General features: G+C 63.9%; 42 protein-coding genes and 1 pseudogene. 29 read left to right on the forward strand and 14 right to left on the reverse strand.

Features of this window, described 5'->3' with window-relative positions:
• Positions 1-69: 69 nt before the first annotated feature.
• The gene (locus GGR16_RS25630; protein ID WP_425486605.1) at positions 70-789 is read left to right on the forward strand and encodes a L,D-transpeptidase; all 720 of its coding nucleotides are present in this window, start codon (positions 70-72) and stop codon (positions 787-789) included.
• 54 nt (positions 790-843) lie between these two features.
• Here GGR16_RS25630 and GGR16_RS25635 read toward each other — a convergent pair whose 3' ends face one another.
• From GGR16_RS25635 to GGR16_RS25660, 6 genes are all read right to left on the reverse strand, one after another.
• Complete coding sequence (locus GGR16_RS25635) at positions 844-1,485, reverse strand: SAM-dependent methyltransferase (RefSeq protein ID WP_183319012.1); 642 nt, start codon at positions 1,483-1,485, stop codon at positions 844-846.
• An 84-nt stretch (positions 1,486-1,569) separates the two neighbouring features.
• The gene (locus GGR16_RS25640) at positions 1,570-2,181 is read right to left on the reverse strand and encodes a L,D-transpeptidase (RefSeq protein ID WP_183319014.1); all 612 of its coding nucleotides are present in this window, start codon (positions 2,179-2,181) and stop codon (positions 1,570-1,572) included.
• 107 nt (positions 2,182-2,288) lie between these two features.
• Complete coding sequence (locus GGR16_RS25645) at positions 2,289-3,092, reverse strand: TlpA disulfide reductase family protein (RefSeq protein WP_183319016.1); 804 nt, start codon at positions 3,090-3,092, stop codon at positions 2,289-2,291.
• Positions 3,089-4,948 carry a protein-disulfide reductase DsbD gene (gene dsbD / locus GGR16_RS25650; protein WP_183319018.1) on the reverse strand — a complete coding sequence of 620 codons (1,860 nt, stop codon included), beginning with the start codon at positions 4,946-4,948 and terminating at the stop codon, positions 3,089-3,091. Before dsbD ends, GGR16_RS25645 begins: the two co-directional genes overlap by 4 nt.
• A 105-nt stretch (positions 4,949-5,053) precedes the next feature.
• Positions 5,054-5,851 carry a thiol:disulfide interchange protein DsbG gene (gene dsbG / locus GGR16_RS25655; RefSeq protein WP_183319020.1) on the reverse strand — a complete coding sequence of 266 codons (798 nt, stop codon included), beginning with the start codon at positions 5,849-5,851 and terminating at the stop codon, positions 5,054-5,056.
• Between the two features lie 296 nt (positions 5,852-6,147).
• Entirely contained in the window at positions 6,148-6,591 is a 444-nt protein-coding gene (locus tag GGR16_RS25660; protein ID WP_183319022.1) for a protein tyrosine phosphatase family protein, read from the reverse strand.
• 69 nt (positions 6,592-6,660) lie between these two features.
• Between GGR16_RS25660 and GGR16_RS26625 the strand changes: the two genes are divergently transcribed.
• A complete protein-coding gene (locus GGR16_RS26625; protein ID WP_183319024.1) occupies positions 6,661-7,047 on the forward strand; it encodes a hypothetical protein in 387 nt (128 codons plus the stop codon).
• Positions 7,048-7,060: 13 nt separating this feature from the next.
• On the opposite strand, the gene GGR16_RS25670 is transcribed toward GGR16_RS26625, so the two are convergent.
• On the reverse strand, positions 7,061-7,699 hold the full coding sequence (locus GGR16_RS25670) for a DsbA family protein (protein ID WP_183319026.1): 639 nt from the start codon (positions 7,697-7,699) through the stop codon (positions 7,061-7,063).
• 135 nt (positions 7,700-7,834) lie between these two features.
• On the opposite strand from GGR16_RS25670, the gene GGR16_RS25675 reads away from it, so the two are divergent.
• From GGR16_RS25675 to GGR16_RS25720, 10 genes and pseudogenes are all read left to right on the forward strand, one after another.
• Positions 7,835-8,500: a winged helix-turn-helix domain-containing protein gene (locus GGR16_RS25675; RefSeq protein ID WP_183319028.1), complete on the forward strand. Its 666-nt coding sequence runs from the start codon at positions 7,835-7,837 to the stop codon at positions 8,498-8,500.
• On the forward strand, positions 8,497-9,903 hold the full coding sequence (locus tag GGR16_RS25680) for an ATP-binding protein (protein WP_183319031.1): 1,407 nt from the start codon (positions 8,497-8,499) through the stop codon (positions 9,901-9,903). Before GGR16_RS25675 ends, GGR16_RS25680 begins: the two co-directional genes overlap by 4 nt.
• A 162-nt stretch (positions 9,904-10,065) precedes the next feature.
• Complete coding sequence (locus GGR16_RS25685) at positions 10,066-10,938, forward strand: LysR family transcriptional regulator (protein WP_183319033.1); 873 nt, start codon at positions 10,066-10,068, stop codon at positions 10,936-10,938.
• Between the two features lie 90 nt (positions 10,939-11,028).
• Positions 11,029-12,855: a sigma-54-dependent Fis family transcriptional regulator gene (locus GGR16_RS25690; RefSeq protein ID WP_183319035.1), complete on the forward strand. Its 1,827-nt coding sequence runs from the start codon at positions 11,029-11,031 to the stop codon at positions 12,853-12,855.
• Between the two features lie 129 nt (positions 12,856-12,984).
• The gene (locus tag GGR16_RS25695; protein WP_183319037.1) at positions 12,985-15,138 is read left to right on the forward strand and encodes a hydantoinase/oxoprolinase family protein; all 2,154 of its coding nucleotides are present in this window, start codon (positions 12,985-12,987) and stop codon (positions 15,136-15,138) included.
• Positions 15,139-15,162: 24 nt separating this feature from the next.
• Positions 15,163-17,472, forward strand: a complete 2,310-nt coding sequence (locus GGR16_RS25700) for a hydantoinase B/oxoprolinase family protein (RefSeq protein ID WP_183319039.1) — start codon at positions 15,163-15,165, stop codon at positions 17,470-17,472.
• 158 nt (positions 17,473-17,630) lie between these two features.
• Positions 17,631-18,140, forward strand: a complete 510-nt coding sequence (locus GGR16_RS25705; RefSeq protein ID WP_183319041.1) for an acetone carboxylase subunit gamma — start codon at positions 17,631-17,633, stop codon at positions 18,138-18,140.
• Between the two features lie 243 nt (positions 18,141-18,383).
• Positions 18,384-19,100: a CoA transferase subunit A gene (locus tag GGR16_RS25710; RefSeq protein ID WP_183319043.1), complete on the forward strand. Its 717-nt coding sequence runs from the start codon at positions 18,384-18,386 to the stop codon at positions 19,098-19,100.
• Between the two features lies 1 nt (position 19,101).
• A complete protein-coding gene (locus GGR16_RS25715; RefSeq protein WP_183319045.1) occupies positions 19,102-19,746 on the forward strand; it encodes a 3-oxoacid CoA-transferase subunit B in 645 nt (214 codons plus the stop codon).
• A gap of 94 nt (positions 19,747-19,840) precedes the next feature.
• Positions 19,841-20,287, forward strand: a pseudogene (locus tag GGR16_RS25720) (helix-turn-helix transcriptional regulator); the annotation flags it as partial.
• Positions 20,288-20,330: 43 nt separating this feature from the next.
• On the opposite strand, the gene GGR16_RS25725 reads toward GGR16_RS25720, so the two are convergent.
• Positions 20,331-21,530, reverse strand: a complete 1,200-nt coding sequence (locus GGR16_RS25725; protein WP_183319049.1) for an IS256 family transposase — start codon at positions 21,528-21,530, stop codon at positions 20,331-20,333.
• 576 nt (positions 21,531-22,106) lie between these two features.
• Between GGR16_RS25725 and GGR16_RS25730 the strand changes: the two genes are divergently transcribed.
• The 8 genes from GGR16_RS25730 (at position 22,107) to GGR16_RS25765 (ending at position 27,146) form a co-directional block, all read left to right on the forward strand.
• A complete protein-coding gene (locus GGR16_RS25730) occupies positions 22,107-22,493 on the forward strand; it encodes an ArsR/SmtB family transcription factor (RefSeq protein ID WP_183319051.1) in 387 nt (128 codons plus the stop codon).
• 113 nt (positions 22,494-22,606) lie between these two features.
• The gene (locus tag GGR16_RS25735) at positions 22,607-22,813 is read left to right on the forward strand and encodes a YgaP family membrane protein (RefSeq protein ID WP_183319053.1); all 207 of its coding nucleotides are present in this window, start codon (positions 22,607-22,609) and stop codon (positions 22,811-22,813) included.
• Complete coding sequence (locus tag GGR16_RS25740; protein WP_183319055.1) at positions 22,810-23,238, forward strand: protein tyrosine phosphatase family protein; 429 nt, start codon at positions 22,810-22,812, stop codon at positions 23,236-23,238. The genes GGR16_RS25735 and GGR16_RS25740 overlap by 4 nt, the downstream gene beginning before the upstream one ends.
• Positions 23,239-23,287: 49 nt before the next feature.
• On the forward strand, positions 23,288-24,169 hold the full coding sequence (locus tag GGR16_RS25745; protein WP_183319057.1) for an MBL fold metallo-hydrolase: 882 nt from the start codon (positions 23,288-23,290) through the stop codon (positions 24,167-24,169).
• 4 nt (positions 24,170-24,173) lie between these two features.
• Positions 24,174-24,515 (forward strand): ArsR/SmtB family transcription factor, encoded by a 342-nt coding sequence (locus tag GGR16_RS25750; RefSeq protein ID WP_122003499.1) that lies wholly within the window; start codon positions 24,174-24,176, stop codon positions 24,513-24,515.
• 3 nt (positions 24,516-24,518) lie between these two features.
• Positions 24,519-24,950, forward strand: a complete 432-nt coding sequence (locus GGR16_RS25755) for a YeeE/YedE family protein (protein ID WP_183319059.1) — start codon at positions 24,519-24,521, stop codon at positions 24,948-24,950.
• Complete coding sequence (locus GGR16_RS25760; protein ID WP_183319061.1) at positions 24,950-25,393, forward strand: DUF6691 family protein; 444 nt, start codon at positions 24,950-24,952, stop codon at positions 25,391-25,393. The genes GGR16_RS25755 and GGR16_RS25760 overlap by 1 nt, the downstream gene beginning before the upstream one ends.
• 22 nt (positions 25,394-25,415) lie before the next feature.
• On the forward strand, positions 25,416-27,146 hold the full coding sequence (locus GGR16_RS25765) for a SulP family inorganic anion transporter (protein WP_183319063.1): 1,731 nt from the start codon (positions 25,416-25,418) through the stop codon (positions 27,144-27,146).
• Positions 27,147-27,402: 256 nt separating this feature from the next.
• Here the strand turns inward: GGR16_RS25765 and GGR16_RS26475 are convergent, their stop codons facing one another.
• The 5 genes from GGR16_RS26475 to GGR16_RS25785 all read right to left on the reverse strand — a co-directional run bounded on the left by GGR16_RS26475 (position 27,403) and on the right by GGR16_RS25785 (position 31,357).
• Positions 27,403-27,765 carry a P-type ATPase actuator domain-containing protein gene (locus GGR16_RS26475; protein WP_342640503.1) on the reverse strand — a complete coding sequence of 121 codons (363 nt, stop codon included), beginning with the start codon at positions 27,763-27,765 and terminating at the stop codon, positions 27,403-27,405.
• The gene (locus GGR16_RS26480; protein WP_281380678.1) at positions 27,759-28,382 is read right to left on the reverse strand and encodes an HAD-IC family P-type ATPase; all 624 of its coding nucleotides are present in this window, start codon (positions 28,380-28,382) and stop codon (positions 27,759-27,761) included. Before GGR16_RS26480 ends, GGR16_RS26475 begins: the two co-directional genes overlap by 7 nt.
• Positions 28,383-28,552: 170 nt before the next feature.
• Positions 28,553-30,079, reverse strand: a complete 1,527-nt coding sequence (gene scpC / locus GGR16_RS25775; RefSeq protein ID WP_183319065.1) for a succinyl-CoA:acetate CoA-transferase ScpC — start codon at positions 30,077-30,079, stop codon at positions 28,553-28,555.
• A gap of 185 nt (positions 30,080-30,264) precedes the next feature.
• Positions 30,265-31,044, reverse strand: a complete 780-nt coding sequence (locus tag GGR16_RS25780) for a glucose 1-dehydrogenase (RefSeq protein WP_183319068.1) — start codon at positions 31,042-31,044, stop codon at positions 30,265-30,267.
• A gap of 73 nt (positions 31,045-31,117) precedes the next feature.
• Complete coding sequence (locus tag GGR16_RS25785) at positions 31,118-31,357, reverse strand: DUF2798 domain-containing protein (RefSeq protein WP_183319069.1); 240 nt, start codon at positions 31,355-31,357, stop codon at positions 31,118-31,120.
• A 213-nt stretch (positions 31,358-31,570) separates the two neighbouring features.
• Here GGR16_RS25785 and GGR16_RS25790 point away from each other — a divergent pair, with 213 nt between their 5' ends.
• From GGR16_RS25790 to cydX, 6 genes are all read left to right on the forward strand, one after another.
• Positions 31,571-32,143 (forward strand): GbsR/MarR family transcriptional regulator, encoded by a 573-nt coding sequence (locus tag GGR16_RS25790; protein ID WP_183319071.1) that lies wholly within the window; start codon positions 31,571-31,573, stop codon positions 32,141-32,143.
• A 26-nt stretch (positions 32,144-32,169) separates the two neighbouring features.
• Positions 32,170-33,927, forward strand: a complete 1,758-nt coding sequence (gene cydD, locus GGR16_RS25795) for a thiol reductant ABC exporter subunit CydD (protein ID WP_183319087.1) — start codon at positions 32,170-32,172, stop codon at positions 33,925-33,927.
• A complete protein-coding gene (gene cydC, locus GGR16_RS25800; RefSeq protein WP_183319073.1) occupies positions 33,924-35,615 on the forward strand; it encodes a thiol reductant ABC exporter subunit CydC in 1,692 nt (563 codons plus the stop codon). The genes cydD and cydC overlap by 4 nt, the downstream gene beginning before the upstream one ends.
• Positions 35,616-35,695: 80 nt before the next feature.
• Entirely contained in the window at positions 35,696-37,273 is a 1,578-nt protein-coding gene (locus GGR16_RS25805) for a cytochrome ubiquinol oxidase subunit I (RefSeq protein ID WP_183319075.1), read from the forward strand.
• A 5-nt stretch (positions 37,274-37,278) separates the two neighbouring features.
• Positions 37,279-38,436 carry a cytochrome d ubiquinol oxidase subunit II gene (cydB, locus tag GGR16_RS25810; RefSeq protein ID WP_183319077.1) on the forward strand — a complete coding sequence of 386 codons (1,158 nt, stop codon included), beginning with the start codon at positions 37,279-37,281 and terminating at the stop codon, positions 38,434-38,436.
• Between the two features lie 17 nt (positions 38,437-38,453).
• Entirely contained in the window at positions 38,454-38,600 is a 147-nt protein-coding gene (gene cydX, locus GGR16_RS25815) for a cytochrome bd-I oxidase subunit CydX (protein WP_183319079.1), read from the forward strand.
• Positions 38,601-38,730: 130 nt separating this feature from the next.
• Here cydX and GGR16_RS25820 read toward each other — a convergent pair whose 3' ends face one another.
• Positions 38,731-39,744: a hydrogen peroxide-inducible genes activator gene (locus tag GGR16_RS25820; protein WP_246373339.1), complete on the reverse strand. Its 1,014-nt coding sequence runs from the start codon at positions 39,742-39,744 to the stop codon at positions 38,731-38,733.
• A 3-nt stretch (positions 39,745-39,747) separates the two neighbouring features.
• On the opposite strand from GGR16_RS25820, the gene GGR16_RS25825 reads away from it, so the two are divergent.
• From GGR16_RS25825 to GGR16_RS25835, 3 genes are all read left to right on the forward strand, one after another.
• Complete coding sequence (locus GGR16_RS25825; protein WP_183319081.1) at positions 39,748-40,650, forward strand: MBL fold metallo-hydrolase; 903 nt, start codon at positions 39,748-39,750, stop codon at positions 40,648-40,650.
• Between the two features lie 175 nt (positions 40,651-40,825).
• A complete protein-coding gene (locus tag GGR16_RS25830) occupies positions 40,826-41,449 on the forward strand; it encodes a peroxiredoxin (protein ID WP_246373340.1) in 624 nt (207 codons plus the stop codon).
• A 273-nt stretch (positions 41,450-41,722) separates the two neighbouring features.
• Entirely contained in the window at positions 41,723-42,160 is a 438-nt protein-coding gene (locus GGR16_RS25835; protein WP_183319085.1) for an OsmC family protein, read from the forward strand.
• The last annotated feature ends 808 nt before the right edge of the window (positions 42,161-42,968 follow it).

Genomic DNA, 42,968 nt, shown 5'->3' on the forward strand with positions numbered 1-42,968 from the left:
AGGCAGGCTTAAGGTGGCCCTGACGTTTGAGCGTTCTGAACCGGAATGATTCGGAAGGCTGAGAGACAATTGAGTAAAACGACACTTTCCAGGCCGCTGGCACGGCGCGCATTTCTGGTCGGCGCCAGCGCCTTTACACTGGCGGGCTGCGTATCGACACGCCAGCCGGTCCCGATGATGGCGCCAGTTGTCAAGGTCGAGCCGGAACCCGCGGTTCCGCTGATGTATACGGCGATGCCGAACGAGCCGTTCCCCATTCCCGAGGTCGACGTCTCCCAGGTCGATCGCCGCTTCTGGCGGACGGAGGTCGACTATCCGACAGAGGAGGGGCCAGGAACGCTGATCGTCGATACGCCTGGCAAGTACCTCTACCATGTGAAGCCGGAGGGCCGCGCGACGCGTTATGGCATCGGCGTCGGCCGCGAAGGCTTTGCATGGTCGGGGCGCGCGATCGTCGCCTATAAGCGCAAATGGCCGCGTTGGACGCCGCCCGACAGCATGGTCGCCCGCCAGCCCGAGCTGGAGCCGTACAGCATCGCAAATGGCGGAATGGACCCCGGACTCAACAACCCGCTTGGCTCGCGCGCGCTTTACATTCATGAAGGCGGGCGCGACACGCTCTATCGGCTGCACGGCACGCCTGAGGCCTTTTCGATCGGCCATGCCGTCTCGTCCGGCTGCATCCGGCTGCTCAATCAGGATGTCATCCATCTCCATGACGAGGTTCGCGATGGCAGCCCGATCGTCGTCATCCCCGACCCAATGATGTCGTATCTGGCGGTTGGCTAGGTGGCGCCCGATGCGCGATGACGTCACGAGCTACGACATCGCTATGCAATCCGTCTACGCGGCCTTCAATGAGGGGAGCGGCAGGACATCATGTCTTGCCTTTTCGGCAACGAGATCGATCAGGGCCGATATGCCGGAATGCCCGGCTCCTTCCTCGATCACGCTGTCATGCTCCTGAAGGTATCGGATTTCCCAATGCCCGAATGACCGGATCAGCATATCCTTCGTGTAGAGATGATCGGCGTGCGGCGGGCCACCGGTGCCGTAGCGAAGCTGTTCGACGCGATATCCCTGCATGATCAGAATTCCGCCAGGCTTCAGGCATGTGTGGAAGCCTTCAAACATCGTCTTGCGCAAATCGGGCGGTGCGAACTGCACGAAGATCGCGGCGACGACGTCGTAGGTTTCGGGTTCCCACTCCCACTTGGCAAGATCGGAATGCACGGTCTGCAAGGTCACGTCGCGTCGGCGGGCGAGGTCCCGCGCCTTTGCAAGCGCGACCGTTGAGGCATCGAACGAAACGACGTCGAGCCCGCGCTCGGCGAGCCAGACGCCGTTGCGCCCCTCTCCGTCGGCGACCGCAAGCGCCTTCATTCCAGGTTGCAGCCGGAAGGCCTGCGAGGCAAGAAAAGCGTTTGGCTCGGTCCCGAAGAGATAGTCCTCACGTTCGAATCTGCTGTCCCAATTGATCTCCATTTTACGAAACCCCATTGCTTTGAAGGCCTCCGGATCGTTGGAATGGGAGGCGTCCGTTCCAAATGATTGACTATGCCAACGCGGCTACAGCACAACGACTTTCGATCCTGCCGGGACGCGACGATAGAGGTCGATGACGTCCTGATTCAACATGCGGATGCAGCCGGACGAGACGGCATGGCCGATGGTGTGCGGCTCATTGGTGCCGTGGATGCGAAACAGCGTGTCCTTACCGTCCTTGTAAAGGTAGAGCGCCCGCGCGCCGAGAGGATTGTTCGGTCCGCCCTCCATCCCGGCGGCCCAGCGCGCATATCGTTCGGGCTCGCGAGCGATCATGTTGGGTGTCGGCGTCCAGCGCGGCCATTCGCGCTTGAGACCAATATTGGCCGTGCCTGTGAACGCGAGTCCTTCGCGACCGACGCCGACCCCGTAACGCATCGCCTTTCCGTTTTCCTGCACCAGATAGATGAAGCGATTTGTCGTATCGACGATGATCGTTCCCGGGGCATGCGGCGTGCGATAGTCCACCTGTTGTCGCCGGTTCTTCGGATCGACCCTGGAAGCCTCGATCCCAGCGGCGGGTTGTGAGCGATCGCGCGCCTGGGTGACAGATGTGGATGTCGTCGTGGTGCAACCGGCCACAACGAGGCTGACCAGCAGGGTGAAGAACGCGCCGCTTTTCCTAGACGAAATCATTGGTCGTTACGCATCGTTGGCCGCGCCCGGATCGAGGAAGGCGGATGGTTCAACTTTGGGGGTGAAGGGCAGCGGACCGGCCGCGATTTGCATCGGAACCACCGGCGTCATGTCGGACCCGTCATTTTCTCGATATTGGCGTTAAGGGCTTCCCGGGAGATTTCGCCCATATGCATGGACGCGAGGGTTCCGTCGGCTCTGAGGAAAAGGGTGATGGGAAGCCCCATCGTCCCGTAGTGCCGCGGGATCTGCATCGACTGATCGAGCAGTACGCGATCGAGCTTGAGATTCTCGGATGCGAGATAGGAGCGGATCGTGTCCGAGCCTTCGCCCTGATTGACGAAGAGGAAGGCGACGTCGTCCCTGCTTGCGGCGATCTCGGCAAGCAATGGCATTTCCCTGCGGCAGGGCGGGCACCAGCTCGCCCAGAGATTGATAACGGCCGGCTTGCCGGCGACGTCGCTAACGGCAAGCGGCGGGCCGTCGATCTGTTGCAGGGCGACGGTCGGCGCAGGCTGGCCGAGAGTCGCCTGGGTGAGTTGCGTGACGCCGATCCAGACGACAAGGCTGAGGCCAAGCGCGCCTGCGGCTGCCGCACCGGTCTTGAGGGAACGAATGAAGAAAGCGCTGATGATGGCGACGCCGATCAGACCGGCGACCGGCTCGAAGCCGCCTTGCCAGAATGCGATCACTCGCCACGGCTCTGCGATGAAGCTTTGCCAATGCAGGCCGACATGCCCGAGCCGCGCCGCGATCAGGCCGCCGATCAACGCCCATGTCGACCAGCGGCCGATCAGCGGGTCGACGCGGCGTGCCAGGATCGACGTTGTGATCGTGAAGGCGAAAATGCCGAGAATGGCCGCGAACTGCGCCGCGGCGAAGACGAACGGGCCGATGCTGATGGCGTTCATTGGACCAGGCCCGTACGCTCGACCGAGGCCCACAAGGTCGCCTTGGTCACGTCGCCGACGAGGCGGGTTCCCGTTGCCTCCTGTCCCTCGGGACCGACGAAGATCATCGTCGGTGGACCGACGACCTGAAGGCTCTGCATGATCTGGCGCTGGTCGGGCGTGTTGGCGCTGACGTCGAGCTTGATGAGATTGAAGCGGGCGAGCGTGGACTGGACGGCGGGATCGGAAAGAATGCTGCGATCGATGACCGCGCAGGTGATGCACCAGTCGGCCGTGACATAGAGGAGGCTGGGCTTGCCGTTGCCTGCGGCAAGCCCGGTTCGCAGCTCGGCCGGGGTCGCCGCGTTTCGGAAAGCCAGCGCTTGCGCAGAACCGGCGCCGCCCCTCGTGTTCGCGGTGAGGTTGCTCAGGGGACGGAAAGGGTCATTGGCCCCGCTGGCGGCGCCGACCGCGAGCACGATGCCGTAGAGGGCTGCGGCGATGCCGGCGGCCTTGGCGGTCCGGCGTCGCCCTGGTGCGTCGGGCCCGAGCGAATCGAAGGCTCCGAGCCACACCGCAAGACCAATGGCAAAGAGGGCCCAGAGCGCAAGAGCGGCCTCGGCGGGGATGAGGCGCGAGACCATCCAGATCGCGGTGGCCACGAACACGAAGCCGAACGCCTGGCGCACCGAGGTCATCCACGCCCCGGCCTTGGGCAAGGCTTTCGGACCGAGCGTGCCGAAGGCAATCAGCGGAATGCCCTTGCCGAGGCCGAGCGCGAAGAGCGATGCGGCGCCAAGCGCCACGTCGCCGGTCTGCGCGATATAGATCAGCGCACCGGCGAGCGGTGCGGTGACGCACGGTCCGACGATCAGCGCGGAGGTGAAGCCAAGCAGTGCGGCCGAGGCCAGCGACCCGCGATCACCCTGTCCGATACGGCCGATGGCGTTCACCCAGGCCGATGGCAGCTGCAATTCGAACAGGCCAAACATGGACAGGGCGAGGATGACGAACAGGATCGAGACGGCGCCGATGGCGAGCGGAGACTGAAGCGCCATCTGCAGGTTCTGGCCCGACCAGGCGGCGACCACGCCGAGGAGCCCGAAGGCGGTCGCCATGGCCAAGACATAGGCGAGCGACAGGTTGAACCCCCTGACCGCTGTGACCGAGTCGCCCTGACGCGCGATCGCTCCGGCGAGGATCGGGTACATCGGGAACACGCAAGGGGTGAAGGCGAGCAGCACGCCGAACATCAGGAAGCTTGCCAGCACCATCGCGACGCCGCCGTCTTTGAGCAGCGAGCCGATCAAGCCGCCATTATCCGCCGCGATGGTGACGCCGCTCGCCAGCGCCGGCGCCCCCGAAATGGGAGCTGTCCATTCATGAGCCTGGGTTGCCGGTGCGCGTTGCTGCGGATCGGTCACGGCGAGCGTCGTGACATCGACATGTCGGACGATCGGCGGGTAGCAGATGCCGTTGTCCTGACATCCCTGATAGTGGACTTCGAGCGGGCCGGATGCCGAGGCTCCGAGAGGAACCACGGCGGCGACGTGGTCATGGAAGACGGTGGATGGGCCGAATGTCGGATCGTCTTTGCTTTGACCGTTGCCCTGGAGTTCGGGCATCGCGAGGTCGGACGCGCCCTGCGTGACGCCGAATTTATCATGATAGAGGTAGTAGCCTGACGCGATCGTCCATTGCAGCCGGACGCCCTCGTCGCCTTCGCGCGTCGCAGAGAGCTGGAACGCCTGATCGACGGGGAGCGGCATCCCTCCCGTGGACGTCACCTGCGCAGATGCCGGCGTGGATATCGCGGCAATCGCAATCATCAGCACCGCGACAAGGACGGACCAGATAGTTCTCGAAGGCAACGGCATGCTCCCGCTTCATGTGACACGGGCGGGAGAGGTCTGATCGGCAGCTTAAGGCAGGCTTAAGAGGTGCGCGGTCTGCTGACGCCGCACGACGGCGACCGATACGGCCTAAAGCGGCCCGAACACGGTCTCGAGGGCGGTTCCCCGGGGGGCGCCGGCCTGCACGTTGAGGGAACCGTCGCTGCCTCTGGAAACGAGCCCCGGCGTGCCGCTGAAGCCCAGCCGCCTCATCAACTCGACATTGCTGTTGAGTTTGGCGTTGGTGTCGGCGGATATGGTCGCAAGAGGGGCGATGCCGCCGCTGGCATGGTTCAGTTCATTCTGAGTGAGCGCGGCCTGCTGATCGGATGCTTCCAGGATCGCGGCCGCCTTCCCGGCAGAATCGGCGCGGATCACGCCGACCATGATATGACGTAGCTGGATCTTGCCGGCCTCCACCCATGGACGCGCCGAGCGCCATAGCTGGTTACAGTACGGGCAGTTCGCATCGGTGAACACATAGACGACGCGCTCCGCATTGGGGTTTCCGTCCTGAACCCAGGCCGCGGCCTCGAGCGCTGCCCAAGCCTCGCGCTCGATCGGTTCGCTCGCCACCCGATTTAACTCGGCGTCAGCGACGGAACTGCCGCGCGCATCGATCAGCGCGCCGATCAGCGCGTAGTTGGAGTCCGGCATGACATAGATGGCCACCGGCTGCGTGCCCGAGCTCGCGGCGAATGCGCTCAATCCTCCCGGGACATCGAGAGGACCGTGGACGGCCAGGCCCCGTTCCTCGAGAGCCTGCAAGACCGCCTCCCCCTCACGGCCAGCATCTGCCGAGGCCGTGCCGCTGTCGTCATTGCAGCCTGCGAGGCTCGCTGCGAAAGCGGCAGCGAGCAGAAGCTTCTTCAATTCGATCATGCCCATTGAGACCGTCGCGTGCAAAACTCAGAACGTTGGCGTCCTCTCCCTGCCAGCTTAAGACAGCATTAGGAGAGACGGCGGCCTCCGCAGGTGGACGCCGTGCGGGGTTGGGTGTCGAAAATACATTCAACCATCAGGACCTGCTCGACGAATTGGCGAGGATCCCGTCGGCGTGTTCGGTCCTGGCAGCTCCGGGCTTCTCGGCGCAGGCGAGGACCGGATCGATGATGGCGCATGATCTGATCGCCGGATCGCCGGCGACGCACCGGACGGCCTCAAGTGCGAGGATCGAAGAAACCCTACATCGTTGGTTTGGCTGGACCTCGACTCACAGCGATCCGGACTTGGGCGTGGTCCGGTGCGGTCCCGCTCGCCGTGGCGACGAACTTGTCATTCTTGAATCCCGGAACGTCCGCGTCGCCGGCCAGCACCCACATGTAGAAGGAACGCGCGCCGGAATGGCAATGCGCCAGGACGGGGCCGTCCGACGCGACGATGGCTTCGGCGAAACGGCGAGCATCGTCCGCCGTCATCAAGGTGCTGGTGACGGGGATGAACACGTAGTCGAGACCGGCCGCCTTGGCCGCCGCTTCTTCCACATCGGTTCCCGGCTGTGACGGGTCCTCGCCGTCGGGACGATTGTTGATGACGCTCCTGAACCCGAGGCGACGCAACTTAGCGAAATCGTCGGGCTGAAGTTGCCCCGCGACGGAAAACTTCTCTGTGACCGGAATGAGCTCCATGGGATGCCTGCTTGACTATTGTCGACATGGATTACACAGTTACATAAAATCAGAAGTAACGATCTGAAAATGGGAAAATTCAATGGAAGCTGCCGTGCATCCGCAGGAGCCGAAGGCGCTGCAGCTCAAGCACCACATCATCATCGTCGGTGGAGGAGCCGCCGGTATAGCCGTTGCGAGTTCAAGCGACCGAGGCGTGATCTCGACATCGCCGTCGCGGAGCCCTCGGAGACGCATTCGTACCAGCCGGGCAGGGATGCGGTCTCGACGGCAAATGCCCAGACGGCTGCAGCCGTGCGGCTTCAGTCTTCCGTGGTGGCCAACCTCCTGTCCGCCTGCGATGGCAAGTCGTTTCCGAAGGCCTATGACGGCTATGGCTCGTGCCCGCTGACCGTCGCGATCGGCAAGATCAAAGGCAGCAGGATCGACAGCAAACATCGCGAGCGGGGGTGGTGAGCACGTGTTCGTCTCACTGTCCCTCTGCCTGCCGCTTTCGCGCGTCCGCCACAGCCAGTTTGAAGCCTTGATAGTCCAGGGTCGAAGTCTGGAAGGGCCCAATGAGGTAGGCTGGCGTGCCCGAGAAACCGATGGCATCGGCCTGCGCCATGTTGCGCTTGATGATGGCGTCGATTTCAGCTGCCTTGGCTGTCATGTCCGCGTCGAGGCGGCGCATGTCGATGCCCGCGGCCTCCAGACCTTCGCGCATTTTCTCCCTTGGGACGCCGACCCCGGGAATGCCCATCAGCGCGTGGTGCGCAACCTCGTATTTGCCCTGATATTTGGCGGCGAGCGCCATGGTCGCGCCATCGATCGAGGTCGGCCGGATCACCGGCCAATCCTTGTAGACGAGGCGGATCTTGCCGTCTTCCTTCACGACGCGAGCAAGGTCGGGCGCGGACTTCTTGCAGTAGGGGCAGTTGTAGTCGAGGAAGGCCACGATCGTCAGGTCGCCGCGGGGGTCTCCGGAAACCGGGGCCGCGGGGTCATTGAGAATCATTTCCTTCGAAACGTCGGCGTGTTGCGCGAGGGCGGAGCGTTGCATGAGAGGCACTGCGAGAGCCGCGCCTCCCATGGCGACCATGGCGCCGCGACGCGTGAGAGCTGGCATACGGAATCTCCTTTCGATCGTGAGAGGGACAGGCGGCATACCGCCTGGAGCCGGGATCCACGCCTGCCACCTTAAGGCTGGCTTAAGGTCGGCACCCGATTGCGACTGTTCTGACGGAAGCTGAGTAAAGTTGTCATGAGGGTTTTGGTCGTCGAAGATGACGCGGTGCTGCTGAACGGCCTGCAGGTCGGGCTGGGCCTGGCCGGCTTCACGGTCGACGCAGTCTCCACCTGCGCCGATGCCTCGGCTGCACTAAGAATCTCGGCCTTTGACGCGGTCGTTCTCGACCTGATGCTCCCTGACGGCTCGGGGCTCGGCGTACTGGACGAATTGCGAGGGCGGCAGGTTGGAACGCCGGTCCTTCTTCTGACGGCGCGGGACAGCGTGCCCGACCGGATCGCCGGCCTCGACGCCGGCGCGGACGACTATCTGGGGAAGCCCTTCGATCTGAACGAGGTAGCCGCCCGGCTGAGGGCGCTGACGCGACGCGGCAACGGCGGCACGTCCGCCTGCCGCATCTGGCGCGATCTGCGCCTCGATCCCGCGACGATGGCGGTCTCAAAGAGCGGTGAGGCGGTTCGTCTTTCGCGCCGCGAGTTCTCCATCCTGCATGCGCTGATGGATCGGCCCGGCCAAATCCTGTCGAAGTCGCAGCTCGAGGACCGGCTCTATGGCTGGCAAGAGGATATCGAAAGCAACACGATCGAAGTGCACATCCACAATCTGAGGCAGAAGCTCGGCCCGGGCGTCATCGAGACGGTGCGCGGCGTCGGCTACAAGCTGGCGGAGGCGACCGCGTGACGTCGATCCGGAGCCGGCTCTTCCTGATCCTGATGATCACCACCGGCGTGGTGTGGATGTCGGCTATCGCCTGGATCTATCTCAGCACCCGCGCTGAGGTGGAGCGGGTTCTCGACGCCCGGCTGATCGAGGCGGCGCGCATGGTGAGCTCGCTGATCACCAGCCAGGAGATCGATCCGATGCGCGCAGCGCAGATTCCGGCCATCGAGCCAACCATGCATGCCTCCTACGATCGCCAGCTTTCGTGTCAGATCTGGGCGCTGGACGGGACCCTGGTCGGCCGTTCGGACGCAGCGCCGGCGACTCCCCTATCCGATGCCAAGGATGGCTTTTCGGAGACGCTCATCGATGGAGAGACCTGGCGCGTCTATGCCGTGGTCAACGCCGATCTGGGCATGCGCGTTCTCGTCGGGGACAATATGCGCGTTCGCGACCGGCTGGTCGCCGATGTCATCCGGGGCCTGGCCCTTCCGGCACTGCTGATCCTGCCGATCCTGGCCGGGCTGATATGGCTGAGCGTCAGGAAAGGCCTCGGGCCTCTCAACAAGATGGCTCATGCGTTGGAGACACGTCCGGCGTCCGATCTGAGCGCGCTGCCGGACGTGGACACGCCCTCCGAGATCAAGCCCGTCATCCGCTCGCTCAACGGGCTGTTCGGACGCGTCCATGCGGCCCGCGAGCGCGAGCGCGACTTCACGGCTTTCGCGGCGCATGAACTGCGCACGCCGGTTGCGGGACTCAAAACCCAGGCGCAGGTCGCGCTGGGTAGCGACGATCCCGACATTCGGCGCAACGCGCTGCGCCAGATTGTGGTCGGAGTGGACCGGACCTCTCGGCTGATGCGTCAGCTCACCGACCTGACGAATGCCGAGCGGGGCGAAGCCGATGCCGACGGTCGTCGCGTCAACCTGGGCAAGCTGGTCGGCCAGCTCGTCGACGACATCCGCCAACACTACTCGGACGCGGTGCCGATCGAGATCGACGCCAAGCTGAACGATATCTATCTTCAGCTCGACGCGTCGCTGTTCATGCTGGCGGTGCGCAACCTCATGGAAAATGCCGTGCTGCATTCCCGCAACGACGGCGTCGTCCGTTGCGGAGTGAGGATCGATGGCGACGCCGTCGCGGTGACCATTGAAGACAACGGCCCCGGAATCCCCGAAGACGAGTTGCCCAAGGTTTGCGAAAGGTTCTACCGCGGCCGCAACAAGACAGCGATGGGAAGCGGTCTCGGGCTCGCGATTGCCGAGCTGGCGGCGAAGCGCCTCGGCGGGAATGTCAGTCTCGGGAACCGTTCCGAGGGCGGTCTTCGCGCGGAGCTGCAATTCAGCAAAGCCATGCTGTCGCGAGCGCCCCGCGCCGATCCCGATCGCGCCGAGAACAGAGCAATCAGCTGCTCGTAGTAGAAGGTACAGCTTCTGACTACAGCCTACGCCACGGCCCGGACCTGCGGCACCCAGCCCGAGAAGAGGACTGTAAGGGCAAATGGCGCATTGCTTGTGCGGCCGATTCTAACGACGAAAGGTCAGCTCGCCCGCGTGTAGGAAATGTCCGGAAGGGGCGGAATGTCGAAAGGAAAGCATCCGCGAGAAGCGACGTCGTCAGATCATTTTGGCAAGGCCAAAGACTTTGACTTCAGGCAAATAAGATATGTCTTGGCCGCCGCAGAGAGCACGAGCATTCGGGGCGCGGCGGATCTTCTGGGTGTGGAACCGTCTAGTGTCAGCAAAGCTATACGAGATTTCGAGAATCGAACAGGTGTCGGACTGTTCGAGCGTGGCCAGTTTGGCACTCGGCTGACCGAAGCAGGCCGGCAGTTCATTGAGCAAGCGGTCCCGGCGATTCGACAGATCTGGCAGGCCATCCAGTGCGCGGAAGCTGCGGGGCGTGTGGAGACCGGCAGGCTGCGGGTCGGGGTGATCACGACGCTCGCCGGAGGATTTCTGCGGGAGCTCCTATGTAGATACGAGGCTGCGCACGCTGGAGTCCGGCTCGATATTCGTGATGGCGGGCGTCAGGACCATATTCGCACCATTCGCGCCCATCAGCTCGACGTGGGATTTTTTACGGGCAACGGCGAGGTGAAGGGGTGCAATACGGTGGAGCTCTGGCGAGAGCGGGTCCATATCGCCCTGCCTCGGTCCCATCCATTGTCCCGGCTCGAGAAGCTCGATTGGTCGCAGTTGGTCGATGAAGTGTTCATCGTATCCCGATTTGGTCCCGGACCGGAAATCCGTGACTACATCGTGCGGAGAATCTGTGACTACAGCACCTATCCGATGGTTGAATATCACGATGTGCATCAGGAGACCTTGATGCATATGGTCGCCATGGGCAAAGGAATAACGCCGGTCGTCGAGGCTTGGAGGGGGGTGACCATCCGTGACCTCAGCCTGGTCCCTCTTACAGAGCGTTCGATCCCTGCCAGCTCTATTTGACCATGGTCGCATGAGGGCCAGAATACGCACTTACATCCCGCCCAATGCTACCCTATGATACCGCCGTCGCCATTTGCTCGGGAGGAACAGATGGTAGCCAGCATTACGAAGCGGGACTGGGAAGAGTACATGGCCATCGGGCGTGTTCCTCTCAGCGTCCGCGAGCCTGTGCTGCAAAGCTGGCAGCGCAGTGCCAGCAGCGGCATCACCAGTCTCAAGAGCGCGCCGAAGCTCGGCGAAAGCGAACTCGTGGCCCATCGCCAGGAAGCCCGCCGGTTGCGCCTTGGCGCGCGCGCCGCGCTTCAGAAGGCCGGATATCTTCTGAACCACACCGGCAACATGCTGCTTCTGTGCAGCAATAGCGGCGTCGTGCTCGATGTCGCCGGCGACGAGGTCACGCAGGCAAGGGGCCGCGAGAATCATCTGCATGTCGGCGGGCGCTGGAGCGAGTCCTCGATTGGCACCAATGCCATTGGCACCGCCATCCATCTACGCCGGCCGATACAGGTGAACAGCGTCGAGCACTATTGCGAGGAAATCCACCGCTGGAACTGTGCCGCCACGCCGATCACCGATCCCGCCGACGGCAGACTGCTCGGCATTGTCGATATATCCTGGCCGAACGACGTTGAACAGGCGAATGCGGCAGCGCTTTCGGCCACGCTGGCGCTGCAGATCGAGGCCGATCTCGGTCGGCACCACGCGATGGAGCGAGAAAAGCTGATGGAGCGGCTGCAAATGCGCCGGCGCCGGCTTGGCTCCGACCCCGTGCTGGTGCTCGATCGCTCGGCGCGCGAAGTCTTTGCCAGCGAGGATTTCCGCCGTTTGTACGACGGCAACGAAGCGCTCAACTTCCTGCGCGCCTGCATTCCCAATCTGATGGGGCAAGCGCCGGAGGATATCGCCGAAGCGCTGTCGGGCTCCCTTCCAGGCGCCGATCTGGAAGTCATCGCCGAGGGCGAGGACGCTATCGGCGTCATGCTTTCGCTGCCGCGCAGGCGACCCGTGCCGGTCAGCCATGGAGCCGAGCTCGACAAGATCGGCCGCATCGGCGCGGTGACATTCGAGCTGTGCAGGCAGGCCCGGCGACTCGCCGGAACGCATATCCCGATCCTCATCGAAGGAGAAACCGGAACCGGCAAGACCTTCCTTGCGCAGGCGATTCACCGCGCCGCCGCCCGGCCGCCCGGCAGCTTCGAGATGCTCGACTGCTCGACGCTCACCACACGAGCGCTGCGCGAGGATCTTGCACGCGAGACCCGGCGTTCCGCCATGCTGGAGCAGCTTGCGGAAAGCGGCGGCGCGCTATGCCTCGACCGGCCGGGATCCTTGCCGCCAGAGGCCCAAAAGCTGCTGCTCAGCCTGCTGGAACAGGTCAGCGCCCGCGCGTGCAACGGCATCAAGCTGTTGTCCCTGTCATCCACGCCACTTTACGACGCCATGCAGGGTGGCAGGTTCCGCGGGGATCTCTACTATCGGCTGGCCGGCGCACGGCTGATCATACCGCCTTTGCGCATGCGCCGACAGGAAATCATCCCCTCGCTGCGTATGGTGGCCGAGCGCCACGCACGCACTACGGGCAAGCGCGAACTGCGCTTCACTTCCGGCGCACTCAGCCTGCTGGAGGCCTACCACTGGCCGGGGAATCTGCTTGAGATGTCCAATCTGGTTGCGATGCTCGATGCGCTGTCGCCGAGCGGCCTGATCGACGAGAAGAACCTGCCGGCCGAAATGCGTCGCCGGTCCGAGCGCAGGGAAGAGCATACGCTGCGCGGTTCTGAAAAAGCCGAGATCCTCGAAGCAATCGAGTTTGCGGACGGAAATCTCACCGAAGCCGCGCGCCGGCTGGGTATCGCCCGCTCCACGCTCTATCTCAAGCTCGACAGCTACGGCATCGCTCGCACGCGCAAGTCCTGATCTTCGCGTCCGCAACATGTCCGTCAGGGCGTCCGAAAATCGGACGTCCGATGGTGCATTTCTGAATCCACATTTTCCCCTGCGGCCAATCCCGATCTTGCGGGTCTGGCCATGAAGGGAGGAATCAGAATGCAGTTGGACAAACAAACCAAACGAACGGTGCAGGTGCTCGGGATCGATGCCGGCGGCACCATGACCGACACGTTCTTCGTCGATTCCAATGGCGAGTTCGTCGTTGGCAAGGCGCAATCGACACCTGAAAACGAAGCACTCGGGCTGATCGAAAGCTCGCGTGACGGTCTGGGCCAATGGGGTCTCAATCTGCAGGAGGCGCTCTCGACCATCCAAACCGGCGTCTATTCCGGCACGGCGATGCTCAACCGCGTGGTACAGCGCAAAGGCCTGCGCACCGGCCTCATCGTCAATGCCGGCATGGAGGATTTCCATCGCATGGGGCGGGCGATCCAGGCGTATCTGGGCTTCGCCTATGAGGACCGCATCCACCTTAATACCCACTATTACGACGAGCCGCTGGTTCCCCGCCACCTCACGCGCGGCGTGATGGAGCGCGTCGATATGTTCGGCAAGGTGGTCATCCCACTGCGCGAGGACACCGCTCGGAAAGCCGCGCGAGACCTGATCGATCAGGACGTGGAGGGCATCGTCATCTCGTTGCTGCACAGCTACCGCAACCCTGCCCATGAGCGCCGGGTGCGGGACATCGTGCAGGAGGAAATCGAGAAATGGGGCAAGAAGATCCCGGTCTTCGCCTCGACCGACTACTATCCGGTGCGCAAGGAAACCCACCGCACCAACACTACCATCCTCGAGGCTTTCGCGGCCGAGCCTTCGCGCGAGACGTTGCGCAAGATCGGGAGCGCCTTCAAAGAGAACGGCTCCAAGTTCGACTTCCGCGTCATGGCCACCCACGGCGGTACCATCTCGTGGAAAGCCAAGGAGCTTGCCCGCACCATCGTCTCCGGTCCGATCGGGGGCGTCATCGGCGCCAAATATCTGGGAGAGGTGCTGGGCTACAAGAACATCGCCTGCTCCGATATCGGCGGCACCTCCTTCGACGTGGCACTGATCACGCAGGGCGAGCTCACCATCCGCAACGATCCCGACATGGCGCGTCTGGTTCTATCGCTGCCGCTGGTGGCGATGGACTCTGTTGGCGCAGGCGCCGGCTCCTTCATCCGCCTCGACCCTTACACCAAGGCGATCAAGCTCGGACCGGACAGCGCCGGGTATCGCGTGGGCGTGTGTTGGGCCGAATCCGGCATTGAAACGGTGACGATTTCCGACTGTCATGTCATTCTCGGCTATCTCAACCCCGACAACTTCCTCGGCGGACAGGTCAAGCTCGACCGCGAGCGCGCCTGGAACGCGATGAAAGAGCAGATCGCCGATCCGCTCGGCCTGTCGGTCGAAGAAGCGGCCGCCGGCGTGATCGAACTGCTGGACAGCGATCTGCGCGACTATCTGCGCTCCATGATCTCGGGCAAGGGTTATTCGCCCACCTCCTTCACCTGCTTTTCCTATGGCGGCGCGGGTCCGGTCCACACCTATGGCTACACCGAAGGTCTGGGCTTTGAGGACGTCATCGTGCCGGCATGGGCGGCGGGCTTCTCGGCCTTCGGCTGCGCGGCGGCGGATTTTGAATACCGTTACGACAAATCGCTCGACATCAACATCGCCGAGGATGCTTCCGACAAGGCCAAGGCGGCAGAGGCGCGGGTGCTCAACGAGGCATGGGCCGAGCTGACGGAGCGCGTGCTGGAGGAGTTCGAACTCAACGGCTACTCGCGTGACCAGGTGCAGCTCCAGCCGGGCTACCGCATGCAGTATCGCGGCCAGCTCAACGACCTCGAGATCGAAAGCCCGATCAAGAGCGCTTCCACGCCCGATGATTGGGACGCACTGGTTGATGCCTTCAACGACACTTATGGCCGCGTCTATGCCGCTTCGGCCCGCTCGCCGGAGCTCGGCTATTCGGTCACCGGCGCGATCATGCGCGGCACCGTGCCGATCCCGCGCCCCAGGATCCCGAAGGAACCCGAGGGTGAGTCGACGCCACCCGAGAGCGCAAAGCTCGGAACGCGCAAGTTCTACCGCAAGGGCAAATGGGTCGACGCGCAGATCTACCAGATGGAGACGCTGCGGCCCGGCAACCGCATCGCCGGCCCCGCCATCATCGAATCCGACGCCACGACCTTCGTCGTGCCCGGCGGCTTCGAGACCTGGCTCGACGGCCACCGGCTGTTCCATCTCAAGGAAGTGTAACGGCCTGAAGGGAGGAGAACCCACATGAACATCCAGACCAAGATCCGCGGCATCGTGCGCGGCGGCCAGACCCTCAAGCAACATCGCGACGAGGTGCTGGCGAAGACCAAGTCCACCGGACATTACGCAGGCCTCAAGGAAAGAGCGCTGCAGAAGTCCAACCCGATCCTCTATAACAAGCTGTTCTCACGACTTCGCGCCGGCGTCGTCGATGCCCGCGAGACGGCCAAGAAGATCGCGGCGAGTCCGATCGTGGAGCAGGAGGGCGAGCTGTGCTTCACCCTCTACAACGCGGCGGGCGATGCAATCCTCACCTCCACCGGCATCATCATCCATGTCGGCACCATGGGCGCGGCGATCAAATACATGATCGAGAACGGCTGGGAGGAGAATCCAGGCATCAAGGACCGGGACATCTTCTGCAACAACGACTCGCTCATCGGTAATGTGCACCCCTGCGACATTCATACCATCGTGCCGATCTTCCACGAGGGCGAGCTGATCGGCTGGGTCGGCGGCGTCACCCACGTCATCGACACCGGCGCGGTCGGTCCCGGCTCCATGTGCACAGGCCAGGTGCAGCGCTTCGGCGACGGCTATTCTGTGACCTGCCGCAAGATCGGCGAAAACGACACGCTGTTCCGCGACTGGTTGCACGAATCGCAGCGCATGGTGCGCACCACGCGCTACTGGATGCTGGATGAACGTACCCGTGTCGCGGGCTGTCACATGATCCGCAAGCTGGTCGAGGAGGTGGTTGCCGACGAGGGCATCGAAGCCTTCTGGAAGTTTGCCTACGAGGCGGTGGAGCATGGCCGTGTCGGCCTGCAGAACCGCATCAAGGCGATGACCATCCCCGGCAAGTACCGTCAGGTGGGCTTCGTCGACGTGCCCTACGCGCATGAGGACGTGCGCGTGCCGTCCGACTTCGCCAAGGTCGACACGATCATGCACACGCCCTCCGAGATGACCATCCGTCCGGACGGCACATGGCGTCTCGACTTCGAGGGATCGAGCCGGTGGGGCTGGCACACCTATAACGCCCATGCCGTCTCCTTCACCTCGGGGATCTGGGTAATGATGACCCAGACACTGATCCCGACCGAGATGATCAATGACGGCGCGGCCTACGGCACCGAGTTCCGGCTGCCCAAAGGCACCTGGATGAACCCGGACGACCGGCGCGTGGCCTTCGCCTATAGCTGGCACTTCCTCGTTTCGTCGTGGACCTCGCTGTGGCGGGGCCTGAGCCGTGCCTATTTCGGGCGCGGCTATCTGGAAGAGGTCAATGCCGGCAACGCCAACACCTCGAACTGGCTGCAGGGTGGCGGCTTCAACCAGTATGACGAGATCCATGCCGTCAACTCGTTCGAATGCGCGGCCAATGGCGTTGGCGCCTCTGCCATCGGCGACGGCATCAGCCACGCCGCCGCGATCTGGAACCCGGAAGGCGACATGGGCGACATGGAGATTTGGGAACTGGCCGAGCCACTCATCTATCTCGGCCGCGAGATCAAGGCGTCGTCAGGCGGTGCCGGCAAGTATCGCGGCGGCTGCGGCTTCCAGTCTCTGCGCATGGTTTGGAACGCCAAGGACTGGACCATGTTCTTCATGGGCAATGGCCACATCAGCTCCGACTGGGGCCTGATGGGCGGTTATCCTGCTGCCTCCGGCTACCGCTTCGCCGCGCATGATACTGGCCTGAAGAAGATCATCGAGGAGGGTGGAGCCATCCCGCATGGTGGCGATGCCGATCCGGAGAACCCGGTCTGGGATGCACTGCTGCCGGAAGCGAAGATCAAACGCGACAAGCAGGCCATTACCACCGAGGAGATGTTCAAGGACTACGACCTCTACCTCAACTACATGCGTGGCGGCCCCGGCTTCGGCGACCCGCTCGACCGCGAGCCGCAGAAGGTGGCCGATGACGTCAACGGCGGCTATCTGCTCGAACGCTTCGCCGACAGCGTCTACGGCGTGGTGCTGGTGAAGTCGGCCGACGGGCTGCTGGGTATGGACGAGGCCCGTACCGAGGCGAGACGCGCCGAAATCCGCAAGGAGCGTCTGGCCAAAGCCGTGCCCACCAAGGCGTGGATGGCGAAAGAGCGCGAGCGCATCCTGGCCAAGGACGCGGGCGTGCATGTCCAGCAGATGTATGCCGCCTCTTTCAAGCTGGGGCCGCGCTGGGAGGAAGGATTCCGCGAGTTCTGGGATCTGCCGGTCGACTGGCAGCTTCTGGAGGCCGACCTGCCGATCCCGTCTTACGGCCGGGAATACTCCATGGACCTGTCCGAACTGCCGGACGTCAAGACTGTCCAGTTCGTCGAGGAATGATGCGCTGCTGGCGCTCCGCAAGGGGCGCCCAGCACCCACCTGGAGCGCCGTGCGTCCGGCCGGACGCACCAAGGACGCTCTGAGATTTTGATCGAGCATCGAAGCAATCCCAAAACCGCACGCACTTTTCGGTTCGATGCTCCCAGGGAGGAACGGAAATGGCTTACACAAAAGCGAAGATCAAGGACCTCGTCCACGGCAAGATCGACCGCGACACGCTGCACACCATGCTCTCCACCCCAAAGGATCGGGAGCGCTTCCAGATGTATCTGGAGATCCTGCAGGAGCAGGTGCCGTGGGACGACAGGATCGTCCTGCCACTCGGCCCCAAGCTCTACATCGTGCAGCGCCCGAGCGACAAACGCTGGGTCGTCAAGAGCCATGCGGGGCATGAGTTCTGTGACTGGCGTGAGAACTGGAAGCTGCACGCGGTGATGCGGGTGCGCGAGACACCGGAAGAGATGGAGGAACTCTATCCGAAGCTGATGGCCCCCACCAGCACCTGGCAGGTCATCCGCGAATATTACTGCCCGAAATCGGGCGACTTGCTCGACGTCGAGGCGCCGACGCCCTGGTATCCAGTGATCCACGATTTCGAGCCGGACATCGACACTTTCTACCAGGAATGGCTCGGGCTGGCACTCCCTGAGCGAGTAGAGGCCGTATAGCAGCCGCCTCATCCACTACAGCGGGCACGGCTTTCACGTGCCGTGCCCGCTGCAACAAATCTGGCGCGATCATGCCCTCCGGCTGGAGCCATGCCTGCCTTTGCGGGTGCGGTTCTCACAACGGCGCAGCGGGGCGTCCTGAAGGTGGCAATCACGCCGTAACTGGCAGCATACCTTCCGAACAATTCTATGTGGCGGCTCTTCAAGGGTCCCCTCCCGGTCAAGTTTCGATTGGAACGCTCGATGAGAAAGGTCTTTCAAAACGCGGTCGAAGCACTCGCGGACATCCTGACCGACGGCATGACGATCATGTCTGGCGGCTTCGGCCTTTGCGGCATTCCCATGACTCTCATCGAGGCGATCCGCGCTTCCGGCGTGCGCGACCTCACCGTCGTTTCCAACAATGCCGGCGTCGACGGCTACGGCCTCGGCATCCTGCTGGAGACGCGTCAGATCAGGAAGATGATCTCCTCTTATGTCGGCGAGAACAAGCTGTTCGCCGAGCAGTATCTTGCAGGCGATCTTGAGCTTGAATTCAATCCGCAAGGCACGCTTGCCGAGCGCATTCGCGCCGGCGGGGCGGGCATTCCCGCCTTCTTCACCCGCACCGGCGTTGGCACGCTCGTGGCTGAAGGCAAGGAGGTACGCGCCTTCGGCGGGATCGACCATGTGATGGAGACCGGCCTGTTCGCGGACCTCGCCATCGTCCATGCGTACAAGGCCGACACCGAAGGCAATCTGGTGTTCCGCAAGACGGCCCGTAACTTCAATCCGGTGATGGCGACGGCCGCCCGCGTCACCGTGGCGGAGGTCGAGCATCTGGTTGAAGCGGGTGAGATCGATCCCGACCATGTCCATACGCCCGGCATTTATGTGCAGCGCATCGTGCAAGTGCCGAACCCTGAAAAGCGCATCGAGCAGCGCACGGTGCGCCCGGTACGCCAGACGGAAGACGCCTGACATGGCCTGGACGCGAGAGCAGATGGCGGCCCGCGCAGCACGCGAAATCCGCGACGGCTTCTACGTCAATCTGGGCATAGGCATTCCGACGCTGGTGGCCAACTATATTCCCAATGGGGTCGACGTCACCCTGCAGAGCGAGAACGGCATGCTCGGCATGGGGCCGTTCCCGTATGAGGGCGAGGAGGACTCCGACCTTATCAACGCCGGCAAGCAGACCATCACCGAGCTGCCGAAGACCAGCTATTTCTCGTCCGCTGACAGCTTTGCCATGATCCGCGGCGGCCATATCGACCTGTCGATCCTCGGCGCGATGCAGGTGTCAGAATGCGGCGACATCGCCAACTGGATGATTCCCGGCAAGATGGTGAAAGGCATGGGCGGGGCCATGGACCTCGTGGCCGGGGTGAAACGTGTCGTGGTGGTGATGGAGCACGCGGCGCGAGGTGAGCCGAAACTCCTGAAATCCTGTACCCTGCCGCTAACCGGACAGCGCGTCGTCGATCTCGTCATTACCGATCTTGGCGTGTTTCGTCTGGCGCGCGAAGGGGCGCAGCCCATGACGTTGATTGAGCTTGCCGACGGCGTTGCGCTGGACGAGATCAGGGCCAAAACACGGGCGTCGTTCGACTTGCAGATCGGCTGACCAGGCTGTTTGGGGAGCGAGCAACGATGCTCGCGGCGCTCGGCTTAGTCGTTACGCCGCCGCGCCAAACGATACGTACCTCGGCCCGGTCGCGGGCGCTGCGGTGCCCGGTCGCGAGGTTGTATTGGCCCGCTTGCTGGAGGTTTTGCTGATCGAGGCCTTGCGATCAACCACGGGACCGGCTTCGGTACCTGGCCTGCTGCGCGGACTTTGCGACGATCGGCTTGCCGTCGCGCCGCGGGAGATGCACGAACGCCCGGGCAAGAGTTGGTCAGTCATGAATCTCGCGAAGGCGGCCGCGCTTTCACGCTCGACATTTTTCGACCGGTTCCGGCGCGAAGTCGGCGTTGCGCCGATGGAATACCTCCTGGGCTGGCGCATGGCCCTGGCGAAGGACCTGCTGAGGCGGGAAAGACTCAGCGTAACCCAAGTGGCCGAACGCGTGGGTTATAGCTCGGCAAGCACGTTCAGCGTCGCGTTCTCGCGACACGCTGGAACGCCGCCAGCGTACTACGCGATGGTGTTCCACCGCGTGGTGTAGCTGGCGGCATTGGTGGCCGCGCTTTCCGGCTTGGCCGGGTTGATCAGCGCGCCACGGCTGGCAGGCTGATGAGGGGATCATCGCTCAACTGGCCGACGCTTTCCAGTGTCATGTAGCGGGCGCGCTGGACGGCCCACTCGTCGTTCTGTTCGAGCATGATGGCGCCGACGAGGCGAACGATGGCGTCGTCGTTGGGGAAGATGCCGACCACGTCGGTGCGCCGCTTGATCTCGCCGTTGAGACGCTCGATGGGGTTCGTCGAATGCAGCTTCGCCCGGTGCTCCTTCGGGAAGGTCATGTAGGCGAGCACGTCGGGCTCGGCGTCATCAAGGATGGCAGCGAGCTTTGGCACCTTCGGCCGGATCTGGTCGGCGACGGCCCGCCACTGGGCGCTGGCGGCCTCCGGTGTCTCCTGCGCGAAGGCGGTGGCGATGAAGGCGGAGACGACGCGACGACCGCTCTTGCCGGCATGGGCCAGCACGTTCCTCATGAAGTGGACGCGGCAGCGCTGCCAGGTCGCCGAGAGAACCTTGGTGACGGCGGCCTTGAGGCCTTCATGGGCGTCGGACACGACCAGCTTCACGCCGCGCAGGCCGCGGCGGGTGAGCTTGCGCAGGAACTCGGTCCAGATCGGCTCGGCCTCTGACGTGCCGACCTCCATGCCCAGCACCTCGCGCCGGCCGTCGCTGTTGACGCCGACCGCGATGATCACCGCGACCGAGACGATGCGGCCGCCACGGCGCACCTTGAGGTAGGTCGCGTCGATCCACAGATACGGCCAGTCGCCTTCGATCGGCCGTTCGAGGAAGGCCTTCACCTTGCCGTCGATCTCCTCGCACAGCCGGCTGACCTGGCTCTTCGAGATGCCGCTCATGCCCATGGCCTTGACCAGGTCGTCGACCGAGCGCGTCGAGATGCCCTGGACATAGGCTTCCTGGATCACCGCCGTCAGCGCCTTCTCGGCCATGCGGCGCGGCTCCAGGAAGCCTGGGAAGTAGGATCCCTTCCTCAGCTTCGGGATGCGCAGCTCGACGGTGCCGGCCCGCGTCTCCCAGTCCCGGTCGCGATAGCCGTTGCGCTGGGCGGTTCGCAGTGGCGACTTCTCGCCCCAGGCGGCACCGGTTGCGGCGCCCACCTCCATCTCCATCAGCTTCTCGGCGGCAAAGCCGATCATCTCGCGCAGCAGATCGGCATCCGCGCTCTTCTCCACGAGCGCACGCAGGTTCATCATGTCGTCGGTCATCGGTGTTCCTTCCAGTGAGGACTTGGCTTCGACAACCAGACCCTACCGGAAAGCGCCGATGACCACCGTGCTACTCAGCTACACCACGTCTAGGGACGTCACCTACTACGCGCGCGCAACCTCGTAGTTTTGCGGATCTTCCGTCAATGGAAAGACGGGCCTTCAACATATGATCAGCGATTCTACGGTACGGCGATTCCACGTGGTAGGACACGCGAGAGCCTGTCCCCTCGCTCAACCGCCTAGAACCCAGATATCTAAGGAGATTCTTTGTCAACTTGTGCGGTAATCGGCGGCCAAGCGGAGGCCATGAACATAGGAACTGATCACTACAACGGTGTGCCTTGGCATCGATAGGATCAGTCGTAGAAGAACCGCAGGCTGCATGCCTCATCGCACTTCCAGTCCGTGGAGTCCGGCTGTAATCTTGTTACCGTCGCGCAATGCCGGCAGCCAACGGTACGGTCGGGCATTCACGATGGGATAGCTCTCCCGGGCAAAGCCGGTCGTGTACTTCACCGCGCATGCCGATTTTCCTGTTGACCGATACCTTCAAATTATCGTAGGTTCGCAGCAATGAAAATCGATCTCGAATCCATGCAGACCGCCGCTGACGATGCCAGCGAATTGCTGAAGGCGCTCGCTAACCGGCACCGCCTCCTGATCCTGTGCCAACTCATCGAGAGCGAAAAATCAGTCGGGCAACTCGCGGAGTTCCTCGGCATTCGTGACTCGACCGTGTCTCAGCACCTGGCTTTGCTCCGCCGTGATCGACTGATTGCAGGCCGACGGGACGGCCAGACCATCTGGTATCGGATCGAGAGCGAGCCGGCCCGCAGCGTCCTGAGTGTGCTCTACAAGTCCTTTTGCGAGCCGCGGGCAGCAAAGGGAACGGCCACGCTCGCCGACGGCCCTTCTGCGGGAAATCGCGCTTCCGGGCGCAGGAAAGTCACGCAGGACTGATCGGGAATGGAGGCCGAGCCGTTGTTGAACTTCTGCACGCTAATAGTTGCAGTTTTTTGCAATCGTTGTTGCGCAACAATCGGTGCGCGACCTTCAAACGAGAGGAATGAACCATGACCAAAAATGTCGGAGGCATCGATCGCATCCTCAGGATCATCGTCGGTCTGGCGCTGCTGTCGCTCATCTTTCTGCTTGACGGCAACGCACGCTGGTGGGGGCTGATCGGGCTCGTTCCGCTGCTGACGGGCCTGTTCTCGACTTGCCCGCTCTATCCGCTCTTCGGCTTCAACACGTGCCCTCTCAAAGGGGGGCGGCAATGAAGCCTGTCCGCATCAACGACCGGCTGTCGATCTGCGAACAGCTCAGCACCAGCGATGTCAGCGCAGCTGCCGGGTCGGGCTTTCGGGCCCTGATCAACAATCGGCCGGATGGCGAGGATTTCGGCCAGCCGCGTGCCAGCGAAATTGCCGAGGCCGCCGCGCAGGCCGGACTCTCCAGTACGCATATTCCCGTGCGCGCCGCCGAGATCAGCGAAGATGCCGTGCGGGCGTTTCAGCGTGCGCTCGCCGATAGCGGCGGCCAAGTTCTCGCCTTCTGCCGGTCCGGCACCCGTTCCTTGACACTCTGGTCCATCGGCGAGGTTCTCGACGGCCGCATGGCGAAAGACGACGTCATCCCCTTCGGGCGGGAACGCGGCTTCGATCTGTCAGGAGCCGTTGCCTGGCTGGGAGCCCATGGCCACTAGCACCGCAAATCCATTTTCAGCAGACGAACCTTCAGAAAGGTAGCTCTTTATGGCCCAGAAACCGGAAGTGACCGGCTTTTTCGACCGTCGCACGTGGTCGATCCAATATGTCGTCGCCGATCCCGAGACGAAGAAATGCGCGATCGTCGATACCGTCTATGACTTCGACGAGAAGTCAGGCCAGACGGCCTCGACGAATGCCGACCGCATCCTCGAATTCGTGCGGGACAACGGTTACGAGGTTGAGTGGATCCTCGACACCCATCCGCATGCCGATCATTTCTCGGCTGCCGCCTACCTGAAACAGAAGACAGGCGCACAGACCGCCATCGGCGAGAAGGTCATCGAGGTCCAGAAGCTGTGGAAGGACTTCTACAACTGGCCGGATTTCCCGGCCGACGGCTCCCAGTGGGACCGGCTCTTTGCCGACGGAGACACCTTCCGGGTCGGCAATATCGATGCCAAGGTGATGTTCTCGCCCGGCCATACGCTCGCCTCGATCACCTATGTCATCGGCGATGCCGCCTTCGTCCATGACACGTTGTTCATGCCCGACAGCGGAACGGCGCGCGCCGACTTTCCCGGCGGCAGCGCCAAGGTGCTGTGGAAGTCGATCCAGGACATTCTGGCGCTTCCCGACGAGACCCGCATCTTCACCGGTCATGACTATCAGCCCGGCGGCCGGGAACCGCTGTGGGAGTCGACGGTCGCCGAGCAGAAGGCGAAGAACATCCACATGGCCAAGTACAAGACGGAAGAGGAGTTCGTCGCCGCGCGCGAGGCCCGCGACAGAACTCTGCCCATGCCGAAGCTGATCCTGCATTCGCTGCAGATCAACACCAGGGGTGGCCGTCTGCCCGAACCGGAAGCGAACGGCCGGCGCTATCTCAAGATCCCGCTCGATCTGTTGACAGGCGCATCCTGGGACTGAACCGGTGATCGAAAAGCTCTCCTGCGAAGCCGCCGATCTGAAGGCCAATGTCGATGAGGCATCGGCCTTCCTGAAGAAGCTGTCCAATCCGGACCGCCTGCTGGTCTGTTGCGCTCTCGTGGAGGGCGAGCGCTCCGTGCGCGAGCTCGAGGATCTGCTTGGCATCCGCCAGCCGGGCCTCTCGCAGCAGCTCGCCGGTCTTCGCGAGGCAGGACTGATCGCCGGCCGCAAGGAGGGCAAGCATGTCTTCTATCGGCTCGCCGACGCCCGCGTCGCGGCCTTCATCCACACCATGCATCGGTTGTTCTGCCAAACCGGCACGACCAACCCACAACCACGAGACTGATCGATGACCGAGTTCACACCACTCGCCTCCCTTCTCGGGGGCGCTATGATCGGCCTTGCCGCCATCCTCCTTATGGCCTTTCACGGCCGCATCGCCGGCATGACCGGCATTCTCTCCGGGCTCCTTCCGCCCTTGTCGAACGACTGGGCATGGCGCGCTGCTTTCATCGCAGGGGCGATCGTGGCTCCCGCCTTGATCATCATCGTAGCCGGGGCTTCGGCCGTGCCGTTCGAAAGCCCGGTTCCTACGCCCTGGCTCATCATCGGCGGTCTCATCGTCGGCATCGGCGTCCATTTTGCCGGAGGCTGCACGTCGGGCCATGGCGTCTGCGGGCTTGCACGCCTCTCGCCGCGCTCGATCGCCGCCACCCTGATCTTCATGGCTTCGACGGCGCTCACCGTCTTCGTTGTCCGTCACCTTCTCGGAGGCTTCTGATGGCCCGAATCCTTTCCGCCCTGATTGCCGGGCTCATTCTCGGCGCCGGCATCGCCATTTCCGGCATGATCAATCCCGCCAAGGTGCTCAACTTCTTCGACTTCGCCGGAACCTGGGACCCGTCGCTGGCCTTCGTGATGGGCGGCGCGCTCGTGGTCACCGCCATGGGCTACAGTTTCATCCTCAAGCGCCCGGCGCCGCTCTTCGACAAGACGTTCCATCTGCCGACGGCACGCAAGCTCGATCTTCCGCTTGTTGCCGGCTCGGCCGTGTTCGGCATCGGCTGGGGCATCACCGGCTTCTGTCCGGGCGGTGCCGTTCCGGCTCTCGGTCTTGGAGAGATGAGCGCCGTGATTTTCGTCGGCTCGATGCTCGCGGGCATCGTGCTGGCACGCTTCATCCGTCGTTCGGTTACCACGCGGATGCAATCGCGCATCGCCTGAGCAGGGGAAAGCAACAGGAACAATGCGTCTTCCAGCCATCAGGCTCCAGCGCTACCTCCCGATCCTCGACTGGGCACGGGCCTACGACCGCGCGACACTCACCAGTGATGTTGTTGCCGCGATCATCGTGACGATCATGTTGATCCCGCAGTCGTTGGCTTATGCAATGCTCGCCGGCCTGCCGCCCGAAGTCGGCCTCTATGCCTCGATCCTGCCGCTCGTGGCCTATGCGCTGTTCGGCACCAGCCGCACGCTCGCAGTCGGCCCGGTAGCAGTCGTTTCCCTGATGACGGCCTCTGCCGTTGGCCAGATCGCCGTACAGGGGACGGCCGACTACCTTACGGCGGCGATCGTGCTGGCGCTGTTGTCGGGCGTCATGCTCGTGCTGATGGGGCTGTTGCGGCTCGGCTTCCTCGCCAACTTCCTCAGCCATCCGGTGATTTCCGGCTTCATCACCGCCTCCGGCATCCTGATCGCTGCCAGTCAGCTGAAACACATCCTTGGTGTTGCGGCCGGCGGCGACACGCTCCTCGAGATGATCATCGCGCTTGCCGGGCTGGCCGCTGAGATCAATCCCTACACCGTCGCCGTCGGCGTCGGCGCACTGGCCTTTCTCTACTTCGCGCGCACCCGCCTCAAACCTCTGCTGATCGGCATCGGCGTCGCGAAGCGCGCAGCCGACCTTGCGACCAAGACGGCGCCGATCCTTGCCGTAGCCGTCACCATCCTTCTCGCCGTCGCCCTCGACCTCGCCGCGAAGGGCGTGCCGCTTGTCGGTTCGATCCCGCAGGGCCTGCCGGCACTCGGCTTCCCCCAGGTTTCTTTCGAGCTGATCATGACGCTTGCCGCGCCGGCCTTTCTGATCAGCATCATCGGCTTCGTCGAATCCGTCTCCGTTGCCCAGACGCTCGCCTCGAAGCGCCGGCAGAGGATCGTCCCGGACCAGGAACTGATCGGGCTCGGCGCGGCCAACATCGCCGCCGGCCTCTCATCCGGCTATCCGGTGACCGGCGGCTTCGCCCGCTCCGTCGTCAATTTCGATGCCGGCGCCGAGACCCCTGCGGCCGGCGTCTTCACGGCTGTCGGCATCGCCTTCGCCACACTCTTCCTCACCCCGCTGCTCACCAGCCTGCCGCAGGCGACGCTGGCCGCAACCATCATCGTCGCGGTGCTGTCGCTCGTCGACTTCAAGGCGATCCGCCATGTCTTCCACTATTCGAAGGCCGACTTCTCCGCCATGGCCGCGACGATCATCGTCACGCTGCTCTGGGGGGTGGAGCCGGGTGTCGTCGCCGGCGTGGCACTCTCGCTGTTTCTCCACCTCTACCGCACCAGCAAACCGCATATGGCGATCATCGGCCAGGTGCCGGGCACCGAGCACTTTCGCAACGTCGAGCGACACCAGGTTCTGACCGATCCGCAGATACTGTCGATCCGCGTCGACGAAAGCCTTTATTTCGCCAACAGCCGCTATCTCGAGGATCGTATTGCCGAACTCGTTGCGCAAAGGCCGGACGTCCGCCACGTCGTGCTGATGTGTTCCGCCGTCAACGCCATCGACGCCAGCGCGCTGGAAAGCCTGGAGGAGATCAACCACCGACTCAGGGACGCCGATGTCACCTTCCATCTGACCGAAGTGAAAGGCCCGGTAATGGACCGGCTGAAGCGGGCCGACTTCCTTGACCACCTGACCGGCAGGGTCTTCCTCAGCCAGTTCGAGGCCATAAGTGCGATCCGTAGCGCAAATCCGTGACCCTCACTCGCTCCGCGGCTTTATCCCGAACCCGGCCGCGCGCTGCGACGGCGATGCATTCGACGGACATGCCCAGCGCAGTCACGTGCCGGTGCTGGTTGACGTTATAGCACCCTGGCGCGGCCCGTGCCGCGTGATGGTCTGCGCACGGAACCGAGATTGCCCGCCTCTCAGGCGGGATGGCAGCCGCATGGCGCGTCGCCAGTGCGCCGCCGACCCATAGCGGCCAATAGACCACTTATCCAACGGGGGAGGACTACGACAATGAAAAGACGAGATTTCCTTTTGGCCGGCGGGGCATTTGCTCTTGTCGGTCTTCCAGCACAACGGGCATCCGCCGCACGCCGATGGCGAGCGTGATCGTGATGACGGCGGGCAACCCCTCCGGCACCACGCCGACGGCGAGGGCGACGACCGCAATCAGCGCCTCTTGCCAGACGAAGCCGCGCACCTCGACCGCGAACCGGAACAAAAGCAGCGCCGCCGCGATGGCGATGAAGGTGAAGCGGCGGCCGAAACGGTTGATCTGCCGCAGCAGCGGCGTGGCCAGCTCCTCGACGCTGCCGACCAGGGTGCTGATCTTGCCGATCTGTGTGGCGGCGCCGGTGGCGATCACCACCCCGGTGCCCTGTCCGGCCGCCACCATCGCTCCGAATAAGCCATGGAGGTGCGGTCGCCCAGCTCCGCGTCGGCCGGCGCGGGCCCTTCGGCCTTGGCGCTGGCGACGGATTCGCCGGTCAGGGCCGCCTCTTCAAGGAGCAGACCCCGTGCGCGCAGAAGCCGCAGGTCCGCCGGCACGCGGTCGCCGGCCTCCAGCAGCACGACGTCGCCCGGCACGAGCTCGGCGGCGGGCACACTCTGGCGCCGCCCGGCCCGCAGGACATGCGCCCGCGGCGAGATCATCTTGCGGATCGCGGCAAGCGCGTCCTCGGCCTTGCCCTCCTGAACGAAGCCCACGATGGCGTTGATCAGCACCACGGCGACGATGACGCCGGCATCGACGAAGTGTCCGAGGGCCCAGGCCGCGCCCGCGCCCGCGAGCAAGAAATAGATCAGCGCGCTGTTGAACTGGGCCAGGAAACGAAAGACGGGATGGCGCCCGGTCGGCGGCGGGAGGGCATTCGGCCCATGCTTCCGAAGGCGCTGCGCAGCCTCCTGCGCCGACAGGCCGGAAGGGTACGAGCCGAGCGCGGAGACCACCTCCTCCGCCGGCAGGGCATGCGATCGCTGCGCCATATCCATCGAAATGCAGTTTCTCCTTCGCGTGTTCGGCGGCAAGCGCGCGCAGCCTGCCCCTCGTCAGACGCGATCTGCGGCCCGCAACCTTCGAACTCACCCTGGCACGCAGGCGGCGGTCTCGATATCCGACGATCGCCAGAGCCACGCCGGCCGATGATCCGGTCCGTTCACCCGGCCAGGCTTTGCGCGCTGACGGAGGCCGGTTCGGATTGCATGCTGCCGCACTCGCGCAGTTTCGCGTGCCAGGAGAGCGCTTCCTCGATGACATGCGGAGTGTGGCCGCCGCGGGCAAGCGCGCGTCGATAATAGTCGGAGAGTGCGTCGCGATAGGCCGGATGTGCGCAGTTCGCAATGATCAAACGGGCGCGTTCGCGTGGCGCCAGCCCCCGCAGATCTGCAAGACCGATCTCGGTTACCACCAGGTCGACATCATGTTCGGTGTGATCGACATGACTCACCATCGGCACCACGCTCGACACGAAACCATCCTTGGCCGTCGACTTGGTGACGAACACCGACAGGTAGGCGTTGCGCGCGAAATCGCCGGAGCCGCCAATGCCGTTCATCATATGCGTGCCGCCGACATGGGTCGAATTGATGTTGCCGTAGATGTCGAACTCCAGCGCGGTGTTGATGCCGATAATGCCGAGCCGGCGCACGACTTCCGGATGATTGCTGATTTCCTGCGGCCGCAGGATCAGCCGCTGCTTGTACCGGGGCAATTCCGGCAGCACGACCTGGTATTTCGCCGCCGAGAGCGTGATGGACGAGCCGGAGGCGAAATCGAGCTTGCCGGCATCGAACAGATCGAAGGTCGAATCCTGCAGCACCTCGGAATACATGGTGAGATTGTGGAAGGGCGTGTCGATCAGCCCGTGCAGCACCGCATTCGCAATGGTGCCGATGCCGGCCTGCAACGGTTGCAGGCGCTCTGTGAGCCGGCCCTTCTTCACCTCGTGCAGGAAGAACTCCGTCAGGTGCCCGGCGATCGCGCGCGTCTCAGCGTCGGGCGGCAGCACGCTCGAGGAACTGTCGAGCTTCGTCGTGATGACGATGGCCGCGATCTTTCCCGGGTCGACGGGAATGAAGGGCAGTCCGATCCGGCTTTGCGGCGCGACGATCGGAATCGGCTCGCGGGCAGGCCTGTGCGTGGGGATGTAGATGTCGTGGAGACCTTCGAGCGCGGCGGGCTGGGAGAGGTTGATCTCGACGATGACCTTCTCGGCGAGAATGGCGAAGCTCGCCGAGTTGCCGACCGACGTCGTCGGCACGATGCCGCCCTCTTCGGTAATGGCCACAGCTTCGATCACCGCGATGTCGACCGGGCCCATCTGGCGGCTGCGCAGCAGCTCGACGGTCTCCGACAGGTGCTGGTCGATAAACATCACCTCGCCGTTGTTGATCGCCTTGCGCAATGCAGGGTCCGACTGGAACGGCAGGCGGCGGGCGAGAACATGAGCCTCCGCCAGCGTCTTGTCGAGGTCGTTGCCGAGTGACGCACCGGTGATCAGGGTGATCTTCAGCGGCTCGGTTCGCGCGCGCTCGGCGAGCGCCATCGGCACCGCCTTGGCCTCGCCGGCGCGGGTGAAGCCGCTCATGCCGACCGTCATGCCGTCCTTGATCAGGCGCGCGGCTTCCTCCGCGCTGACCACCAGATCCCGAAGGTCGGAACGGCGTACCCGATCCTGATGCATGCGTGTTTCCCCCGCTTGTCGCCGTCGGTCCTGGCCGCCCCAGGCAACAGCTGCTTGTCGTTCTCGCGGGCCAGCCGCACTGGCTGACCCGCTTCGCGCTACCGGCAATGCTTCGATTGCCTGGCGTCATCATTCCTGCGCGTATCCTCCATCCCAGTGGCAGCGCGCATCCGGGCCTGTCTTTCTCACTGGGCCGTATAGCCGCCGTCAATCACAAGTTCCGAGCCCGTCACGAACTTCGACTCGTCGGATGCGAGGTAGAGGATTCCATAGGCGATGTCGTTCGGCTCGCCTACGTGGCCGATCGGGTGCAGCGCGTCGAGCGCCTTGCGTCCCTCGTCCGCCTCCCCATCCTCACTTACCAAAGTGTCCACCAGCGGCGTCCAAATGTAGCCCGGGTGGACCGAGTTCACGCGGATATTGAGCTTCTCCTTGGCGCAGTAGAGAGCCACAGACTTGGTGTAGAGCCGGACACCGCCCTTCGAGGCATTATAGACGCCGAGCAGCGGATCGCCGACGAGCCCGAGGATCGAGGAGAGATTGATGATCGAGCCGCCTGGGCGGGGATCATTCCGCTTCATCGCGAGTATCGCGTGCTTCGTCCCCAGATAGACACCGTCGAGGTTGATGCTCATCAGCTTGCGCCAGTCTTCATAGGTCTGCTCGTCGGGCGGGCAGGATTTGGCGATGCCGGCATTGTTGACGACGATGTCGACGCGACCAAAGCGATTGATCGTCGCCTCCACCGCCGCTTCCCACGCGCTTTCATCCGTCACGTCATGGTGAACAAACAAGGCGTCGCCGCCGGCATCGCGGATGCCCTTGGCCACCTGCTCTCCTTCCGCATCCTTGATGTCGGTGATCGACACCTTCGCCCCCTCGCGCGCCAGCAACTCGACCGTCGCCCTGCCGATACCCTGAGCCGCACCCGTGACGATGGCGACCTTTCCTTCAACACGTCCCATGACAATTTCCTTTCCACGATGCCTTTTGAATATTCGCTGTTGCTTGGCAAACCACTTTGATCCCGGTCAATCGCTATCGTACGGGCTCCAGCATGATCTTCTTCAGAATCCTGCGCACGAGCGGCGCGACCACCAGCACGCTCGGGAAGGCGATCACCCAGGACGAGAAATAGGCCCGCACCCAGAAGGAGACGAGCTCGGCCGACCAGCCGACCGCGAGCGCCGTGGATATCCCCGAGATGATGAAGGTCTGTATCCCGGAGAGCAGCAGCGCGAAGGCCAGATTTTCGTATTTCCTCGGCAGGAACGCCATTCCAACAACCATGATGCAGACGGACTTTGCCTCAAAATATACGATACTGCGCAAATGCGTAGAAACGAATAATTCGCATCACCGTCATTGAGGGCGTCGATCAGGCGCACTGTCCGCGGTTCACGACGAACAAGTGTATCTTCGCACTTGCGTAGGTACGTCATCGCGCGTATAGGAGTTTCAGAAATTTTTGAAACTTCAGGATACGCGAGTATGAACCTTCCGCCACTCGTCCAGGCCTTCGTGCTGCATTTCGGCGAAATGGGCAGCCGCTGGGGCATCAACCGCACCGTCGGCCAGATCTATGCGCTTCTCTATGTCTCGCCCGAACCGCTCTGTGCCGACCAGATCGTCGAGGCGCTCGGCATTTCGCGCTCCAACGTGTCGATGAGCCTGCGCGAGTTGCAGGGGTGGGACCTCGTCGTGCTCAAGCACCTGCCCGACGATCGACGCGACTTCTTCACCACGCCGGACGACGTCTGGCAGATTCTTCGCACCCTCGCCGAGGAGCGGAAAAAGCGCGAGATCGACCCGACGCTCTCGGTCCTGCGCGAAATCCTCATGCAGCAGCCGGGCAACGAGAATGAGCGCTTCGCGCAGCAGCGCATGGCCGAGATGCACGGCCTGATCGAGCGTCTGACCAATTGGTACGACGATGTCAAGCGGCTAGAAACCGACCGCCTCGCAACGCTTCTGAGCCTCGGTTCCAAAGTGACGAAGCTTCTGGAGACCAAGGACAAGATCGTCTCCATCGGCCGCAAGAAGCCGCGCTCCGGGGAGACGTGATCGTGATCGGGGCGGGCACCATCAACATGCGATCGGGTTCGGGAACGCCGCCGGCGGCGTCCTGCCCCTCCGCCAGTGCCCGCACCGGATCGACGTCTCTTGCTGATGAGGGTCTCTCGGACGACAGACCGAAACGGTCTGCGCGGACGCTTTTGGGACCGGCGCTTCAGGTCGCCGCCTCGCTGCTCTGGATACCGCAGGCCGCGCTCATCAGCCTGTCGGTCGGCGACATTGCCGCCGGTGGCGACATCGACGCCGTGCTCATCAATGCGGGAGGCGTTCTGGCGCTCGGCATCGTCAGGGCCGTGGTCGACGCGCTCGGCGGCCGGGTCGCCTATCGCCAGGCGCGGGCGCTCCTGTCCCATCATCGTCGCGACGCGCTCGCGACGCTGGCCGCGCGCTCGCCGCTCGATGCCGGGCGCCCGGGATCCGGGCTGGCCGCAAGCACGCTCGGCGAGCAGGCCGAGGCGATCGTTCCCTATCTTGCGCGTTTCCAGCCGGCGCGCCTGCGGGCGAGCATCGTTCCCCTTGCGATCCTTGGCTGCGTCTTCGTCTGGTCATGGGTGGCCGCTCTCGTCCTCCTCATCGCCGCGCCGCTGATCCCGATCTTCATGGCGCTCATCGGATGGCGCGCCAAAGCAGCCTCCGAGGCGCAGCTTGTCGAATTGGGCGGCATGAATGCCTTTCTGCTCGACAGGCTGCGCGGCCTGGCGACGATCCGTTCGCTCGATGCCGTCGATCTGACGGCCAATCGGCTGAGAACCGACGCCGAGAGCCTGCGCACCCGCACCATGGCGGTGCTGCGCATCGCCTTTCTGTCTTCGGCCGTGCTCGAGCTCTTCGCCGCGCTCGGCGTCGCCATGGTCGCCGTCTATGTCGGTTTCCATCTTCTCGGCCAGCTTCCCTTCGGCGCATGGGGCAGCAAGCTTTCGCTGAGCGAAGGCCTGTTCATCCTGCTGCTGGCGCCCGCCTTCTTCGAGCCCTTGCGCGACCTCTCCGCCGTCTGGCATGACCGCGCTGCCGGCGAGGCCGCGCTCGAAGCCCTGCAGCGCCTCGCCCAGAAAGGCGAACGGCTTCCCGGCGCCGCTGACGGGGCGTCGGCGGACAAGCCATCCTCGCTGGCGCCGCTTTCGGTGCGCGTCGAGAACCTCCGTTTCCGTCATGCCGGACAGCGCGCGCCGGTCTTCGATGGTTTCGGGCTCACGGTCGCGGCGGGAGAACATGTCGCACTGCTCGGGCCCAGCGGAACGGGAAAATCGACACTGCTTGCGCTGCTTGCCGGTCTCTCCCTTCCCGAAAGCGGGCGCATCGTCATCGCTGGAGAGACGCTGACGGACCGCAATGCCTCGCTATTGCGCCGCCGCATTGCCTGGATCGGCCAGACACCGCATGTCTTCGCCGGCACGCTCGCCGGCAATGTCTCCCTCGGTCGGTCCGACGTCGGCAGGGCAGCCATCCAGAGCGCGCTGCAAAGCGTCGGTCTCGAAGAGGTTGCGGCCAGGAGAGGGGCCGTTCCGGTCGGCGAGAACGGGGTCGGGCTTTCGGGCGGCGAGGCTTCCCGCCTGGCGCTCGCGCGCGTGGCCGTGGCCCCGCAGACTGGGCTGGTCCTCGTCGACGAGCCCACCGCCCATCTCGACACCAGGACCGCAGCGGCGATCGCCGATGCGTTGATTGCGCTTGCCCGTGGCCGCACGCTGATCGTGGCCACCCATGATCCGGTGCTCGCGGCGCGCATGGACCGGATCGTGCGCCTGGCGCCTTCGCCGCTGGAGGACGCCGCATGATCGCTCGTGCACGCCAGTTACTTCCGGTCGCGCGGCTGTTCCTCACCGGCAACCGCCCCATGCTGCTCTCCGGACTGTTGCTTTCGGCGGCGACGGCGCTTTCCGGCGTGGCGCTCCTCGGCCTTTCCGGCTGGTTCATCACCGCGACAGCCATCGCGGGTCTGTCCGTTGCGACCGCGCTCGCCTTCGACGTGTTTGCGCCGTCCGCGGGCATCCGCTTCCTGGCGCTGGCGCGCACGGCCGCCCGCTACGGCGAGCGGTTGACCACGCATGACGCCACGCTCGGCGTTCTCGCCGAACTGCGCGAGCGCCTGTTCCGGGGATGGGCAAGAGCAGGGGTGGCGGGCGAACTCGCCAAGCGTCCCGCCCGTCTTCTCTTCCGCCTCACGCTCGACATCGACTCGCTCGACTCGCTCTATCTGCGGGTCGCCGTCCCGATCGCCGCCGCGCTCGCCGTGGCGCTGACGAGTGGTGTCGCCCTGGCGCTGGTGCATCCCGTGCTCGGCGCGGTGACCGCCATCTTTCTGGTTGTCGTCGGGACGGGCATCCCGATCGCAGCGGCGGTGGCTGCGAGGCGGCCGGCCCGGCGCAGGGCCTATGCCCTGGAGATCCTGCGCTCGCGGGTCATCGACCTCATCGCCGGCCAGACCGAATGGATCATGGCCGGGCAGCTCGCCGATCGCCAAGGCGAGCTCGGCGCCGTAGACCGCTACCTGTCGGACAGTGACGACGCACTGAACCGCATCGAAACGATGACCAGCATCGCCTTCGGCGCTGCCGGCGCGCTTCTCCTGTCGGCCGTCCTCGTGGCCATGGGGCTTCTGGCCGGACAAGGCATGTTCGCCGCGCCGGTCGCCGCCCTCGCTCTCCTCATAGCCCTGGCCGCGCTCGATCCCTTTGCGGCGCTGCGGCGCGGATCCGTCGAACTCGGCCGCACGCTGCTTGCGGTACGGCGGATCGCACCGCGTCTGGAGGCGGCGGCGCCGGCACCCGGTATCGCACCGCCGCCACCGGGTATCGCCGCGTGCCTTGCCGATGTCACCGTCAGGCATTCCGGCGCGAGAGCCCCGATCCTCCATGCGATCTCGCTTTCAATACGGGCTGGCGAGCGTGTCGCCGTGATCGGCCCGAGCGGAGCCGGCAAGTCGACGCTGCTTGCCCTCATCGCGGGCGAGATCGGCGCCGAGACGGGGCAGGTCGCATGCCGCTCCGCCACGCTCTTCACCCAGCGGACCGAACTGTTCCAGGATTGCCTACGCGACAATCTGCGCCTTGCCGACCCACAAGCCGACGACCGCCGTCTTTGGGAGGCGCTGGACGCCGCCGGGCTGCGCCGCGATGTCGACGCCATGGCGCACGGTCTGGACACGCGCCTCGGGGAAGGAGGGTACGGCCTTTCCGGAGGACAGGCGCGCCGGCTCGCACTCGCCCGTCTCCTCCTTCGTGACACGCCGCTCTGGCTGCTCGACGAGCCGACGGAAGGTCTCGATGGGGCGACGGCGCGCGACGTGCTGGCGCGCATCATGGCGCGCGCCGCAGGCCGCACGATCGTCGTGGCGACGCATATCCGGCGCGAGGCCGAAAACGCCGACCGACTGGTCATCCTGAACAAGGGAACCATCACCGCCGTCATCGGGCGTGGCGAGCCCGGCTTCGTGGCCGCACTCGCCGCGCTGCGACCCGACTGACGGCGCTCAACCGCAATCAGGCGCTACCTCTGGCGTGACGCCGTAATGACAAGGAGGCCGGACGAAGCCGGACCAAGTCAATGGAACTCGATATTGTTGATCTTTCGCGGCTGCAATTCGCCATAACCGCGCTCTACCACTTCCTGTTCGTGCCGCTGACGCTCGGCCTCTCCGTGCTGCTGGCCATCATGGAGACGGTCTATGTCATGACCGGCCGGCCGATCTGGCGACAGATGACGAAATTCTGGGGCACGTTGTTCGGCATCAACTTCGTCCTCGGCGTCGCCACCGGCATCGTCATGGAATTCCAGTTCGGCATGAACTGGAGCTACTACAGCCACTATGTCGGGGACATCTTCGGCGCGCCGCTGGCGATCGAGGGTCTGATGGCCTTCTTCCTCGAGGCGACCTTCGTCGGCCTGTTCTTCTTCGGCTGGGACAAGCTCTCCAAGGTCGGTCATCTCGTGGCGACCTGGGCGGTGGCGCTCGGCTCCAACCTTTCGGCGCTGTGGATCCTCGTCGCCAACGGCTGGATGCAGAACCCGGCCGGCTCCGTCTTCAATCCCGAAACAATGCGCATGGAGGTTAGCGACTTCTATGCCGTGCTGCTCAACCCGGTGGCGCAGGCGAAGTTCGTCCATACGGTCTCGGCAGGCTATGTCACCGCCGCGGTGTTCGTGCTCGGCGTTTCGGCCTGGTACGCGCTCAAGGGCCGTCATGCGGAACTCGCGAAACGCTCTATGACGGTTGCTGCCTCCTTCGGCCTTGCGGCTGCCCTGTCCGTCGTCGTGCTCGGTGACGAAAGCGGTTATCTGTCGACCGAGCACCAGAAGATGAAGCTCGCGGCCATCGAGGGCATGTGGGAAACCGAACCGGCTCCCGCCGCCTTCACGCTCCTCGGCTTGCCCGATCAGCAATCCCGCGAGACCCATTACGCAGTCAAGATTCCCTGGGTCATGGGCCTGATCGGAACGCGCTCTCTCACGACCGAAATCCCGGGCATCGAGGAGCTCGTGGTCCATGCCGAAAGCCGCATCCGCCGGGGAATCGCCGCCTTCGACGCGCTCCAGCAGATTCGGGAAGCCGGAGGCCCGAACGCCGTCGCTGCGGACGTTCGCGCGGCCTTCGAGGACAACGGCCAGCATCTCGGCTACGCCTTGCTGCTCAAGCGGTACGTCGACGATCCGCGCCAGGCGAGCGACGCGCAGATCGCGCAGGCGGCATGGGATACGGTGCCGCACGTGCCGTCCCTGTTCTGGTCGTTCCGCATCATGGTCGGGCTGGGCTTCTTCTTCATCGCTTTGATGGCCCTGTTCTTCTATCTCTCGGCAAGACGCAGGCTCGACCGCTATCCCCTGCTGCTGCGTCTCGCGGTCTTTTCCATCCCGCTGCCGTGGATCGCAGCCGAGCTCGGATGGGTCGTCGCCGAGTTCGGTCGCCAGCCCTGGATCATCGAAGGTGTGCTTCCCACCGCCGCCGCGGTCTCGAATCTCGGGGCCGCGACGCTGCTCGTCACCATCGCCGGCTTCGTGCTGATCTACACGGTCCTGTTCGTCATCGAGATGGCCCTGATGATCCGGGCGATCCGCAAGGGACCCGAGCCCGACGACGAGGCCGAGGCCGAACTCGTTTCCCCGTCCCTTGTCGCCGCGGAGTGAACATCATGATCCTGCATCAATTCATCGACTACGAAATGCTCCGCGTCGTCTGGTGGCTGCTGCTCGGCGTGCTCCTGATCGGTTTCGCCGTGATGGACGGCTTCGACCTTGGTACCGCCACGCTGCTGCCCTTCGTCGCCAGGAGTGATGTGGAGCGGCGCGTCGTCATCAACGCGGTCGGGCCGGTCTGGGAAGGCAACCAGGTCTGGCTGATCCTCGGCGGCGGCGCCATCTTCGCCGCCTGGCCGCCGCTCTATGCGGTGTCCTTCTCCGGCTTCTACCTGGCCATGTTCGCCATCCTCTTCGCGCTGATCCTGCGCCCGGTCGGTTTCAAATACCGTTCCAAGCGCGACAGCGCGGCCTGGCGCTCGGCCTGGGACTGGGCCCTCTTCATAGGCGGTTTCGTGCCGGCGCTCGTCATGGGCGTGGCAGTCGGCAATGTGCTGCAGGGCGTGCCGTTCCGTTTCGGCGACGATCTGCGCATCTATTATGAGGGCACGACGCTGTTCGAACTGCTCAATCCGTTCGGATTGCTGGCCGGGCTTGTCTCGGTCGCCATGCTCGTCATGCATGGGGCGGCCTGGCTCATCCTGAAAAGCGAGGGTCCCGTCGCCGAGCGCGCGCGACGCTGGGGAAGCATCGCCGCCATCGTGACGATCGCCCTGTTCGCGCTCGGCGGCGTCTGGCTCTGGCTCGGCATCGACGGCTATCGGATCGCCAGCGAAGTCACCACGACCGGTGCGTCCAACCCGCTGCGCAAAACCGTCGAGCAGGCGCCAGGCGTCTGGTTTGAGAACTATGGCGCGCATGCGTGGATGACGATCGCTCCCGCGCTCGGCTTCCTCGGCGCGGCGGGGGGCTACGCCTTCATGCGCGCGCGCCGGGAAATCCCGGCACTGCTCTCCACCTCGATCTCCATCCTCGGCATCATCTCGACGGTGGGATTGTCGATGTTCCCGTTCATCCTTCCGTCCTCCCTCGACCCCCGGTCGAGCCTGACGGTCTGGGATGCCTCCTCGAGCCATCTCACGCTCTTCATCATGCTGGTCGTGACCGTCGTCTTCGTGCCGATCATCGTCGCCTATACCGCGTGGGTCTATCGCGTCCTGTGGGGCAAGGTGGACGAGAAGGGCATCCGCGAAGGAAACGGTCACGCCTATTGACGGAAAGGATAGTTGCAATGTGGTATTTCGCCTGGCTTCTCGGCCTGCCGCTGGCGGCGGCGTTCGCCGTCCTCAATGCGATGTGGTACGAGCTCATGGACGACACGGCGAAGAAGCCGACGCAGCCGCTGCCCGCGGCCGGACACGCCCGCCCGGACCGGTGAGCCCCGGGACGTCACCTTTCGGTGGCGTCTTGGCGTCTTCCAGCGGCGGCAGTCGCTTTGCCATGCCGCAGCGACGATGGTTCAGCGGCGCATGCCAAGGGCGGATGCCATGCCGCGTGGCGGCCTCGCTTCACCCCTGCTGGCCTTTGGCCCAGGTCTGGATGAGCCGTCCCAGGGCACGAAACTCCTCGCCGCGCATCGATTGCCTGCGCCAGCACAGGCCGATCTCCCGGGCATTGGCCTGGTCCGACAGCGGCCGCGTCACCACCGGGCTGCCTTTGAGAATGCCCGCGGACAGCGCGCTTTCGGGAAGCAGGGTCGCTCCCATCCCCTCGGCGACCATAGCGACCAGCGTGTGCAGGCTGGTCGCCGAAAAGGTCGTCTGCATCCGTCGGGGAGCCGCCTCCAGGAACGGCAATGCATGGCTGTGAAGGCACTGATCCTTCTCCAGGAGCAGAAGCGGCTCGCCGTTGAGGTTATCCTCGCTCAGACATTGCGCATCGGCGAGCGAATGCTGAGGGCTGCAGGCGAACCAGTAGGGATCCTTGAACAGGGCCATCGTCTCGAAGCCGCCCACGTCATAGGGGAAGGCCATGAGCAGCAGATCGAGCCGGCCCGCCGCCAGCCGCTCGAGCAGAGCCCCCGTCTTGTCCTCCCGCAGCACCAGCCTCAGCTCCGGATATCGCCCGCTGATGTAGGGCAGGAGCCTCGGAAGAAGAAACGGCCCGATCGTCGGGATCACCCCGAGGGCGAGCTGACCGGTCAAAGGCAGGGCTGCCCTCGCACCCATCTCGATGAGCGCCTCGGCCTCCTGGAGAAGATGGCGCGCCCGCTCGGCGATCTGGAGACCGGCCGGTGTGATGAAGACGGTCCGCTTCGTGCGCTCGGCCAGCGTGACGCCGAGCACGGCTTCGAGTTCCCTGATGCCAACGCTGAGCGTCGACTGGGTCACCCCGCATGCATCCGCCGCCCGTCCGAAATGGCTGTGATCCGCCAGGGCGACGAGATAGCGCAGCTGCCTCAGATTCGGGAGCGGCTTCACCGGCAATCGTTTCCTTCGATAACTGAAGCCAGAATAATTCATTTCTACGAACTTACGCAATATCGTATATGAGGCGCAGAGCAATATTCGAAGGAGGATCATCTGATGGGCCCGAAGCCAGCTTCCTATCCAGTCGATCTCTCGGTCAGTCCAGACGTAACGCCGTTTTTCGACGAGGCGACCAACACCATCAGCTACGTCGTCAAGGACCCGGCCTCCAAGGCGTGCGCCATTGTCGATTCGGTGATGGACATCGACTACGCCGCCGGCCGGATCGCCTACGAGTCCGCCGATGAGATAATCGACTTCGTCACCAGGAATGGATTGACCGTCGAGTGGCTGATCGAGACGCACGTCCACGCCGACCATCTTTCGGCCGCGCCCTACATCCAGGCGAAGCTCGGCGGCAAGCTGGGCATCGGCGACCGCATCACCATCGTCCAGGACACCTTCGGCAAGATCTTCAACGAAGGCACCGAGTTTCAGCGGGACGGCAGCCAGTTCGACCGGCTGTTCCAGGACGGCGACACCTACACGATCGGGACGATGAATGCGTTCGCCATGCACACGCCCGGCCACACGCCCGCATGCATGACCCATGTCGTCGGCAATGCCGCCTTCGTGGGCGACACCCTGTTCATGCCCGACAGCGGAACGGCTCGCGCCGATTTCCCGGGTGGGGATGCACACGAACTCTATCGCTCCATCAAGAAGGTGCTCGCCCTTCCTCCTGAGATGCGCCTGTTCATGTGCCACGACTATGGTGCCGACGGCCGGCGGGAAATCCGATGGGAAACCACGGTCGGTGAGGAGCGCGCGCACAACAAGCACGCGCGCGACGGCATCAGCGAAGACGAGTTCGTCGCCATGCGGACGGCCCGCGACGCGACCCTCGCCATGCCCAAGCTCATCATTCCGTCGATCCAGGTGAACATGAAGGCCGGCGAACTGCCTGCGCCCGATGCCAGCGGCAAGCGCTTCCTCAAGGTTCCCATCGACGCTCTCTGACTGCCGGATATCCGCAGCAGAATCACCCCGCACCCCGCTCAACCACAACGAAAAGGACAACCCTATGAGCTGCTCCGATACCAGACCCCAGCCGACGCCGACGGCCAGCGAGAGCCCGGCGCCAAGCGCCGCCACTTCGTCGTACGCATCGACCGAGCCAACCGGCTCCGCGGCCATGCCCCGCATCAACGAACCGGCGCCAGCCTTCAAGGCCAACACGACGCATGGCGAGCGCTCGCTTGCGGACTATAAAGGGCGCTGGCTCGTGCTGTTCTCCCACCCGGCCGATTTCACGCCTGTGTGCACCACCGAGTTCATCGGCTTCGCCAAGGCTGCCAACGCGTTCAAGGCGCTCGATTGCGAATTGCTCGGTCTCTCCATCGACAGCATCTTCTCGCATCTAGCCTGGGTCAGGAACATCAAGGAGAAGTTCGAGGTCGATATCCCGTTCCCGATCATCGAGGATCTGTCGATGACGGTCGCCAGGGCCTACGGCATGATCCATCCGGGCGCCTCCGACACCTCCGCCGTGCGCGCGACCTTCATCATCGATCCCAATGGCATCCTGAGGGCCATGGTCTACTACCCGATGACCAACGGCCGCAGCGTCGCGGAGATCCTCCGCCTCGTGAAAGCGCTCCGCACCAGCGATGCCCATTCCGTCGCCACCCCGGAGGCCTGGCAGCCCGGCGAGAAGGTTCTGGTCGGTGCACCGAAGACCGTCGAGGCCTGCGAGAGCCGCATGAAGGACGGCCTCGAGACGACAGACTGGTACTTCTCCATGAAGTCCGTCGCCTGACAATCAGCTTCGGGACGTTCCCCAAAGGGACGTCCCGACATTGTTGCCTCCGGCGACAAGAGCGGCCTCGACGGGGCGGAAGCCCGCAAGGACGGATGCGGCCGAAGAAATGGGCCGACGCGCGAGAAGCATCGCGCCGAAGCGAGCATCGGTCTCTCACCGGGCGAGCTCATCACGAAAAGCAACCTCGGAGGCTGAAGCGCTTGCTTGCCCCGTCAATGGCCGAACGGCGCCGATTCAATTGAGATGTTCAACGAGCGAGTGTAGCCGCATATGTCTGTCACAACCGATCGCAATATCGTTCATATAGAGGAGAGTGGTCACGGCCCCTACGGTCAGTTCGTCAGCATCGGTCACCATGTCCTCGGCGCGGACGAGCCGCAGGCGCTTGGTGGCGAGGACACCGGCCCTGATCCCTTCGAGTTCGTCATGGCCGGTCTTGGCGCCTGCACGGCCATGACCATCCGCATGTACGCGAGCAGAAAGAACTGGCCGCTTGAAAACGTCCAGGTATCCGTCCAGCACGTGCGCGCCACGGGCGTCTCTTCAGATACCAGGCCGCACGCCATGGAACGACGCATCGTGCTCGTCGGTCCGCTCACCGACGAGCAGCGCGACGCCCTCATCAAAATAGCGCAAAAGTGCCCGGTCGGTCTCGCCCTCGAGGCCGGGATCGAGGTGCTCACGGTCGAGGCGAGCGGAGTGAGTTGAACGGTCTCTACCAAGGCGAATTCAGGGCTCTTCTCGACCGCGCCAACCTACCGCTCCATAGTTGCACGATCGGCGTTCGTGTCGAAGACGCCATGGGGTGGGGCAAGCAGCAGCGACGGCCCATTCAGATCGAACACCTTCGCCATCCCCGCCGCATCCGTGCTGACCCACTCTCAGGCAATCAAGCGTGGCCATTTTCATCTCGGTTCGGCGATGCTGGCGCAGCATGTAGCCGGAGAACACCCAGCCGCTGACCGCATCGGCACCACGGTAGACGACCGTGTCGACGAAGTTCTTAGTCTTGTATTTGTCGGCTGTCGGCACCGAAATTAAAAGGCATCTCGCGACCGGGGCGCACAAGCGCGTATTCTCCGACGTGCGGATAACCATGCCTATGCCTGCCCCCGATGGTGATAGGTGAGCGCCGAACTCCGCCTACAGTCGCCATCCGCCCCCGGGACCACCATAGGAACCGTTGTAGTAGATCAGATGGCGGATGCTGTCGGGATAGAGCGAGGCATGGTGGTCGAGTCACTGCGACCCCGTCGTCCAGCCACGCCATCATGCCGCCTATCCCCTCGGCATGATTGCGCTGTGTCGACGGTCGCCGGGTTTGGTAGATCTTCTCAGAAGAAGAGCTGTGATTTGGCAATGTCTCGGCAATGCGGCGCGTCATAGAGCCTCGACTACCGGTCTGCGCGGGTTTGCTTGGCCAGTTCGCGTGCAAAGCTGATCAGGCGCTGCAGGCTCGGATTGTCATTTGCAGGAGACCAGACGGCGCTGAAAGGAACAATATCCGCCTCTGCGC

It is taken from the genome of Chelatococcus caeni, from assembly GCF_014196925.1.
GTDB lineage: Bacteria > Pseudomonadota > Alphaproteobacteria > Rhizobiales > Beijerinckiaceae > Chelatococcus_A > Chelatococcus_A caeni.

Coding starts and splice junctions, on each gene's coding strand:
- GGR16_RS25695 (WP_183319037.1), top strand. CDS start 12,985: ATGCAGTTGGACAAACAAACCAAACGAACGGTGCAGGTGCTCGGGATC.
- cydX (WP_183319079.1), top strand. CDS start 38,454: ATGTGGTATTTCGCCTGGCTTCTCGGCCTGCCGCTGGCGGCGGCGTTC.
- scpC (WP_183319065.1), bottom strand. CDS start 30,079: ATGCATCAGGATCGGGTACGCCGTTCCGACCTTCGGGATCTGGTGGTC.
- GGR16_RS25740 (WP_183319055.1), top strand. CDS start 22,810: ATGAAGCCTGTCCGCATCAACGACCGGCTGTCGATCTGCGAACAGCTC.
- GGR16_RS25790 (WP_183319071.1), top strand. CDS start 31,571: ATGAACCTTCCGCCACTCGTCCAGGCCTTCGTGCTGCATTTCGGCGAA.
- GGR16_RS25670 (WP_183319026.1), bottom strand. CDS start 7,699: ATGCCAGCTCTCACGCGTCGCGGCGCCATGGTCGCCATGGGAGGCGCG.
- GGR16_RS25730 (WP_183319051.1), top strand. CDS start 22,107: ATGAAAATCGATCTCGAATCCATGCAGACCGCCGCTGACGATGCCAGC.
- GGR16_RS25675 (WP_183319028.1), top strand. CDS start 7,835: ATGAGGGTTTTGGTCGTCGAAGATGACGCGGTGCTGCTGAACGGCCTG.
- GGR16_RS25685 (WP_183319033.1), top strand. CDS start 10,066: ATGTCGAAAGGAAAGCATCCGCGAGAAGCGACGTCGTCAGATCATTTT.
- GGR16_RS25785 (WP_183319069.1), bottom strand. CDS start 31,357: ATGGCGTTCCTGCCGAGGAAATACGAAAATCTGGCCTTCGCGCTGCTG.
- cydD (WP_183319087.1), top strand. CDS start 32,170: ATGCGATCGGGTTCGGGAACGCCGCCGGCGGCGTCCTGCCCCTCCGCC.
- GGR16_RS25760 (WP_183319061.1), top strand. CDS start 24,950: ATGGCCCGAATCCTTTCCGCCCTGATTGCCGGGCTCATTCTCGGCGCC.
- GGR16_RS25710 (WP_183319043.1), top strand. CDS start 18,384: ATGAGAAAGGTCTTTCAAAACGCGGTCGAAGCACTCGCGGACATCCTG.
- cydB (WP_183319077.1), top strand. CDS start 37,279: ATGATCCTGCATCAATTCATCGACTACGAAATGCTCCGCGTCGTCTGG.
- GGR16_RS26480 (WP_281380678.1), bottom strand. CDS start 28,382: ATGGCGCAGCGATCGCATGCCCTGCCGGCGGAGGAGGTGGTCTCCGCG.
- GGR16_RS25645 (WP_183319016.1), bottom strand. CDS start 3,092: ATGAACGCCATCAGCATCGGCCCGTTCGTCTTCGCCGCGGCGCAGTTC.
- GGR16_RS25825 (WP_183319081.1), top strand. CDS start 39,748: ATGGGCCCGAAGCCAGCTTCCTATCCAGTCGATCTCTCGGTCAGTCCA.
- GGR16_RS25690 (WP_183319035.1), top strand. CDS start 11,029: ATGGTAGCCAGCATTACGAAGCGGGACTGGGAAGAGTACATGGCCATC.
- GGR16_RS25765 (WP_183319063.1), top strand. CDS start 25,416: ATGCGTCTTCCAGCCATCAGGCTCCAGCGCTACCTCCCGATCCTCGAC.
- GGR16_RS25635 (WP_183319012.1), bottom strand. CDS start 1,485: ATGGAGATCAATTGGGACAGCAGATTCGAACGTGAGGACTATCTCTTC.
- GGR16_RS25640 (WP_183319014.1), bottom strand. CDS start 2,181: ATGATTTCGTCTAGGAAAAGCGGCGCGTTCTTCACCCTGCTGGTCAGC.
- GGR16_RS25725 (WP_183319049.1), bottom strand. CDS start 21,530: ATGACCGACGACATGATGAACCTGCGTGCGCTCGTGGAGAAGAGCGCG.
- GGR16_RS25835 (WP_183319085.1), top strand. CDS start 41,723: ATGTCTGTCACAACCGATCGCAATATCGTTCATATAGAGGAGAGTGGT.
- GGR16_RS25755 (WP_183319059.1), top strand. CDS start 24,519: ATGACCGAGTTCACACCACTCGCCTCCCTTCTCGGGGGCGCTATGATC.
- dsbD (WP_183319018.1), bottom strand. CDS start 4,948: ATGCCGTTGCCTTCGAGAACTATCTGGTCCGTCCTTGTCGCGGTGCTG.
- GGR16_RS25660 (WP_183319022.1), bottom strand. CDS start 6,591: ATGGAGCTCATTCCGGTCACAGAGAAGTTTTCCGTCGCGGGGCAACTT.
- GGR16_RS25735 (WP_183319053.1), top strand. CDS start 22,607: ATGACCAAAAATGTCGGAGGCATCGATCGCATCCTCAGGATCATCGTC.
- cydC (WP_183319073.1), top strand. CDS start 33,924: ATGATCGCTCGTGCACGCCAGTTACTTCCGGTCGCGCGGCTGTTCCTC.
- GGR16_RS25745 (WP_183319057.1), top strand. CDS start 23,288: ATGGCCCAGAAACCGGAAGTGACCGGCTTTTTCGACCGTCGCACGTGG.
- GGR16_RS25820 (WP_246373339.1), bottom strand. CDS start 39,744: ATGATCCTCCTTCGAATATTGCTCTGCGCCTCATATACGATATTGCGT.
- GGR16_RS25705 (WP_183319041.1), top strand. CDS start 17,631: ATGGCTTACACAAAAGCGAAGATCAAGGACCTCGTCCACGGCAAGATC.
- GGR16_RS25700 (WP_183319039.1), top strand. CDS start 15,163: ATGAACATCCAGACCAAGATCCGCGGCATCGTGCGCGGCGGCCAGACC.
- GGR16_RS25780 (WP_183319068.1), bottom strand. CDS start 31,044: ATGGGACGTGTTGAAGGAAAGGTCGCCATCGTCACGGGTGCGGCTCAG.
- GGR16_RS25715 (WP_183319045.1), top strand. CDS start 19,102: ATGGCCTGGACGCGAGAGCAGATGGCGGCCCGCGCAGCACGCGAAATC.
- GGR16_RS25805 (WP_183319075.1), top strand. CDS start 35,696: ATGGAACTCGATATTGTTGATCTTTCGCGGCTGCAATTCGCCATAACC.
- GGR16_RS26625 (WP_183319024.1), top strand. CDS start 6,661: ATGGGAAAATTCAATGGAAGCTGCCGTGCATCCGCAGGAGCCGAAGGC.
- dsbG (WP_183319020.1), bottom strand. CDS start 5,851: ATGGGCATGATCGAATTGAAGAAGCTTCTGCTCGCTGCCGCTTTCGCA.
- GGR16_RS25830 (WP_246373340.1), top strand. CDS start 40,826: ATGCCCCGCATCAACGAACCGGCGCCAGCCTTCAAGGCCAACACGACG.